The 57671-nt window shown below is 70.6% G+C and carries 48 protein-coding genes, 1 rRNA gene, 2 pseudogenes and 1 riboswitch (1 of these 52 running past the window's edge); of the genes and pseudogenes, 23 read left to right on the top strand and 28 right to left on the bottom strand.

What is annotated here, in order from left to right; translation table 11 throughout:
- Window positions 1–4849 carry the 5' portion of a polymorphic toxin-type HINT domain-containing protein gene (locus O3W51_RS30945; RefSeq protein ID WP_269287816.1) on the bottom strand. Its footprint begins 2852 nt before the window's first position, so the window shows 4849 of its 7701 coding nt (coding positions 1–4849); its start codon is at window positions 4847–4849; its stop codon lies off the left edge, out of view.
- A 535-nt stretch (window positions 4850–5384) separates the two neighbouring features.
- On the opposite strand from O3W51_RS30945, the gene O3W51_RS30940 reads away from it, so the two are divergent.
- Window positions 5385–9524, top strand: a complete 4140-nt coding sequence (locus tag O3W51_RS30940) for a LamG domain-containing protein (RefSeq protein WP_187144781.1) — start codon at window positions 5385–5387, stop codon at window positions 9522–9524.
- Window positions 9525–10071: 547 nt separating this feature from the next.
- Here the strand turns inward: O3W51_RS30940 and O3W51_RS48965 are convergent.
- Window positions 10072–10182: pseudogene (locus tag O3W51_RS48965) on the bottom strand (HipA family kinase); the annotation flags it as partial.
- A gap of 273 nt (window positions 10183–10455) precedes the next feature.
- On the opposite strand from O3W51_RS48965, the gene O3W51_RS30935 reads away from it, so the two are divergent.
- Complete coding sequence (locus O3W51_RS30935; protein ID WP_138359617.1) at window positions 10456–10947, top strand: Rieske (2Fe-2S) protein; 492 nt, start codon at window positions 10456–10458, stop codon at window positions 10945–10947.
- A 64-nt stretch (window positions 10948–11011) separates the two neighbouring features.
- On the opposite strand, the gene O3W51_RS30930 is transcribed toward O3W51_RS30935, so the two are convergent.
- Window positions 11012–11665, bottom strand: a complete 654-nt coding sequence (locus O3W51_RS30930; protein WP_198358748.1) for a cysteine hydrolase — start codon at window positions 11663–11665, stop codon at window positions 11012–11014.
- A gap of 213 nt (window positions 11666–11878) precedes the next feature.
- Here O3W51_RS30930 and O3W51_RS30925 point away from each other — a divergent pair, with 213 nt between their 5' ends.
- Complete coding sequence (locus O3W51_RS30925; RefSeq protein ID WP_138359613.1) at window positions 11879–12343, top strand: pyridoxamine 5'-phosphate oxidase family protein; 465 nt, start codon at window positions 11879–11881, stop codon at window positions 12341–12343.
- Window positions 12344–12446: 103 nt separating this feature from the next.
- Here the strand turns inward: O3W51_RS30925 and O3W51_RS30920 are convergent, their stop codons facing one another.
- On the bottom strand, window positions 12447–13946 hold the full coding sequence (locus O3W51_RS30920; protein WP_138357361.1) for an SDR family oxidoreductase: 1500 nt from the start codon (window positions 13944–13946) through the stop codon (window positions 12447–12449).
- 283 nt (window positions 13947–14229) lie between these two features.
- Between O3W51_RS30920 and O3W51_RS30915 the strand changes: the two genes are divergently transcribed.
- The 6 genes from O3W51_RS30915 (at window position 14230) to O3W51_RS30890 (ending at window position 18895) form a co-directional block, all read left to right on the top strand.
- Entirely contained in the window at window positions 14230–14985 is a 756-nt protein-coding gene (locus O3W51_RS30915; protein WP_138357362.1) for an SDR family oxidoreductase, read from the top strand.
- Between the two features lie 93 nt (window positions 14986–15078).
- Window positions 15079–15987: an SDR family oxidoreductase gene (locus O3W51_RS30910; protein ID WP_138357363.1), complete on the top strand. Its 909-nt coding sequence runs from the start codon at window positions 15079–15081 to the stop codon at window positions 15985–15987.
- Window positions 15988–16065: 78 nt separating this feature from the next.
- Window positions 16066–16392: a nuclear transport factor 2 family protein gene (locus O3W51_RS30905; RefSeq protein WP_138357364.1), complete on the top strand. Its 327-nt coding sequence runs from the start codon at window positions 16066–16068 to the stop codon at window positions 16390–16392.
- A gap of 55 nt (window positions 16393–16447) precedes the next feature.
- Window positions 16448–17197 (top strand): TetR/AcrR family transcriptional regulator, encoded by a 750-nt coding sequence (locus O3W51_RS30900; RefSeq protein WP_187144782.1) that lies wholly within the window; start codon window positions 16448–16450, stop codon window positions 17195–17197.
- A 109-nt stretch (window positions 17198–17306) separates the two neighbouring features.
- Window positions 17307–17660 carry a YciI family protein gene (locus tag O3W51_RS30895; protein ID WP_138357366.1) on the top strand — a complete coding sequence of 118 codons (354 nt, stop codon included), beginning with the start codon at window positions 17307–17309 and terminating at the stop codon, window positions 17658–17660.
- Window positions 17660–18895, top strand: coding sequence for an RNA polymerase sigma factor (locus O3W51_RS30890; protein ID WP_138357367.1), 1236 nt, complete (start codon window positions 17660–17662; stop codon window positions 18893–18895). Before O3W51_RS30895 ends, O3W51_RS30890 begins: the two co-directional genes overlap by 1 nt.
- Before the next feature lie 52 nt (window positions 18896–18947).
- On the opposite strand, the gene O3W51_RS30885 is transcribed toward O3W51_RS30890, so the two are convergent.
- The gene (locus tag O3W51_RS30885) at window positions 18948–20012 is read right to left on the bottom strand and encodes an SIS domain-containing protein (protein ID WP_138357368.1); all 1065 of its coding nucleotides are present in this window, start codon (window positions 20010–20012) and stop codon (window positions 18948–18950) included.
- A 90-nt stretch (window positions 20013–20102) separates the two neighbouring features.
- A complete protein-coding gene (locus tag O3W51_RS30880) occupies window positions 20103–21110 on the bottom strand; it encodes an NAD-dependent epimerase/dehydratase family protein (RefSeq protein ID WP_138357369.1) in 1008 nt (335 codons plus the stop codon).
- A gap of 116 nt (window positions 21111–21226) precedes the next feature.
- Between O3W51_RS30880 and O3W51_RS30875 the strand changes: the two genes are divergently transcribed.
- The 3 genes from O3W51_RS30875 to O3W51_RS30865 all read left to right on the top strand — a co-directional run bounded on the left by O3W51_RS30875 (window position 21227) and on the right by O3W51_RS30865 (window position 23177).
- Window positions 21227–22120, top strand: a complete 894-nt coding sequence (locus O3W51_RS30875) for an LLM class flavin-dependent oxidoreductase (RefSeq protein WP_138357370.1) — start codon at window positions 21227–21229, stop codon at window positions 22118–22120.
- Between the two features lie 104 nt (window positions 22121–22224).
- Window positions 22225–22368 (top strand): hypothetical protein, encoded by a 144-nt coding sequence (locus O3W51_RS30870; RefSeq protein WP_203725176.1) that lies wholly within the window; start codon window positions 22225–22227, stop codon window positions 22366–22368.
- Window positions 22369–22478: 110 nt separating this feature from the next.
- On the top strand, window positions 22479–23177 hold the full coding sequence (locus tag O3W51_RS30865) for a class I SAM-dependent methyltransferase (RefSeq protein ID WP_138357371.1): 699 nt from the start codon (window positions 22479–22481) through the stop codon (window positions 23175–23177).
- A gap of 25 nt (window positions 23178–23202) precedes the next feature.
- On the opposite strand, the gene O3W51_RS30860 is transcribed toward O3W51_RS30865, so the two are convergent.
- Window positions 23203–24120, bottom strand: coding sequence for a LysR family transcriptional regulator (locus O3W51_RS30860; protein ID WP_138357372.1), 918 nt, complete (start codon window positions 24118–24120; stop codon window positions 23203–23205).
- Between the two features lie 73 nt (window positions 24121–24193).
- Between O3W51_RS30860 and O3W51_RS30855 the strand changes: the two genes are divergently transcribed.
- Window positions 24194–25180 (top strand): DMT family transporter, encoded by a 987-nt coding sequence (locus O3W51_RS30855; RefSeq protein ID WP_138357373.1) that lies wholly within the window; start codon window positions 24194–24196, stop codon window positions 25178–25180.
- Between the two features lie 19 nt (window positions 25181–25199).
- Here O3W51_RS30855 and O3W51_RS30850 read toward each other — a convergent pair whose 3' ends face one another.
- Entirely contained in the window at window positions 25200–26531 is a 1332-nt protein-coding gene (locus O3W51_RS30850; RefSeq protein ID WP_138357374.1) for an aminotransferase class I/II-fold pyridoxal phosphate-dependent enzyme, read from the bottom strand.
- A gap of 35 nt (window positions 26532–26566) precedes the next feature.
- Between O3W51_RS30850 and O3W51_RS30845 the strand changes: the two genes are divergently transcribed.
- Both O3W51_RS30845 and O3W51_RS30840 read left to right on the top strand, forming a co-directional pair.
- Window positions 26567–27238, top strand: coding sequence for a pyridoxamine 5'-phosphate oxidase family protein (locus tag O3W51_RS30845; protein WP_138357375.1), 672 nt, complete (start codon window positions 26567–26569; stop codon window positions 27236–27238).
- A gap of 52 nt (window positions 27239–27290) precedes the next feature.
- Entirely contained in the window at window positions 27291–27941 is a 651-nt protein-coding gene (locus O3W51_RS30840; protein ID WP_138357376.1) for an FMN-binding negative transcriptional regulator, read from the top strand.
- 58 nt (window positions 27942–27999) lie between these two features.
- Here O3W51_RS30840 and O3W51_RS30835 read toward each other — a convergent pair whose 3' ends face one another.
- From O3W51_RS30835 to O3W51_RS30820, 4 genes are all read right to left on the bottom strand, one after another.
- Complete coding sequence (locus tag O3W51_RS30835; protein WP_269287812.1) at window positions 28000–28977, bottom strand: DMT family transporter; 978 nt, start codon at window positions 28975–28977, stop codon at window positions 28000–28002.
- A gap of 237 nt (window positions 28978–29214) precedes the next feature.
- Window positions 29215–30171 carry an EamA family transporter gene (locus tag O3W51_RS30830; RefSeq protein ID WP_138357377.1) on the bottom strand — a complete coding sequence of 319 codons (957 nt, stop codon included), beginning with the start codon at window positions 30169–30171 and terminating at the stop codon, window positions 29215–29217.
- Between the two features lie 12 nt (window positions 30172–30183).
- Window positions 30184–30696, bottom strand: a complete 513-nt coding sequence (locus O3W51_RS30825; protein WP_269287811.1) for a Clp protease N-terminal domain-containing protein — start codon at window positions 30694–30696, stop codon at window positions 30184–30186.
- Between the two features lie 225 nt (window positions 30697–30921).
- Window positions 30922–31584 (bottom strand): pyridoxine/pyridoxamine 5'-phosphate oxidase, encoded by a 663-nt coding sequence (locus O3W51_RS30820; protein WP_138357378.1) that lies wholly within the window; start codon window positions 31582–31584, stop codon window positions 30922–30924.
- A 94-nt stretch (window positions 31585–31678) separates the two neighbouring features.
- Here O3W51_RS30820 and O3W51_RS30815 point away from each other — a divergent pair, with 94 nt between their 5' ends.
- Window positions 31679–32218, top strand: coding sequence for an HAD domain-containing protein (locus tag O3W51_RS30815; RefSeq protein WP_164297900.1), 540 nt, complete (start codon window positions 31679–31681; stop codon window positions 32216–32218).
- Window positions 32219–32315: 97 nt separating this feature from the next.
- Entirely contained in the window at window positions 32316–32744 is a 429-nt protein-coding gene (locus O3W51_RS30810) for a type II toxin-antitoxin system Rv0910 family toxin (RefSeq protein ID WP_138357380.1), read from the top strand.
- Between the two features lie 92 nt (window positions 32745–32836).
- Here the strand turns inward: O3W51_RS30810 and O3W51_RS30805 are convergent, their stop codons facing one another.
- Window positions 32837–35122, bottom strand: coding sequence for a glycoside hydrolase family 3 N-terminal domain-containing protein (locus O3W51_RS30805; protein WP_164608363.1), 2286 nt, complete (start codon window positions 35120–35122; stop codon window positions 32837–32839).
- On the opposite strand from O3W51_RS30805, the pseudogene O3W51_RS48960 reads away from it, so the two are divergent.
- Window positions 35004–36272: pseudogene (locus O3W51_RS48960) on the top strand (LacI family DNA-binding transcriptional regulator); the annotation flags it as partial. The gene O3W51_RS30805 and the pseudogene O3W51_RS48960 overlap by 119 nt on opposite strands.
- Before the next feature lie 18 nt (window positions 36273–36290).
- Here O3W51_RS48960 and O3W51_RS30800 read toward each other — a convergent pair.
- Entirely contained in the window at window positions 36291–36893 is a 603-nt protein-coding gene (locus tag O3W51_RS30800) for a PadR family transcriptional regulator (RefSeq protein ID WP_138357383.1), read from the bottom strand.
- Between the two features lie 137 nt (window positions 36894–37030).
- Between O3W51_RS30800 and O3W51_RS30795 the strand changes: the two genes are divergently transcribed.
- Window positions 37031–37861, top strand: a complete 831-nt coding sequence (locus O3W51_RS30795; RefSeq protein WP_138357384.1) for a PhzF family phenazine biosynthesis protein — start codon at window positions 37031–37033, stop codon at window positions 37859–37861.
- Between the two features lie 46 nt (window positions 37862–37907).
- Here the strand turns inward: O3W51_RS30795 and O3W51_RS30790 are convergent, their stop codons facing one another.
- Window positions 37908–38705, bottom strand: a complete 798-nt coding sequence (locus O3W51_RS30790; protein WP_138357385.1) for a CPBP family intramembrane glutamic endopeptidase — start codon at window positions 38703–38705, stop codon at window positions 37908–37910.
- Window positions 38706–38813: 108 nt separating this feature from the next.
- Between O3W51_RS30790 and O3W51_RS30785 the strand changes: the two genes are divergently transcribed.
- Window positions 38814–40604: a substrate-binding and VWA domain-containing protein gene (locus O3W51_RS30785; protein ID WP_138357386.1), complete on the top strand. Its 1791-nt coding sequence runs from the start codon at window positions 38814–38816 to the stop codon at window positions 40602–40604.
- A gap of 69 nt (window positions 40605–40673) precedes the next feature.
- Here O3W51_RS30785 and O3W51_RS30780 read toward each other — a convergent pair whose 3' ends face one another.
- Window positions 40674–42167: a glutamate--cysteine ligase gene (locus O3W51_RS30780; RefSeq protein ID WP_138357387.1), complete on the bottom strand. Its 1494-nt coding sequence runs from the start codon at window positions 42165–42167 to the stop codon at window positions 40674–40676.
- A 467-nt stretch (window positions 42168–42634) separates the two neighbouring features.
- Here O3W51_RS30780 and O3W51_RS30775 point away from each other — a divergent pair, with 467 nt between their 5' ends.
- A complete protein-coding gene (locus O3W51_RS30775; RefSeq protein WP_164297890.1) occupies window positions 42635–43222 on the top strand; it encodes a hypothetical protein in 588 nt (195 codons plus the stop codon).
- Window positions 43223–43527: 305 nt separating this feature from the next.
- Window positions 43528–43734 (top strand): DUF5999 family protein, encoded by a 207-nt coding sequence (locus O3W51_RS30770; RefSeq protein WP_138357389.1) that lies wholly within the window; start codon window positions 43528–43530, stop codon window positions 43732–43734.
- An 83-nt stretch (window positions 43735–43817) separates the two neighbouring features.
- Here the strand turns inward: O3W51_RS30770 and gcvP are convergent, their stop codons facing one another.
- Window positions 43818–46703, bottom strand: coding sequence for an aminomethyl-transferring glycine dehydrogenase (gcvP, locus tag O3W51_RS30765; protein ID WP_269287810.1), 2886 nt, complete (start codon window positions 46701–46703; stop codon window positions 43818–43820).
- A 188-nt stretch (window positions 46704–46891) separates the two neighbouring features.
- A riboswitch (glycine riboswitch) is annotated at window positions 46892–46989 on the bottom strand.
- A gap of 125 nt (window positions 46990–47114) precedes the next feature.
- Between gcvP and O3W51_RS30760 the strand changes: the two genes are divergently transcribed.
- Window positions 47115–47492, top strand: coding sequence for a PRC-barrel domain-containing protein (locus O3W51_RS30760; protein WP_244809023.1), 378 nt, complete (start codon window positions 47115–47117; stop codon window positions 47490–47492).
- Window positions 47493–47516: 24 nt separating this feature from the next.
- Here the strand turns inward: O3W51_RS30760 and O3W51_RS30755 are convergent, their stop codons facing one another.
- The 11 genes from O3W51_RS30755 to rrf all read right to left on the bottom strand — a co-directional run bounded on the left by O3W51_RS30755 (window position 47517) and on the right by rrf (window position 57665).
- On the bottom strand, window positions 47517–48884 hold the full coding sequence (locus O3W51_RS30755; protein WP_269287809.1) for a DNA polymerase IV: 1368 nt from the start codon (window positions 48882–48884) through the stop codon (window positions 47517–47519).
- A 57-nt stretch (window positions 48885–48941) separates the two neighbouring features.
- Window positions 48942–49550 carry a MerR family transcriptional regulator gene (locus O3W51_RS30750; protein WP_138357393.1) on the bottom strand — a complete coding sequence of 203 codons (609 nt, stop codon included), beginning with the start codon at window positions 49548–49550 and terminating at the stop codon, window positions 48942–48944.
- A gap of 192 nt (window positions 49551–49742) precedes the next feature.
- Complete coding sequence (locus O3W51_RS30745) at window positions 49743–50216, bottom strand: bifunctional nuclease family protein (protein ID WP_031518684.1); 474 nt, start codon at window positions 50214–50216, stop codon at window positions 49743–49745.
- A gap of 81 nt (window positions 50217–50297) precedes the next feature.
- A complete protein-coding gene (ftsR, locus tag O3W51_RS30740; RefSeq protein ID WP_138357394.1) occupies window positions 50298–51035 on the bottom strand; it encodes a transcriptional regulator FtsR in 738 nt (245 codons plus the stop codon).
- Between the two features lie 41 nt (window positions 51036–51076).
- The gene (locus tag O3W51_RS30735; protein WP_232485908.1) at window positions 51077–51976 is read right to left on the bottom strand and encodes an FHA domain-containing protein; all 900 of its coding nucleotides are present in this window, start codon (window positions 51974–51976) and stop codon (window positions 51077–51079) included.
- A gap of 64 nt (window positions 51977–52040) precedes the next feature.
- Window positions 52041–52970 (bottom strand): DUF881 domain-containing protein, encoded by a 930-nt coding sequence (locus tag O3W51_RS30730; protein ID WP_138357396.1) that lies wholly within the window; start codon window positions 52968–52970, stop codon window positions 52041–52043.
- 7 nt (window positions 52971–52977) lie between these two features.
- The gene (locus tag O3W51_RS30725) at window positions 52978–53310 is read right to left on the bottom strand and encodes a small basic family protein (protein ID WP_030364457.1); all 333 of its coding nucleotides are present in this window, start codon (window positions 53308–53310) and stop codon (window positions 52978–52980) included.
- On the bottom strand, window positions 53307–54248 hold the full coding sequence (locus O3W51_RS30720) for a DUF881 domain-containing protein (protein ID WP_138357397.1): 942 nt from the start codon (window positions 54246–54248) through the stop codon (window positions 53307–53309). Before O3W51_RS30720 ends, O3W51_RS30725 begins: the two co-directional genes overlap by 4 nt.
- 63 nt (window positions 54249–54311) lie before the next feature.
- Window positions 54312–56807, bottom strand: coding sequence for a mannose-1-phosphate guanyltransferase (locus tag O3W51_RS30715; protein ID WP_138357398.1), 2496 nt, complete (start codon window positions 56805–56807; stop codon window positions 54312–54314).
- A gap of 23 nt (window positions 56808–56830) precedes the next feature.
- Window positions 56831–57439, bottom strand: a complete 609-nt coding sequence (locus tag O3W51_RS30710) for a CDP-alcohol phosphatidyltransferase family protein (protein ID WP_138357399.1) — start codon at window positions 57437–57439, stop codon at window positions 56831–56833.
- Window positions 57440–57548: 109 nt separating this feature from the next.
- A 5S ribosomal RNA gene (gene rrf, locus O3W51_RS30705) occupies window positions 57549–57665 on the bottom strand.
- Window positions 57666–57671 lie beyond the last annotated feature (6 nt).

Below are 57671 nucleotides of genomic sequence, written 5' to 3'. Positions count from 1 at the left end.
TGGGGGTGTACCCGTTGATCTGTTTGACGTAGGCGCTGCCGCTGGCGCTTCTCCCGCCGACGTAACGGGTGGAGGCGACGGGCTGTCCCTTGACGACGGTGTTGTCGGGAAGGGTGTCGTAGGTCCAACCCGCCAGCTGCTTGGCGGGGTCGTGGGTGCCCGTGGCGGCCTCGTTGAATTCACCGGTCTTGCGGCCCAGCGCGTCGTAGGCGAGCGACAGGATCTGGCCACGGGCGTCCGTGGTCTGGTTGAGACGGCCGAGCTGGTCGTAACCGTAGAAGCTGGTGCCGGCGTCCGGGTCGGTCTGGGAGACCTTCTGGCCCAGCAGGTTGTACTGATAGGTCCAGGTGTTGCCGACGGTGTCGGCGACCGAGGCGCTCTGCCCTGCAGGGGTGTAGGTGTAGCGGGTAGTGATGTCGGCGGCGAGGGCCTTGCCGGTCGTGCCGGTGCTCCAGAGGCTCTGGCCTCCGGTGTTGTACATTTGCAGACTGCCATCGTCGCGGACGTAGGCGTGCCCGCCGGTGCTCCCGGTCGTGCCGGACTTCGAGGACCAGAGCATTGTTCCGGTGATGCTGGTGACTACGAGGTTGCCGTCGGTTCTGACCGTAGCGCTCGCCCCGGCGTTGCCCGGAGTACCGGACGACCACAAGACAGTTCCGCTGTTTATCCCGGTCAGCACCAGGTTGCCGTCCGCCTGCATCGTCAATCGCACGCTGTTGGATGCCACGGAACTGCCGGACGCGATGACCGCATTCGGGGCCAACCGTTGATTGGGGGTGGTGTCCTTGACGCGGGTAGCGATCGTCTGGCCGAGCGCATTGGTGAACGCAGCCGTCGACTGGCCCCCGGTGGGCGGGGTCGTGTCCACCTCATCTGCGCCGGGATAGGCGGTGGTGGACTGCCACAGCAGTGTGGCCTTGGACCACAGTTGGCTGGCAGTCGGGCGGCCGAGCCCGTCGTAGACCGTCTTGGCCTCCGAGGGAACGGTGGTCTCCAGTTCCGACCACATGGTTGTGCTGGGGGCGTTGTTGGGGTCGGAGTATGCATTGATGGTGGCGAGTGGCCAGCCATGACTGTCGTAGGTGCTGGAGGTGATGAGCCGGCCGGCGGAATTGTTGGCGGTCGTCGACTGTTGCTGACGGGCCTGCAGCATTCCGTCGTACAGCGTGATCGCGGTGTTGTAGCTTTCGTCTTCGCGCAGTGTCTGGGTGGTCACCGTGGATGGGTCCGGATGGTCGCCGGCGCCGTGCACCGCGTAGGCGAACTTCTTGTCCGGGGCATTGGGATGAGCGGACTTGTCCCGGCCGGGCAGCCAGGATGCGGTCCGTCGGCCGAGCGCGTCAAAGGTGCTGTCGGTGACCCGTCCATTGACGTCGACGACTTCGGTGACCAGGCCGCGAGCCGGGTCAACGGTCCCGCTGGAGGTCCAGCCCCACGGGTTGGTGGTGGTCAGCTTCGTGGGCAGAACGCCGGTGGCCGGCGAGATCCCGGTGGTGACAGCCGTTCCCGAGGCATCCACCATCCGGGTAGTGCGCCCGTAGTCGTCGAACGTCGTCGCCTGCACCGTTTGATAAACCGGCTGGCCTGTGCCGTCGTAGGACTTCACGGTCTGGGTCGCGGTGGCATAGCCCAGGGAGTGGGTCTTACCGTCCGAAGCCCAGGTCTGGCCGAGCTGTCCCAGGGGGCCCAGGTTGCCGGTGGTGCCGTCTCCGTCGTAGAAAATCCGCCGGTCACTGATGGTGGTGGACGTACCCGGGGTGGTACCGCATGCCCCTGAGACGGTGAGGGTCTGGCTGGGGTAGGCGAGCATCATCGGATTCGCGGACGGGGCGGCGGCGTAACTGGTGGTGGTGCAGCGCTCTTGCTTGGGGTCGGCGATATCGCCCTTGTTGTCGACCTGGCTGACACGGGCGGAGGCGTCATAGGTGGTACTGGTCTTCGTGGTCCGCCAGGTGCCGTTGGCCAGCAGAGCCAGTGCGCGGGACGAGGCGGTCTGGGGACGGTGTGCGGCCAGGTCCGGAAGAGTCGACAAACTCGCAGGCGCGGGGTCTTCGGAGGTCCAAGCACTACGCGTGCGATGGGCCGTGCTGGTCATGCCTGGGGCGTCGTGGACCGACTTACTGATGATGCTCTGCCCGGATCCGGCGCCGCTATAGGTATCGGATTCCAGGACACTGCCGGCCAGCCAATTGCTGTCGGCAGTGCTCTCGCCGAGCGTGTTAGCGACGTCGACTGCGCGGGTACTGCCGTCCGCCCTGCGGTCGCCATCCATCCCCTGCAGGTAGGTGGTGACGGTCTTGGTGATCGGATCCGGGTCCGCCCCGGTCGTGACGGTGACGCTACGGAAGCCGCGGAAATCATTCCAGGTGCGGTATCGATCGTCGGTGAGATCCGAGTCGTCGCGGTGCCATGCCGCGCCGCTGTAGGCATAGTTGGTGACCTTCGCCGGTGATCCGGCCTTGGTCAGGTCGCTGGTGGTGACCTGCGTGACCAAGGACTTGTTGAACCAGTCGGCGATCGGGTCGGCCGCGCCGGGCGGGGACCAGTTGACCGGGTAGCAGGCCATGCTGTTGCTGTCGGCCGAAGCCGGCATGGTGTGGTTGACGCGCGAACACGCGGGCGGTTTGTAGGTGACGGCAATCGACTCACCGGTCTCGGTATGGACGCTGGAAATCCGCGGGTGGTACAGCGGAGGGGCGCCCGGGGTGAGACCGTCGACGCGGTTGTCGGTCTCGATACCTGTGAAGGTGATCGGGTCCAGCGCAACACTGCCGCTACCGCCGGCAGCGGTGTCCAGGCCGGTGTGCTGGATTGACTGCAGCCACATGATCGATTGCAGTTGGCCGGCGTTCTCGGGGTGCTCCTCGTTCCCGGTGACCGGGTCGATGACCCCGCCGGCGTCGGAGAACACGTGGCCGAGGCTGTAGGAGTCGACATCCTGGTAGCCGGATCCGGACTTCACCTGCGTGGTGATCGACTTGAGCCGGTAAGTGGACCAGAACGTCGGCGCGCCGACCCGGCACACCCCGTCGCCCTCACCCGACGTCTTGTCGGTGGAGGGACAGTTGAGGTCGTACGGGACATCCGGCCAATTGGTGGCCGTCGATGCCGACAAGTTCGAGTACTTGCAGACCGTATCGGAGGTGGTGCAGCGCTGCGCTGTGTCGAACGTGACCCGCGCGGCCGGATCACGACCAGCTTGGGCATCGGCGAGTTTGTAGCCGTAGGAGATCGTGGTGAGGTACCCCGCGCGTGTGTACGGGGTCATGGTGCCACCGGCGCCGGATGCAGCGACCTGCCCGACGCCCATGTTGTAGTAGTTGGTCTCGGTCGCGTAGTCGTAGCGCTGGACGTTGCCATGCGGGTCGACAGAGAAGTCGACATTGAAGCGGTAGCCGACCGGTTTGTCACATTGCGATGTGTTGCCCTTGGCCGAGTCGTAGCACGGGTCGCCGGACTTGGGGTGGTAGACCGGCACACTCCAGGCACTATTGGTGGCGCTGTCTGAAGTGATACCCGGCGCATGATTCAGGCCCAGGTAGTAGGCCGTGCCATCCGTCGTGGTGACCTTGAAGTACTCCCCGCTCCACAGCCCGTTGCTCGCGCCGGTCAGCCGCTCGACCTTGGTGCCGTCGTCGGACTGTGGGTGATAGCCGCCGCTGCTGTCGCGGACCAGTTCCCCTGTGTGTGAACCCAGCGACAAAGTGGCGTTGTATCCGCCCCAGCACTCATCGCCCGAGTCCTTGATCCCATCCGTCTTGCACGCCTTGTAGGAGCGCTCGATGAAGCCGGGCGAGTACGACCAGCCGTCCCCGATCCACGAGGACTGCGAGTTGCGGGCCGAGGTCTCCCCGTCGATGCTCTGGGAGTTGTACGACAACGCCACCGACGGGGCGCTGCCGCCCAGCGCTGGCGGCACAGCGATCGGATAGTTGTAGGTGAACGCACCGGTGGCGGACTGCGACCAGGTACCGGAGGACGACAGCGAGGTCGCCGCATAGTTTCCCTGCGAACCTCCCGATCCGGATACGGCAGCAACAGCCACACTCAACGGTGCGACCGCAGCGCCCGCAGTAGCGCTCCGGGTTGTCGTCGCAGCAGGCACTACGACGCTGGACGACAGCTTGCGGCCTGTGGTGTCGTTGGTCGTGGGCAGCGGCGTCTGGACACGACAGGCCGGGACCTTCGGCGTGCTCAGAGCGCAGCCGGGCATGGATACGAGGTGGAGGCGGGAAGCCCACCCGCCCCCGTATGCCTGGGCGATGGTGCTGTAGTTCAAGGAGACCGACACGTTGCCGGCGGCGTTCTTGCCGTCCGCGCGGGTCAGGCCCACCAGCAGTCCGTCGACGTTGGCGGACTGCGCCTGGGTGCGATCGGCGGTCCGGACCGTGACTGCGGCGGGGGCGATCTGCGGCGTGGTGGCGCCTTGCGTACTGCGGGCGGTGGGGGAAGTTGCGGGGGCCGGTCCGACCCAGACCGGGGAGAAGCCCGCGCGCACCGGCGTCAGTACCGGGGCCGCGCCGATGGTGGGCGACGGCACGGCCTTGGAGCTGTTCGGTCCGCTCGCGGGTGTCGTCAGCATCGTCGGGTGGGTCAGGGCAACCGTCGAGGTGCTCGCAGTCGGCCAGACTGCGGCCGCCGGCTTGTGGGCCCGCAGTTCCCGAGCACCTTTGGGTGGGGCTGACTGTCTGGCTTTGCCCGGGGTGGTCACCGGGTGGCCGTCGACGACGGGTTGGGCGGGCAGTTGGCCGTCGGCCCACATCTTGCCGGTGTAGTGGTAGCCGCCGATCACGTCCGCCTGTGCCAGCGGGACGATCAGTGCCATCGCGGCGAGCGTGGATGTGGCCACGATCCCGCCACGCAGCCGTGCCCGTGTCCGGACATCAGTGAACAAGCGCACGTTGGAACGCACTTCGCAGACCCCCCAGCCCACCCCGACAGCCCGCAATGGACTGCCCACTCGCGAGGCAGATGTGCCCCAACGATCCGTCGGAACCGTATTGCCACGTCTGTGCGAACCGCAATAGCCTTCCTCGGCATCCTCAAGAGCCACACCAGTCACGACAGACCCGTAAAAGGGCAGTTACCGGGACACAAGAGGGTGCTGGGGGTTTCAAAAAATGCGTCACCAACGCGGCAGTTCCGGCGTGAGCCCATCACGCCCTATTCGCGATTTGGTCAATTCTTTGCCCTGGAAAGGGGAAATCGTGGGGGGTTCCATCCGCGCGCGCCGAAGTAGGCGCCGCAACCCGATCCGACTGGTGGCAGTGTCCGCGGTCAGTGGTCTCGTCCTGTCACTGGCAGGTCCGGCCCTGGCCGACGATGTACCGCCATCCGTCCCAGCCGACAGCTCCACCGCTCCGCCACTGACACCCGGCGGTCCCATGCAGACGGCTTTGCTGCAGGCCAAGGCCACCGGCAAGCCGGTCGTCGTGGACTCACTGACCACGCAAACCGAGCAGACCATCGCCAACCCCGATGGCACCCTGGAAAGCGCCACCAACCTGCAGGCCGTCCGGGTGAAGAAGAACAACACCTGGGCCGCAGTGGACGCGACGCTGGGCAGGAACAGCGACGGCACCTACTCCCCCGCCGCCACCCCGGCAGGCGTGGCGCTGTCCGGGGGAGGTAACGGGCCGCTGGCCACCCTCACCGACGCCGCCGGACACCGCCTGGCCCTGTCCTTCCCCACCGCCCTGCCCACACCCACCGTCACCGGTGACACCGCCCGGTACGCGAATGTGCTGCCCGGGGTGGACCTGGAAGCGTCCGTCAGCGACCAGGGTGCGTTCAGCGAGGTGCTGATCGTCCACAACGCGACCGCCGCCGCGAACCCGGCGCTGAAATCCCTGCGCCTGGCGACCGCCACCCAGGGGCTGAACCTGGCCGCCGACGCCCATGGCCGCCTGTCCGCCACCACCGCTGACGGCGCTGTGGCCTACTCCAGCCCCACACCCACGATGTGGGACTCCTCGACCACCACAGCCGCGCCGACCGGCACCCAGTCAACCAAATCCGCACGCGCCACCACCGCGGCACAGGGCGACCCCGCGCAGCCTTCAACCACCGACGGCCCCGGCACGGGCGCCCAGGTCCAGCCGGTCGCGCTGACCGCTACCCCGGGCGCGGTCACCCTCACCCCGGACGCGGGACTGCTCACCGGGACCACCACCACATACCCGGTGTTCATCGACCCCATCGTCAACCCAGCTACCGGCACCACCAACCACTACGCCGAGGCACAGGAGGGCTGCCCGGACTCACCGCAGTGGGACACCCCGCAGAAGTACGGCGGCGAAGGCATCGGCTACCAGCACTTCTCCTCGACCTGCTACGGGCTGGAGCGCTCGTTCTTCGAGCTCAACACCAGCAACCTGCACACGAACATGACCATCGTCAAGTCCACCCTCTCCCTGGCCGAAGTAGACGGCGCCGACGCGGGCTGCTCCAACACCTGGCCCGTCTTCCTCTACCCGACAGCCGACATCAACAGCACCACCAACTTCCCGGGCAACCTGGACTGGAATTTCCAGCCCAGCGTCGGCGCGGTCATCGGGTCACAAAGCGTCGCCAGTGCCAGCGTCAATGCCGGCTGTGGCACCAGATACGTCAACTTCGACGTCACCGCCGGTATCAAGGGCAATGCCCATATCGACAAGGACACCTGGGCGTTCTCCCTTCGTGGGAATGAGTCCAAGTACGCCACGAACTACGGGTTCATGCGTTTCAGCAGCAACCCGTCCATCAAAACGGTCTTCGACCTTCCCCCAGACGCGCCGAGCGGAATGAAGACCGATCCCCCCAGCCTGAACCCCGCAAGCGCCGCGTGCGGCGGCGTCGCTGACGGCTGGATCGGCAAGACCACCCTGGCCGGCACCAACAGCAACATCACCCTCAGCGCCACTCTCACCACCACCATGCCCGGGGAGAACCTGCAGGCCCAGTACTCCATGTGGGACAACATGCTCCCTCAACCCAACGGCAACGCCACCGTCCTCAACCCCGCGCTCACCGCCGGCGTCGCCTCCGGCACCGAAGTCCACCACAATCTCGGCTTCGCCGCCCAGGACGGCCACCAGTACGGCTGGGGCGTCCGCGCCTGGGATGGAATCCAGTACGGCCCTTGGACCACCAGCTGCCACTTCAAGGCCGACCTCACCCCACCGACGCAAGCCGCATTCACCGACTCCACCGACTTCCCGCCCCTGGGCAGCAGCACCGCACCGACCAAGCACGCCGGTGATCCCGGACTCACCATCCACGTCACCAGCACTGATCCACCCCCCGCTGACCCCTGCGCGCCTCTGGCCTGCGTCCGCAGCGGCATTCGCAAGTTCGAATACTCCATGGACAAGCCGATCGGGCCCACCGGTATGGACGCTGCCCACACCATCAACGTGCCCACGGATGCCACCGGCCTCGCCCAAGCCGACATCCCGATCAGCGTCAACGCGGAACAGTGGGGCACTCACACCCTGTACGTCCAGGCCGTCGACGGCGCCGACAACGCCGACCCCGCCGCCTACAGCTTCTATGCCCCCTGGAACCCCGCAACTCCCGTCGCGCCGGGAGACCTCACCGCTAACGGCATTCCCGATCTCCTGACGCCCTCCACCGACGGCAACCTCCTGCTCATCCCCGGCAACACCGACGCCGCCGCCACGCCCGAGATCGCCTCCACTCCCAGCAGGAGCCCCGACCACATCGGGTGGAACAACTACCTCATCACCCACCGTGGTGCCATCGTCAACGCGGGTGTGGACGACCTGTTCGTCTACAACAAAACATCAAAGAAGCTGTACATCTACCGCAACGACTCCGAGAGCACTACCGATGGCATCGCCGGCCACTTCACCGCGACTGAGGGCATCACGCCCATCACCGGCAAGCCGATCTGCAATCCCAATTCCGTCTGCACGGAGTACAAGAGCTCCTGGGACTACGTCAGCCAGATCATCGCCCCCGGCGGCTCCGGCTCGGGCTCCGGTCCTACCGACCTCATCACCGTTGAGGACGGCAAGCTCTGGTACTACCGCGGTAACCGCCAGGCAGATCTGCACCTGGATCCCGGAGTCCTCCTCAGCAGCGACGACTGGTCGAACACCACTCTCATCGCCCCCGGAACCATCGGTGGCACACGCACCTTGTGGGCCCGGGACAACATCACCGGCACCCTGCACACCTACCCGCTGACGTTCAACCCCACCGGCCTGCCCAACTCGCTCCTGTCCGCGCCCGCCCACCACCCGCTGGTGTCCGCGATCACGGTCCCCGGCGGAGGCACCGTGTGCGCCGACGTCGCCCAGGGATCCACAGCGAACAACACGAAAATCCAGGTCGCCGCCTGCAACGGCTCGGACGCCCAGCAGATGACCCTCGGCACCGACAACACCATCCGGGTCTTGGGCAAATGCCTGGATGCCTCCAACGCCGGGACCACCTCCGGCAGCCTCATCCAGCTCTACACCTGCAACGGCACCGGCGCCCAACAGTGGAAGCCCGGCCTCGGCGGGTCCCTGGTCAACCCGCAGTCCAACCTCTGCCTCGCCGACCCGGGCAGCAGCACCACCGCCGGCACCCAGCTCATCCTCTACGGCTGCCACCCCGGATACGTCGACCAGAACTGGACCGGCAGTTCCAACGGCACCCTGCCCGCCCAGGCACCCATCCTGCCCATCGGCCTGGACGACATCACCTACCCCACCATCGCCTCACCCGGTGACACCAACAACATCGTCCCTGGCGCCTCTGGCGGCCCGGACGGCAACCCCGACCTCTACGTAACGAATACCACCGGCCAGATCCTCGAATTCCCCGGAGTCACCGCCACCGCAGGCATCGCGCAATTCGCCGCACCCATCACGGTGGGCTACCTCCTCCAGCCCACCGACTGGTGGAAACTCAACAACACCGACAACAGCGTGCGGCCCGCCAACAGCCTCACCGCCAACAGCGGAGCCACCTTCACCACCGACCCCGCCCGCGGCACCGTCCTCCACCTCAACGGCACCACCGGCGACGCCACCACCACCGCCCCGGTCCTGGACACCAGCGCCGGCTACACCGTCTCGGCGTGGGTCAACATGACCAAGGCGGACACCTACAACACCGCCGTCGGACAGGCCAGCAGCACCGGCACCGGCGTCGACGCCTTCTACCTCCAGTACTCCAAGGCATACAACGCCTGGGCCTTCATCTCACCCGCCAGCGACAGCACCACCCCCGGCACCTATCCCGGCGCCATCGCCTCCACCCCACCCGCCCTCAACACCTGGACCCACCTCGTCGGCGTCTACAACGCCACCACCCACACCATGAACCTCTACATCAACGGAACCCTCGCCGGAACCGGAACCAACACCACCGCCTGGAACGCCACCGGCCCCCTCCACATCGGCAGCGCCGGCACCAGCAACTACTTCCCCGGCAACATCAGCAACGTCCAAACCTTCAACACCGCACTCACCCCCGCCGCCGTAGCCGCCCTCAACCACGACCAACCCACCCCCACCCAACTCAGCTAACCCACCACCAACACCACCAAGGGGCGGCCGGAACACCGGCCGCCCCTGAGCGCTTGAGAAAGCTCCTGTAGATGGCGATTGAAGGTGATTCACCGACAATTCGCGCAAAACGTAAAGCGGTAAGAGTGGCTACCACCCTGGGATCTCCCTGGGACTGTTCTGGGACTTCCAGCCGCATCAACGGGCATGACCGTGAAACAGCCGAAAGACCATCTGCGCTGGCCAGCGCCCCGCAGCCGCCCATCAAGGCAGGTCACGGACCCACCTGGTCCCTTCCGCGACATCTGACTGGGCGAATGCGGACACCTCCTCTGAGCGCTTACGCAAAGCGAACCGGCACGACCCACACCTGCACCGCCAGACGGGACAGGCGATGCTCCTACGGCAGTACCTCTTGGGGAGAATTTGGGGAGTGCGAGCGCCTCTGGGGAGCGCGTGGGGAGTATCAACTGCACAACCGGGCACGAGTCTGAAAGATCCAGAAAGACGGATCCGCCCAGGCCAGAGCCCCGTTCAGCGACATCACTCCAGGTCAAAGCCGTCAGCTGGACAACTTCACGACGTACGTGCCGAGGTCGTCGGCCTCGACCACCCCCGGCACCGAGCCGCCCTCGCGCAAGGGCGTCACGTAACGGATCCCTGTTACCTCTGTGAGCATCGCACCAGGCTACTTGCGCGGCGCCGGGCAACGGCGACGCGGAGCGGGGGCGAGAGCGAGGAGGGGGTGGGGACGGGAACGGCGGTGGGGAACGGTGGTGGGGAGCGGTGGCGGGGCCGGTGATCGAGCAGGCGCTGGGCCATCCGCCGGAATTCTTCGGGCGGCTTTGAACGCGCCGGAGGATCTCTGCGTATGACCGGGCGGGCACGGCATCACGCCCACCGGGCGACCGCTCCCGCGCCACCCGGCTCCTCTACCGACAGGAAGTGCCACATGACCGACACCTCCGGTATTCCCGCGGCTCCGACCCGCCGCACGATGGTCGCCGCAGCGGGCGGCGTGGGTCTCATGGCCGCTCTGACCGCGTGCGGCGGATCGGATACGAAGGCCAGTGACACCCCGGCCACCACCCCGGCCCAGCCTTCGGCCCCGGCCGACTCCTCGGCACCGGCCGCCACCACCCCGGGCGGGGACGGCGGCGACGCGCTGGCCAAGACCGCGGACATCCCGGTGGGCGGCGGAAAGATCTTCGCGGACCAGAAGGTCGTCGTCACCCAGCCGACCGCCGGAAACTTCAAGGCGTTCTCCGCGGTCTGCACGCACCAGGGCTGTGCGGTCAGCGACGTCGCGGACGGCACCATCAACTGCCCCTGCCACGGCAGCAAGTTCAACATCGCGGACGGCAGCGTCGCCAACGGTCCGGCGACCAAGCCGCTGGCCGCCGCCAAGGTCACCGTCGCGGGTGGCTCGTTGCAGCTGGGCTGACTCGTCGCAGCTGGGCTGGCGAGCGCCATCGGGGCCGCGTCGGAGTAGCCGGGGCCGTTGGCGGCTACGGCTTTCCGGCGCGCTGCCCCTGGCGCTTCCAGCAGGCCAGGATGTCGTCCGTCGTGCTGACCGTGGAGACGAGCGCGAGGGTGTGCCGGACGACGGCCTCGGTGTACTCGCGGGGCACCCCCGCGATGCCGTCGGCGGGAACCACCACCTGGTACCCCAGGTTGACGGCGTCGAAGACGGCATTGGGGATCGCGATGTTCGCGGAGACCCCGGTGACGATCAGCGTGCGGCAGCCCAGGTTGCGCAGCAGGGCGTCCACATCGGTCCCGGCGATCGGTGACAGCCCGTGCAGCCGCCGTACGACCAGGTCGCCGTCGGCGAGCGGGATCCCTTCGGCGAGCCGCACGGCGGGCGTGCCCGTCAGCGGCTGCACGGGCAGCCGCCCGGCGGCACGGAACAGCCGCGCGTTGTGGTTGGCGCCGAGCCCGTCCGGGCGGCGTTCGGCGATGGCGTGCAGGACGGCGGCGCCCACCTCGTGGGCGCCGCCGACCAGCCGTGCCACGTTGCCCAGTGCCCCTGAGTCCCGCGCCTCGGCGGCGAGCTCCGGCAGCGCGCTGTCCGGCCCGACGACGCCGCGCTGGCACTCCACGGTCAGTACGGCGGTGACCGCCGGGTCCAGCAGCTCCACCAGCCGGTCGCTCGGCGCCATGACTGCCCCCTCGTACGACGGACCTCAACGGACCGCAACGGGCCACAAGGGACCCGCAACGGATGACGACGGAGCGACCGTAGCTGACGAACCGTCAACCAGGAAGGGATGCGGCGCGCGAGGGAGCACCCGCCGGCCACCAGCACTGGACGGCCGCGCCGCCGTCCTCCATTATTTCTGACACACAGTCAGATAAATGGAGGTGCTCGACTCATGGCCGTCATTCAGCGGCGGGGCCGCAGAATCATGATGACCCCGCACGAGGTCGACGCCTTCCTCGCGGAGCAGCGCACCTGTCGCGTGGCGACCGTCTCCAAGGACGGCCGTCCGCACGTCGGCGCCCTGTGGTTCGCCTGGGACGGCGAATCGCTGTGGCTCTACTCCATCGTCCGCAGCCAGCGCTGGACCGACCTGCTGCGCGATCCGCGCGTCTCGGTCGTGATCGACGACGGCGTGGAGTACGGGGAACTGCGCGGTATCGAGCTCTCCGGAACCGTCGAGTTCATCGGCGAGGCGCCCCGTACCGGCGAGCCCGTCCCCGAGCTGGACGCCCCCGAGCGGCTGTTCTCGGCCAAGAACTTCGGGCTCGACACCATGCCGCACGACGGCCGCCACGCCTGGCTCCGGCTCACCCCGGAACGGATGGCCTCCTGGGACTTCAGCAAGATTCCGCAGTAGGCAGCCGGGCGGGTCCGGGGCGGCGGCGCGGGCGGGTTTGGGCGGCGGCGCGGGCGGGTTGGGGCAGCGGCGCGGGCGGGTTTGGGCGGCGGCGCGGGCGGCGTCACTTGCTCCCCCGCCCCCTCGCCGCCGCCTCGGAGATGTTGCGGGCCATGCCGCCGAAGACCACCGCGTGGAACGGCGCCACGCTCCACCAGTAGAGCTGACCGGCCAGACCGTGTGGATGGAACAGCGCACGCTGGCGGAGGAGCGTGGCGCCCGCGTCGTCCTGGTCGACCGACAGTTCCAGCCAGGCCAGGCCGGGCAGCCGCATCTCGGCGCGCAGCCGCAGCAGACGGCCCGGTTCGATCGCCTCGACCCGCCAGAAGTCCAGCGAGTCCCCGACCCGCAGTCGCGCGGTGTCGCGGCGGCCCCGGCGCAGCCCGACGCCGCCGGCCAGCCGGTCCAGCCAACCCCGTACCGCCCAGGCGAGCGGGAACGAGTACCAGCCGTTCTCGCCGCCGATGCCCTCGATCACCCGCCACAGCGCGTCCGGCGGGGCGTCCACCGTGCGTTCGCGCCGGTCGGTGTACAGACTGCCGCCGGCCCAGTCCGGGTCCGTGGGCAACGGGTCGCTGGGGGCTCCGGGCACCGCGGCGGACGACCAGCGGGTCGGGACGTCGGCGTCCCGCAGCCGTTTGAGGGCCAGGCGCACCGAGTCGTCGAAGCCGGTCCGCCCGATGGGCGGGTCGGGCACGTAGCGCGCCAGGTCGTTCTCCGAACAGACCACTTCGTGCCGCAGTGACTCGGTGAGCGGGCGGGCGATGGAGCGCGGCACGGGGGTGACGAGGCCGATCCAGTGGCTGGACAGGCCCGGCGTCAGGACCGGTACGGGGAGGATCAACCGCCGTGGCAGGCCGGCGACGGCCGCGTACCGCTGCATCATGCCCCGGTAGGTGACGACGTCCGGGCCGCCGATGTCGAAGGTCCGGCTGACATCGGGCGGCAGGGTGGCGGCGCCGACGAGGCAGTGCAGCACGTCGCGGACGGCGATCGGCTGGATGCGGGTCCTGACCCAGCTCGGGGTGACCATCAGCGGCAGTCGTTCGGTGAGATAGCGCAGCATCTCGAAGGAGGCCGAACCGGAGCCGATGATCACCGCGGCCCGGAGGACGGCGGTGGGCACCCCCGAGCCGAGCAGGATGTGCCCGACCTCGGCGCGGGACCGCAGATGCGCGGAGAGCTCCGACTCCGGGACCCCGTTCGGCGTCAGCCCGCCCAGATAGACGATGCGCCGCACTCCGGCGGCGCGGGCCTGCTCGGCGAAGAGCCGGGCGGCCCGGCGGTCGGTCTCCTCGAAGCCACGTCCGGTGCCCAGCGCGTGCACCAGGTAGTACGCGGTGTGCACGCCCTCGAACGCGGAGCGCAGCGAGTCCGCGTCGGTCACATCGCCCCGAACCGTCTCGACCCGATCGGCCCAGGGGTGGTCACGGAGCTTCTCCGGCGTGCGGGCGAGGCAGCGTACGGCGTACCCGGCGTCGAGCAGCTCGGGCACGAGCCGGCCGCCGATGTATCCGGTGGCTCCGGTGACCAGGCAGCGGCGGGTGCTTTCGTCTTCGGGCATACGGGAATGCCTACCCGGCCTTCGTCGGCAATCACAGCAGGTGGGCGGCGGGGTGCTTTCCCGATGGCCTTCACGGCGCCTTTCACGGCGGCTTTCACAGCGGATACGTGACGGCTTCCGCGGCGGCTTCCGCGGACCGGTGCTGAAGGCCGGGTTCGCAGGGTTCGCCGGGCGCGGCGTAACAGCGCTACGTTTGAGGGTAGCGTCGATACCTCTTTGGTGTTAGCGTTGCTGTTGTCGGGTGGCGAAGGACGCCGCCCCAGCCGAATCAGGGAGCACCGCCATGAGCGCGCAGACCACCACCTCCAAGTCTTCGAACCGGGTCGCGATCGTCACCGGCGGCTCCCGCGGCATCGGCCGGCAGAGCGCCGAGCGACTGGCCGCCGACGGATTCGCCGTCGTCGTCAACTACGCCGGGAACCAGGCCGAGGCCGACGCGACGGTGTCGGCCATCACCGCCACCGGAGGGCGGGCGGTCGCCTTCCGCGCCGACGTCGCCGACGAGGTCTCGGTCTCGGCCCTCTTCGACACCGCCGAGAGGACCTTCGGCGGAGTCGACGTCGTCGTGCACGCGGCGGGTGTCATGACGCTGGCACCGCTGGTCGACACGGATCTGGACGCCCTGGACCGTATGCACCGCACGAACATCCGCGGCACCTTCGTCGTCGACCAACAGGCCGCCCGCCGGCTGCGCGGCGGCGGGGCGATCATCAACTTCTCCAGCTCCGTGGTGGGACTGGCCATCCCCGGCTACACCGCCTACGCCGCCACCAAGGGCGCCGTCGAGGCGATGACCCTGATCCTCGCCCGGGAGCTGCGCGGCCGGGACATCACCGTCAACGCGGTGGCCCCCGGACCGACCGCCACCGCGCTGTTCCTGGACGGCAAGGACGAGGAGACCATCGCGCGGATGGCCGCCCAGGCGCCGCTGGAGCGCCTCGGCACCCCGCAGGACATCGCGGAGGTCGTCTCCTTCCTCGCCGGCCCCGCCCGCTGGGTGAACGGCCAGGTCGTCCGCGCCAACGGCGGCATCGTCTGACCGGCGCCCCGGCCTTCCCTTCCGCGTTCCTCCTCCGCCCCTTCCGCCTTTCTCATCCGCTTTTTCGCGCTCGACCGACCGAGGAGTTCTGCCATGGGCAGCACCATCGTCATCACAGGAGCCGGTTCCGGTTTCGGAGCCCTGGCCGCACGGGCGCTGGCCCGCTCGGGCCACACCGTCTACGCCGCCATGCGCAACACCACGGGCCGCAACGCCGGCCGGGTCGCCGAAGCCCGGCAGTACGCAGCCGAGCACCACGTGGCCCTGCGCACCGTCGAACTCGACGTCCTCTCCCAGGAGTCCGCCGACGCGGCCGTCGCCACGATCCTGGCCGAGGCGGGCACTCTGGACGTCGTCATCCACAACGCCGGCCATATGGTCACCGGCCCCACCGAGGCGTTTACCCCCGAAGAGCTCACCGCCGTCTACGACACCAACGTGCTCGGCACCCAGCGGGTCAACCGCGCCGCCCTCCCCCATCTGCGGGCGCAGCGGCACGGCCTCGTCCTGTGGATCGGCTCCACCAGCACCCGCGGCGGCACCCCGCCGTACCTCGCCCCGTACTTCGCCGCCAAGGCCGCCATGGACTCACTCGCCGTCAGCTACGCCGCCGAACTGGCCCGCTTCGACATCGAGACCTCCATCGTCGTCCCCGGCTCCTTCACCTCGGGCACCAACCACTTCGCCACGGGCGGGCACCCGGCCCAGCAGGACATCGTCGACGCCTACGAGGAGCACTACGCCGGCCTCATGGACCAGGTCTCCCGACGACTCGCCGACCTGGCCCCGGCCGATGCCGACGTCTCCCAGGTCGCGGACGCCATCGTCGACGTCGTCAACGCGCCGCACGGCACGCGGCCGTTCCGCGTCCACATAGACCCCGCGGGCGACGGCGCCGAAGAGGTCAGCGAGGTCGCCGACCGCATCCGCGCCGAATTCCTCGCCCGGATCGGCCTCGGCGACCTCCTCCACCCGCACACCGACCCGCACACCGCCGAGTAGCACCCCGGCGCGAGCGCGGAGACCATGAGACCGTCCCCGCTCCGCCCCGACCGGCCCGTATCGGACAAGGAGAACACCATGACCACGACCGAACTGCACCCCGCCGTCCAGCGCGCGGTGGACGCCGCCAACGCCGGTGTCACCGACGATTTCCTCGACAGCTTCACCGCGGACGGCGCGGTCGACGACTGGGGCCGCGTCTTCGCCGGACGCGAGGCCATCCGGGGGTGGAGCGACAAGGAGTTCATCGGGGTGGACGTCAGCCTGGACGTCACAGCGGTGCGCCGGTCGGGCGACACCGAGACCGTCAGCGCGACGGTGGGCGGGAACGGCTTCAACGGTCCCTCCGACTTCGCGTTCACGGTGGCCGGCGACCGGATCTCCCTGATGCGGATCACCGGATGACGACCGGCCTGCCGCGGCGCGGAAAGGCCGCCACCGCACGTAGCACCGCTACGCCATGCTTGATAGCGTTCCCTTTGTGAGTACCCGAGCGCGCATCCTGGAAGTGGCGGCCGACCTGGTCGCGGAGTCTCCGGACGGGGACGTGTCCACGCGAGCGGTGTGCGAGGCCGCGCAGGTGGGCGCCCCGGCGCTCTACCGGTACTTCGGGGACAAGGAAGGGCTGCTGTCGGCCGTCGTCGACCACGGCTTCGACAAGTACCTGGCGACGAAGCGGCGGCACCGCGCCGGTGCCGACCCCATCGAGGATCTGCGCAACGGCTGGGACAGCCATGTGGAGTTCGCCCTGCAGAACCCGAACCTGTACCGGCTGATGAACTCCCCCGCGATGCGCACCACTCCGGCTGCGGCGCTGGAGTCCCATCAGATCCTCACCCGGGACCTGGAGCGGGCGGCGGCACTGGGCAAACTGCGGCTCGCCCCCGAGCTGGCCGCCCAGATAGTGATGTCGGCCAACGTCGGCGTGGCCCTGATGCTCGTCGCCCGGCCCGCGACCTTCACCGATCCGAGCACATCGCATCGCGTCCGTGACGCCGTGCACGCCTCCGTCTTCACCCCGGACGTGTTCGGCACCCGGGCCGCCCCGGACGGCTCCGCCGGCGGCCAGGACGACGCGCGGCTGCAGTCGACCGCGAGCCGGTTGAACGCGCTGTTGCGCCAGTCGCCCGACCAGGCACTCAGCGTCGCCGAGACGGTCCTGCTGACCGAATGGCTGGACCGGCTGTCGAACACTCCCCAGCACCGGTAGTCGCAGAAATCCGCAGGTGTTCTCGCCGCGGTGTCGATCCGGGCCCGGGCCGTTCGTATAGGGAGTGAGAAGCCGGCACGAGGCCGGCGGAACGACCTAGGAGGACACCATGCCGCAGTACCTGCTCAGCGTGATGCAGCCCGAAGGGGAGCCGCCCGCCCCCGAGGTCCTGCAGGAGATCATGCGGAACGTGGACGCTCTGCACGAGGAGCTGAAGGCCGCCGGAGCGTGGGTCTTCTCCGGTGGTCTGCACGCCCCGAGCACCGCCACCGTCGTCCGTCTCCAGGACGGTGAGGTACTCACCACCGATGGCCCGTACCTCGAGGGCAAGGAGTATCTCGGCGGCCTGTCCATCATCGAGGCGCCCGATCTGGACGCCGCGCTGGAATGGGGCCGCAAGAGCGCCCGGGCGACCACCCTCCCGATCGAGGTACGCCCCTTCTACTGGGAAGCCACCGGCTGATGCCTGACCTGCCGGCCGTCCCCTCCCCGGACGTCGAACAGGTCTTCCGTGCGGAATACGGCCGCTCGGTGGCGGTCCTGGTCCGCGTCTTCGGCGACATCGACATCGCCGAGGAGGCGGTCCAGGACGCCTTCACCACGGCGCTGGAACGGTGGCCGTCCGCCGGGCTGCCACCGAGCCCGGCCGGCTGGATCATCACCACCGCACGCAACCGGGCGATCGACCGCCTCCGCCGGGAGGCGTCCCGCCAGGACCGGCACGCCCAGGCCGCTCTGCTGCACGCCCGCGACGAACCGCCCGAGGAGGGCCCCGTGCGCGACGACCGGCTCCGTCTGATCTTCACCTGCTGCCACCCGTCGCTCGCCACCGGAGCGCAGGTCGCCCTGACGCTCCGGCTCCTGGGAGGCCTCAGCACCACCGAGATCGCCCACGCCTTCCTGGTCCCGGAGCCGACCATGGCCCAGCGGCTGGTGCGGGCCAAGGGCAAGATCCGTGACGCCCGGATCCCCTACCGGGTCCCTTACGAGGCGGACCTTCCAGGCCGGCTCCGGGCCGTACTGGCCGTCGTCTACCTCATCTTCAACGAGGGCTACACGGCGAGTTCGGGCGACCGGCTGGTCCGCGAGGACCTGTGCGCGGAAGCTCTGCGGCTCGGACGGCTGCTGGCCGAACTCATGCCGGACGAGCCCGAGGTCATGGGGCTGCTCGCGCTCATGCTGCTCACCGAGTCCCGCTGCCGGGCCCGCTCCGCCCCGGACGGCGGACTGGTCCCGCTGGACGAGCAGGACCGGGCCCTGTGGGACGGCGCCCTTGTGACCGAGGGACAGACCATCGTCCGGCAGTGCCTGCGGCGCGGCCGGCCCGGCCCGTACCAGGTCCAGGCGGCCATCAACGCCGTCCACAGCGACGCTCCGAGCACGGCCGCCACGGACTGGCGGCAGATCCTGCAGCTCTACGACCAGTTGCTGACGCTCACCCCGACCCCCGTCGTGGCTCTCAACCGCGCGGTCGCGGTGGCCGAGGTCGAGGGACCGGAGACCGCGCTCGCCCTCGTCGACGAGCTCGGCCTCGACAGATACCACGTGTTCCACGCCATCCGGGCCGATCTGCTGCGGCGGTTGGGCCGCACCGCCGAGGCGCGGTCGGCGTACGAGGCGGCGATCGCACTCACCGGGAACAAGCCGGAGAACGACTTCCTCACGCGCCGGCAACGGGAACTCGGCCCGGACCGCTGATCAGCGGTCGGGGGTTGGGGGTCGGCGGTCGGTGACGTTCGGTCAGTGGCGTTCAGTCGAGCGCCGTCGGGGCCGGCGGGGCGATCGCGAAGTCCGCCGGGTCCACGCCGCCCTGCTTCGTGTCGTCGTTGGCGAAGACGAACGACTCGATGGAGATGTTCCGTTCGTCGCTGAGCGCCGCCACCAGCTCCTGCATGACGACGGTCTCCAGCACCACGCGGACACTCGGCGGCACGTCGGGCAGCCGCACCACCCCGAGGTCGGCGCCGCCGTCGACCGGCCGGGTGGTGACGAGCAGCGTGAGGTGCCCGGCACCCGAGAGGGAGCGGGCCAGGGCGACCTCACGGCCGTCCCCGAAGACGATGTGCAGGGTCCGGCCCGCGGACTCCATCTCGCCGTGCAGATAGTTCCTGGTGACGGAGGCGGTGGCCGGCATCCGGACGACCTCGCGCAGCAGCAGCGCACCCTCCTCGGCGGCGGCCCGTGACGCACCCGACGCGACGACGTCGGCGGCCACCCGGCGCGCGGCGCGGGCCCGCAGCGGGTCGATCACCTCCGCCGCGTCATGACGAACGGCCGCCGCCAGCGCCGCGATCCCCTGCCAGGGATCGTCCGCGCCGATCCGGCCCGTCATCGCCCCGGCGATCAGGTCCAGGGCGACGACCGCTCCGGTGAATCCGATCGTCGAGGCGTACGAGTCGGGCTCGTTGCCGAGATCGACCGTCATCTCCGCGAGGTCGCCCAGCGGGGACGGCATGACGTTCAGCAGGGCTACGCGCGGCACGTCATTCGCCTCCTTGAAGGCCGCGAGGGTCTCCGAACTGCGGCCGCCCTGCGACACCCCGATCAGCACATCGACGTCGAACCCGGCGGTGCCCCGCTCGATCTCGCTGGAGAGCACCCGCTGGGTGACCACACCCCGGGCACGCAGCAGGTCGACCGCCACACCCAGCGCCGCGTACGAGGCGCCGATCCCCGCGAAGAGCGGGCGCTCGGCGGCACGCAGCCGCTCGAGGCCCGCCCCCTCGAACTGCCCGCGCACATGCGCGACCACCCGCTCCAGCGCGTTCGGCTGGTCGGCCTGCCCCTGGAGGAAGGTAATTCGCGATCCGGACATCCTCGCGGTTCCTTTCGTACGTTCCCACGCCGTAGGAGGAAGGTACGGGAGCCGTCGGCGGCGGACGGCCGAGTCGGGTACGGAAGTTGTCTACGCCCCGCCCGGGTTGGGGTTCCCCCCGCGCAAAGCCTTCGCCTCCTTCTCCGGGTCCAGTCCGAGCGCGGGCCGGTCCGGCCGCTGCGGCGCGGTGCCGCCCAGGGACCGGAGCCAGGTCCAGGTGTCGGCCACCGTCTCCTCGACGGGGCGGCAGCGCAGTCCCGCGGCGAGCGCCTTGGAGACGTCCGCGCGGTGCATGGCGTCGTGGACCTCGCCCGGTGGCAGCCAGACCGGGAGCTCCATCCATGGCTCGATGCCGGCCGCGAGGATCGTCTCCGGATCGGTCCAGCGCAGTTCGGCGTCCGAGCCGGCGACCCGCACACACGCCTCCAGGAGCTCGCCCATCGTGGTGTGCCCCGGCGGGCTCACCAGGTTGTACGGGCCGCCGAGCCCCTTCACGGCGGCGTCCAGCGTCCAGGCCGCCAGGTCCCGCGCGTCGATGTACTGCAGCCCCAGGTCCCGCGGGCCGGGCGCCAGCACAGTTCCGCCGCGGGCGATCCGCCCCAGCCACCACGGCAGCCGTCCGATGTTCTCCCCTGGCCCGAGGATCAGCCCGGCCCTGAGCAGCAGCGCCCGCTCGCCGAAGGCCGCCAGCGCCGCCAGCTCCCCGCCTCGCTTGGCCTGGGCGTACTCCACCTCGCCGTCGTCGGGGGACGCGTCGACGAGCGGCCCGTCCTCGGTGAGGCCGGCGGGCGACGGGAACGCGTACACCGACCGGCTGGACACGTAGGCGTAGGACCCGGCCCGGCCGGCGAGCAGCCGGCCCGCGTCGCGCACCGCCGACGGCGCACCGGACCAGGTGTCGACGACGACGTCCCACTCGCCCCGGTCCAGCGCCGCCAGACCGCCCTCCGCGGTCCTGTCGCCCAGCAGTGTGGCGACCCCCGGCGGCGCCGCATGGCGTCCGCGGTGGAACGCCGTCACCTCCCAGCCCCGTTCCAACGCCTCGTCGGCGACCGCGCGCCCGACGAACTCCGTCCCACCCAGCAGCAGAATCCTCATGCGGATCACCCTGCCCCCGGACCGGCCCGGCGGTAGCCGTTCCATGCTCACAGCGGAATCGCCCACAGCGGAATGCGGCTGTGCGGGCCCGGCCTGCAGCGTCGTAAGGTCGGGGTATGCGACTGAGCACTGTGATCCTTCCCGTGTACCGCTGGACCGAGGGCCGGGAGGTGTGGCGGCGGGCCGAGGACCTCGGCTTCGACACCGCCTACACCTACGACCACCTGTCCTGGCGGACCTTCCGGGACGGGCCGTGGTTCGGCGCGGTACCCACCCTCACCGCGGCCGCGACGGCCACCGAGCGGCTGCGGCTCGGCACGCTCGTCACGTCGCCCAACTTCCGGCACCCCGTGACGCTGGCGAAGGACCTGATCACGCTCGACGACGTCAGCGGAGGACGGATCACGCTGGGCATCGGCGCGGGCGGCTCCGGGTTCGACGCGACCGCGATGGGCCAGGAGGCGTGGACACCGCGCGAGCGCGCGGACCGCTTCGGTGAGTTCGTCCCGCTGCTCGACCGGCTGCTCACCGACGACGTGGTGTCGTACGAGGGCGAGTTCTACTCCGCGCACGAGGTCCGCAACATCCCCGGCTGTGTGCAGCGGCCCCGGATCCCCTTCGCGGTGGCCGCCACCGGGCCGCGCGGACTGAAGCTCGCCGCGCGCCATGGGCAGGCCTGGGTCACCACCGGCGATCCGAAGCTCTTCGAGACCGGCACGCCCGAGCAGTCGCTGGAGGCCGTCCGCGGCCAGATCGCCAAGCTCGGCGCGGCCTGCGACGAGATCGGCCGGAACCCCGCCGAACTGCACAAGACCATGCTCACCGGCTTCACCCCGGACCGCCCGCTGGACTCCTTCGACGCCTTCACCGACTTCGCCGGCCGCCACGCGGAGCTGGGCATCGACGAGATCGTCATCCACTGGCCGATCCCGGACTCCGACTTCGCCGCCGACCCCAAGCTCTTCGAACGCATCGCCACCGAGGGGCTCGTCCAGCTCGCCACACCGTAGCAACACAGGACAATCCGGGCGGAGAGGCCGATGTCGTCGCGTCCGATCCGCCCCAGTACGGCGATTCACGTGCGCACCTGGCGTCTCAGTGCGCACACTTGGTTGTGCGCTCAACGATTGACCCCGGTGCTTCCCCGCACGGTTCCGGCCGTCCGGCAGACGTGCACCCGCACACCGGCCTGGCCGGGGTCATCCATGCCGCGCCCCACCGGCGCACCCAGCCGACCGAGCACGCCGAGCACGGCTAAGCCCCTGGCGAACGAGCGGTACCCGTGGGTCCTCCGGGGAAGGTTCGGGCCCAACAGCGGCCGGACCACCGGCCGCTGTCCCGGAGGTACGTGACACGCGGAGGTTCCCCATGGCCCCGACTGCGGCATACGACAAGATCGCCGACTGGTACGAGCAGGAGTTCCTCGGTGGGCGGCAGGCGGGGACCGGGACCGGCGAACCGGTCGCGGACGTCGATCCGCTGGGCATCCACCGCGCCACACGCGAACTGCTGGGTGCGGGAAGCGGCATCTGCCTGGAGATCGGCTGCGGCACCGGGACCCATGCCGAACGGGTCCGCGCACTGGGCTGGACGCCCGTCGGCGTTGACCTCTCCGCCGGCATGCTGCGGCACGCGCGCGGCCGGCTCCCCATCGCGCGGGCCGACGCCGAGCGGCTGCCGATAGCGGCCGGTTCGGTGCCCGCCGTCATCTCGATGATGGTCCACACCGACATGCCCGGATACCCGGCGGTGCTGCGCGAGGCGGCCCGGGTGCTGCGTCCCGGCGGGGTGCTGGTGCACGTCGGCGTGCACCCCTGCTTCTGCGGCGGCTTCGCCGACCGCGCGGACCCGGACGCGGTGGTGATCGGTCCCGGCTACCGCGACGGGCACTGGACCAAGGCGTCCTGGACGAGCGCGGGAGTGCGCGACAAGGTCGGTGCCACGCACTACCCGCTGCCCGACCTGATGCACGCGTTCCTCGCGGCGGGCCTGGTGCCCGAACAGTTCACGGAGGGCGGCGCACCGACCCCGACCGTCCTGGCCCTCCGCGCCCGCAAGCCCGAGTGACCGCCGGTGACGTGAACGGCGCGCGTCAGACCGTGGACGCGGCGAGTGCGGCGCCCGCTGAGGACTGCAGGGCTTCGACCGCGGCACGGATCGCCGGGCGGCGGTCGGCGTCCTCGCGCCAGACGGCGTAGACGTGGCGGTGCATGGTGTGGCGGACGGGGACGACGCTCACGCCGTCGGGGACCGGGCCGCGGCCGAGGCGGGGGGCGACCGCGACGCCGAGGCCGGCCGCGACCAGGGCGAGCTGGGTGTGGTGTTCCTCGGCGGAGTGCGACAGGCGGGGCTCGATGCCCTTGCCGCGCAGGGTGAACATGAGCCAGTCGTGGCAGAACTCGCCGTCCGGCCAGGAGACCCAGTCGTCGTCCGCGAAGTCCTCCAGCTCGATCTGCGCCCGGCCGGCGAGCGGATGGTCCGACGGCATCGCGACATCGGCGATGTCGTCCAGCAGTGGCGCCTTGGCGAGGCCGGAGGGCAGGGACAGCGGTCTGTTGTACCAGTCCAGGACGACGGCGAGGTCCATGTCGCCACGCACCACCCGGGCCACAGAACCGGCCGGCTCCATCTCCTGCATCCGGGGCCGCAACTGGGGGTGGTCCCGGCGCAGGGCCGCCAGCGCCATCGGCAGCAGCCCGCGGGCGGCGGTCGGGAACGCCCCCAGGACGACCTCACCGACGGCCGCTCCCCGGTGCGCCTCGAGATCGGAGTGCGCCAGTTCGACCAGCGAGAGGATGCGTTCCGCATGTCCGGAGAGCAGCCGGCCGGCGTCGGTGAGGCGGACGCCGCGGCCGTTCTTGGCCAGCATCTGCTGACCGGTCTCGCGCTCCAGCTTGCCCATCTGCTGGGAGACGGCCGAGGTCGTCACATGCAGGACGTCGGCGGCGGCGCTGACCGAGCCGTAGGTGGCGATGGCATGCAGGATCCGGAGGCGCTCCAGGTTCAACATGTAAGGGATTCTACGCGTTCCATCGTACGTAAACTCGCTTGTTCTACGGAATCAAATCCGTCATCTTAGGAGCATGAGCGTCCCCGCCGGCCTTCGGCCCGCCTCCGCCACCGCCGCGCCCGCTCCGATACCGGAGGCGCCACCGGTCGCCCGCCGCGCGGTGGACTGGCGGATCCGGTTCGCCGTCCTGGGCCTCATCTGGGGCTTCAGCTTTCTGTTCATCAAGGTCGGCACGGAGGCGTTCGCACCCCTTCAGGTGACACTGGGCCGGATGGTCTTCGGCACGGTCGTGCTGGTCGCCGCCCTGCTCGTCAAGCGCGACCGGCTGCCGCGCGGGAAGCGGACCTGGCTGCATCTGACGGTCGCCGCACTGCTGCTCAACGCGCTGCCGTTCTCACTGTTCGCCTACTCCGAACTGACCATCCCCTCCACGCTCGCGGGGATCTGCAACGCGACCACCCCGCTGTGGAGCATGGTCGTCTCGGTCGTCGCGCTCTCCGAGGACAAGCCGACGCGGCAGCGGTTCGCGGGGGTCGGCCTCGGCTTCGTCGGCGTGCTGACCGTGCTCGGCGCCTGGCAGGGCTTCTCCGGCCAGGACCCGGCGGGCACCGCCATGGCCCTGATCGCCGCGGCCAGTTACGCGGTCGGCTGGGCGTACGTACGCCGCACCCTGGCCGGGTCCGGCAACTCCAACCTCGCGCTCTCCAGCAGCCAGCTGCTGCTCGGCACGGTCCAGCTCGCCCTGGTCACACCGTTCTTCACCTCCGTGCCGGCCTCGTTCCCGATCCTGTCGGTGCTCTCGGTCGTCGCGCTCGGCGCCCTCGGCACCGGTATCGCGTTCCTGCTCCAGTACGGGCTGGTCGCCGAGAAGGGCCCGACGATCGGCGCGATGGTCACCTATCTGATCCCGGTCGTCGCGACCGCCGCGGGCGTACTGCTGCTCCATGAGCGGCTGGGCTGGAACGAGCCGGTCGGCGCGGCCGTCGTCCTGGCCGGCGCCGCCCTCACCCAACTGCGCCCCCGCCGTTCCCGACCGGCCGCCGGTACGACTCAGCCGTAACGCCGCAGCCTGAGCCGTCTCAGCCGTAGCGTCCCGCGCCCGACGCCCCGACCACCCGGGCGACCGCGTCCGCGAGCGGCACGATGTCGGCGTCACGGAGCGCGGAGACCGTGAGCCGCACGCCCGGGGAGGACGCGAGCCGGAAGCGGGCGCCGGGGGCGGTGGCCCAGCCGGCCTGCAGCAGGCCGGCCACCGCACCGGTCTCGTCGGAGACCGGCACCCAGACGTTCATGCCGCTGCGCCCATGGGCCGCGATGCCGCGTTCGGCCAGGGCCAGGACCAGGGCGTCGCGCCGCCGGCCGTACGACGGCGCCACCACCCGCGGGTCGACCGCGCCGGACTCCCACAGGTGCACCACGGCGCGCTGCAGCAGATGGCTGACCCAGCCGGCGCCCAGCCGGTAGCGGCCCTGAACGCGGTCGACGGTGACCGGGTCGCCGGTGAAGACCGCCAGGCGCAGATCCGGGCCGTACGCCTTGGCCGTGGAGCGCACCAGCACCCAGTGCGTGGTGACGCCCGACAGACAGTGCAGCGGCAGGTCGACCAGTCCGTGCACATGGTCGTCGTCGACCACCAGCACCTCGGGATGGCGCGCGAGCACCTCGCGCAACTCCCGGGCGCGGTCCGCGGAGATCGCCGCGCCGGTCGGGTTCTGGCCGCGGTCGGTGACGACGAGAGCGCGTACGCCGGCCAGCAGCGCCCGTGCGACGTCCGCGACGACCGGGCCGTCGTCGTCGACCCCGACCGGCACCGCGCGCAGCCCGAGAGCCGGCGCCAGGTCCAGCACACTCCCCCACCCCGGGTCCTCGACCGCCACGGCGTCCCCCGGGCGCAGATGGGCCGCCAGCACCCGTTCGATGGCGTCGAGCGAGCCCGAGGTGAGTCCGATGGGGCCGTCGGGCACCCCGTCCCGGTCGAAGGCCGCGCGGGCGAGAGCGCTCAACCCGGCGTCGACGGCCGGTCCGCCGTAGAGCGCCGGGTTCTCGGCGTTACGGGCCACCGCCGCCGCGAACGCCGCGTCGAGCGGCGGCAGCAGCGAGACGTCCGGATTGCCGTTGGAGATGTCCCGCGTCCCCGGCGGCACATCGATCCGGATCTGGTCGCGCGAGGTGGTGGCGGGCCGGGAGCGCACCCGGCTGCCGCGCCGGCCTGCCGTCTCGATCACCCCGCGGTCGCGCAGCAGCCGGTAGGCGGCGGCCACCGTGTTGGGGTTCACGTCCAGTTCCTGGGCCAGTTCACGCAGCGGCGGCAGCGCCGCGCCCGGCTTGAGCGCGCCCTCGCCCACCGCCCGCTCGATGTCGGCGGCAATACCCGATGCGCCCCGGCCTGTGATTCGATACTCTCCTAGCACAAAGTTGATTATGCACTAGTTCAAAGGATTGCGCCATGGCCGACACAGCCGCCCCCACCGTCCCCGCCCCTTCGTACGAGGCGACGGAACGCACCGTCCCCACCCGGATACGGGAGCGCGCCGCCTACGACCGTGACACCGTCCACGCGATCCTCGACGAGGGCTATCTCTGCCACCTCGGATTCATCCGCGACGGCGCCCCCGTCGTGCTGCCCACCCTCTACGGCCGGATCGGCGAGCGGCTCTACGTCCACGGCTCGACCGGATCGCGCCCGCTGCGCGGCGCGAAGGACCCGGGGCTGGCCGTCTGCCTGACCGTCACCCACCTCGACGCCCTCGTGCTGGCCCGTTCCGCGTTCCACCACTCGATGAACTACCGCTCGGTGGTGGTGCACGGCACCGCCCACCAGGTCACCGATCCGGCGGAGCGCGCCGAAGCGCTGGACGCGCTGGTCAACCAGGTGGTGGCCGGCCGCGCGGACGACTCGCGCCGGGCCAACGCCAAGGAGCTCGCCGCGACCACCGTCATCCGGCTCGACCTCCTGGAGGTGTCGGCGAAGGTCCGCACCGGCGGCCCGAACGACGAGCCGGAGGACACCGGACTGCCGTACTGGACCGGGATCGTGCCCGTCACCAAGGTCTACGGCGCCCCCGTTCCGGCCGACGACCTCGACCCGGCCGTCGCCCTGCCCGCCTACCTCGCCTGAGCCTGAGTCTGTGCTGAAACCTGAACCAGAACCTGACCCTGAGGGACCCGACATGCTCATCCACCCCTGGGACGCACCGCAGGACGACACCGAGTGGCAGACCTGGCTCGCCGCCCACGACTTCGGGCAGCTGGCCGTCAACGGCCTGCCAGGCGAACCCCCGTTCGTCCAACCGCTGCACTTCGCCTACGACCCGGAGCGCAACGAGGCGTTCACCCACCTCGCCCGCCCCAACCCGCTGTGGCACGCCCTCGAGGCGAACCCACGGGTGACGCTCAGCGTCGTGGACGACTACACGTTCATCCCCGGCCCCTGGCACGCCCCCGAGGGCGTGCCCGCCGAGCACGGCACCCCGACCAGCTTCTACGCCGCCGTCCAGCTGCTGTGCACGGCGCATGTCATCGACGACGAGGCGCAGAAGGCCGCCGTGCTGCACCGTCAGCTCGCGCACTTCCAGCCGGCCGGCGACTACGCGCCCGTCGCCCCGGGACAGGCCCCGTTCGGCCGGATGCTGCCCGGGATCCGCGGCATCCGGCTGGAGGTGACCGAGGTCCGCGCGAAGTTCAAGTACGGCGGCAACAAGCCCCGGCAGATGCAGCAGCGGGACGCGGAGCGCCTCGCGGAGCGGGCCGCCCCGCACGACGAGGCGGCCCGCGCCCACCAGCTGCGCCGGCTGGCGGCATCCGACCCGGACCGCGCCTAGGTCACGAGCCTGCGCGCACCCGCCACCGTCGTCCGGTGTCGGCGCGCACCCCCGGCGGTCATCCCGTGCCGGCCGCCGCGCGGCGGCCGGCCGAGGCCAGCCGGGCCTCCTCCAGGCCCAGCGCCGTCACGGCGCCGAGCAGGATGACGGTGCCCAGTACGGTCGCGCCGGTCAGCTGTTCGCCGAGGACGACGACGGCGATGGCCGCCGCGGAGACCGGTTCGATCAGTGCGATGACGGAGACCGTCGCCGCCCGGACCACCGCGGCGCCCGCGAAGTACAGCCCGTAGGCGAGTGCGGTCGGCACGGAGGCCAGATAGACCAGCAGCCACAGGGTGTGGCCGAGGTCCGTGCCGCGCGGCCACAGCCCTTCCGCCAGGGCGAGCGGGAGCAGGGTCACGGCGCACACCGCGAAGGCCCACAGCGAGGTCATGAACGGGTCGCCGCCGTCACCGCCGCGGCCCATCCAGCGGGTCAGCAGCGTGATGCAGGCGTAGCCGGACGCGGACAGCAGCGCGAGCCCGACCCCGGCCGGGGCCACGGACCCGCCGCCGTTGCCCAGGACGAGCACCGCGAGCCCCGCCAGAGCGCCGGAGACGGCCACGGCGCCGCCGCGGCCGAGCCGTTCGCCCATGATGAGACGGGCGACGACCGCGATGATGACCGGGCCCGCACCCAGGGTGACGACGGTCGCGACGGCCAGTCCCGTCGACTCGACGGCTCCGAAATAGGCGGTCTGGAAGACCGTCAGGCCGAGACCGGTGGCCAGGATGCGCAGCACCGCACGCCGCCGGGGTTCCTTCCTGGCCGGTGTACGGACGGCGCCGCGACGGCGGCGGACCAGCCGGACGAGCAGCAGCAGCGCGAAGCCGCCGGCGGTGCGCCAGAAGGCCAGGGTGACGGGGCCGAGGCCGCTGCTCACTAGGAGCAGCGCGGCGGCGGCGCCCGCGGTGCCCCAGGCGGTGGCGGCGAAGGTGACGTAGAGCAGGCCGCGTCCGACGGACGGGGCAAGGGTGTGGCCATGGTTCGACGGCACGAGTGTTCTCCCGCGGAGGACTTGAGATGGTCGCGTGGTCCCGTGTGCGGGCAGCCGCGACCTGCTCGGGTACGTGCCCGAGCCGGGTCGTCCGTGGGGTGGCAGCCCGCCTAGGCGGCGGGCGGCGGCAGAACGGTGAGGTGCATGATCGTCACCTTACGAGGTGCGGACGCGCCCCTACAAGGCGGTTCCGAGGCGCGAGATCCGGGGACCCGGGGCTCGGAGCAGGGGCCGTCCTCAGACCAGATCGGGCTGCGGCAGCGGCTCGGCCACCGGTTTGCTCCCACCGCTCTGGGTGGTGGTCTGGGCGACGAACGCACCCGCCAGCACCAGCGTTCCGCCGATGATCTGCGGGACGCCCAGGTGCTCACCGAGCAGGATCCAGGCGAACACGGTCCCCACCACCGCCTCCAGACAGGCGACCACCCCGGCCACCTGCGGGGTCAGCTTGCGCACGGCCAGCACCCCGGTCAGATACGCGACGACCGTCGCCACCAGGACGATCCACCCGACGAGCAGCACCGCGGGCACCTGCTTGTCGCCGAGCGCGGCCTGATGGCCCAGCACTGCCCAGTTCATCCCCCACGGCCGCGCCACCACGGTCATCACCGCGGCGCCGATCAGCAGCCCGAAGGCGATGACGGCGATCGGGTCGGGGGCGTCCTCGCCCTCCGTGCCGTGGTCGGCCAGGACGAAGTAGCTGACCTGGCAGCAGGCCGCGCCGAAGGCGAGCAGCAGACCGAAGGCGTCGAAGGCCAGCCCCGACCACACCTCGACCACCGAGGCCATGCCGCCGACCGCCAGCACCACCCCGATCGCCGCCGCCCGGCTCACCGGCCGGCGCTGCACGAAGCGCACCCAGCCCAGCAGCAGGGCCGGGCCGAGGAACTCGACGAGGATCGCGACGCCCACCGGGATCCGGGATATCGCCGCGAAGTAGAACGTCTGCACACCCGCGATGGCGAGCAGGCCGAAGCCCGCCAGGAGTCCGGGGCGCTGCCGCAGCAGGGCGCGATGGCGCAGCGCGACCGGCAGCATGATGAGCGCCGCTCCCGCCACGCGGAGCCACACCACATCGAGCGGGTCGAGCCCCGCCTCGATGAGCGGTTTCGCCGCTACTCCTGAACCACCGAACGCGAACGCCGACGCCAAGGCGAGCCCCAGCCCCGCGTTCCTCCCCTGAGACGCATGCATCGGGCCATGATGTCAGCTCGCGACAGGTCCTTCGTCCAGGTAGCGGCTGACGTCCAGACCGGCGGTCCGCAGTACCTCGACGGCGCGGCTGTGCGGGTCGGCGGCCAGCGCGTTGAGCAGATCGATCCCGTCGGCCTGGCCGCGGCCTCCACGCTGGGCCGAGCGCACGGCCGTGCGCATCGCGGCGGCGGCCGCCGGACTCCAGCCCGGGGTGCTCCGCGCGGTGACCACCGGCAGCGCCCCGGAGTCCTCCACCGAGCCCTGCCACTCCAGGCCGTAGCCGATGCTGCGCTGCGCCAGGTACCCGAGGACGCGCACCACCTGCCCGCTGCCCGCGTCGCACACGTCACGGGCCCGGGGGTCGGTCTCCAGCAGCGAGTGCAGCAGATGCGCGGTGTCGATCTGCCGGTCCCCGTCGCGCCCGGCCCGCCGCCGGGCACTGGCCGCCACCGTGCGCAGCTCCACACCGAACCGCGCGTCGTTGTCGGGGTGGGTCAGGTCCAGGGGCCGGGCTTCGCTGTGCACATACCCCACCCCATCAGGGCGGGGAGGCGGGAACATCCCCGCCAGGGGCCATGTGCGCATCCCCCCGAAGGCGGGGTCGTCCGGCCGGCCTCATCCCGGAGGATGACTCACGGCCGGACCCCTCATGACCGGACCACTCCTGACCCAACCGCTCATGACCCAACCGCTCATGACCTAACCGCTCATGACCGGACCGCTCATGACCGGACGCTCATGACCGGACGCTCACGGCCACAGCAGTCCCCGCTTCCAGTCGTCGCCCTGCCGGGCGTAGTGCAGCCGCACATGGAAGCTGTCCGGGTCCCCCTGGAAGAACTCCATCTCGTCGGCCCGCAGCCGGTAGACGGTGTGCCCCGCCGGAACGGCCTGCGGGTCGGCCGCGACCAGGTCCGCGGCCCGCCGCCGCTCCTCGTCGTACGCGCCGGGCCCGGCCAGCGGGGCGCTCATCCGTCCGGTGAACCCGGCGATCCGGGAGGCCTCGCGGCGGCCCAGGAAGTCGCCGCGCGCGATCCCGGCGTCCAGGGCCTCGACGGGGCCCGCCGCCCGGATCTGCCGGCCCTGGCGCGGCCAGTACCAGCTCAGCGCCGCGTGCGGGTTGGCCGCCAGGTCGTGGCCCTTGTGGCTGGTCGCGTCGGACGCGAACACGAATGTGCACGCGTCGGCGCCCAGGCCGCGCAGCATGAGGACCCGCGCCGAGGGACGCCCGTCGCGGTCCGCGGTGCTGAGTGTCATGACATGCGGTTCCGGCACACCCTCGTCCAGCGCCTCGTCCAGCCAGCGGGCGAACTGGCGCCCGGGAGAGGGGTCCGCGCCGTCCGGGTCGAACCGCGGCAGGGGTCCGGCCAGCACCGGAACGGCGCGCAGCCGGGCCGGCAGTTCCTCGTCCATATGTCCTCCTGTTGAGCGCGCAACCACCATGGCCCCGATCCTCGTCCCTCACAGGCACGAGTAACCGCCTGCCCCGCCCTGGGGAAGGAGAGCGATGGCCAAACCGCTGCTTTTCCTCGACATCGACGGAGTCCTCAATCCGGTACTGCCATCGGCGGCATTCACCGCGTACGACATCCTGGACCACACCGTGCTGCTCTCCGCCGCACACGGCGCGTGGCTGCGCGAGTTGTCCGCGGTCTACGAGCTCACCTGGGCCAGCACCTGGGAGCACGAGGCCAACCGGCACATAGCCCCGCGGCTGGGCCTGCCGGTGCTGCCGGTGGTGGAGTTCGGCCGCTACCGCCCGCGTCCCGGCGATCCGCGGCTGCCGCGCGCGGACCTGTTCACCGGCCGGAAGTGGGCGCCGATCCTGCGCCACGCCGGCGGCCGTCCGTTCGCCTGGATCGATGACGTCATCCCCCGCCGGCTCGCCCGGCAGGCGCGTTTCCGACCCGACCGGGTGCTGCTGCGGATCAATCCCGGGCACGGTCTGAACCGGGGTCATGTGGACCGGTTACTGAGCCGCGGGCCGCTGCCGACCCGCAGCGTACGGCTGGCCCGCCGGGAATCTCTGACGGTTCATCAGTTCTGACACTTCATCAGTATTGAATGTTCGGGCCGCTGCGACTACGTTCCGCGACACCGTCGCTGCGCGCGAGCCGCAGCGCCTTCGCACAAGGAGTGATCGCATGGCCGAAGTCTCCGCACAGGCGCGCATCGCGGCCCCGGCCGAGAAGGTCTGGAGGCAGCTGACCGACTTCGCGTCGTACGGCCAGTGGAGCGCCACCCACACGAGTTTCCCGAAGGGAGGCCCGGCGCCGCTGGCGGCCGGTGCCACCTATCAGGAGAACATGAAGATGATGGGCTTCCCGGCCGAGGTCACCTGGACCGTGGAGGCCCTGGAGGCCGAGCGGGTGCTGGGCATCGCGGGCAAGGGCCCGATGGGTGTCAACCTCAGCATGCGCTACACCCTGACGCCCGACGGCGACGCCACCGAACTGCGGATCGACAGCAGCTTCGCCGGCGCGGCCGTCGCCATGATGGCGGGCAAGCTCAAGGACTCGGCGACCGCCGCCCTCAACGAGTCGCTGCGCAAGCTGGCCGGGCTCGTCGAGTAGCGACGGCAGGGCCGGGCGCACGAGCGGCTCCGGTGCGGACGGACGGGTGCGGGGCGGCGGCAGGGACCGACCGCCGCCCCGCACCCGCCGGCTCAGCGCACCGTCACCGCCGCGCTCTTGTCGCCCGCCGAGAAGGTGTACGCGCCGCGCTCGACCTTCTGCGCGCCCGCGCCGTCCAGGTCGCCCGGCGTGACCGCGAGGGTTCCCGGCGACACCTGCAGCCGGACCGTACGGGTCTCCCCCGCCGCCAGGTGCACCTTGGTGAAGGCCACCAGCCGGGTCGCCGGCGTCAGAACGTCGCTGGTCGGCCGTGACACGTACACCGGCACCACCAGATCGCCCGCCTTGCCGCCGGTGTTGGAGACGGTCACCTTGACACCGACCGGGTCACCGGCCCGTACCACCGCCTTGTCGGCCGTGATCGCGCCGAAGGCGTAGGAGGTGTACGAGAGACCGGCGCCGAACGGGTAGGCCGCGTCGTACGAGGACTCCGGCCCGCCGTTGGTGCCCGGCAGCTGCTGGTAGTACAGCGGCTCGTTGCCGATGTGCTTCGGCCAGGAGACCGGCAGCCGGCCGCTCGGGTTGACCGCCCCGAACAGCACGTCGGCGATTCCGTGCCCGCCCTCGCTGCCCGGCAGCCAGGACATCAGCAGCCCCTGGGTGCCGTCCGCGTCGCCGAGCGCGAGCGGCCGGCCCGCGATGACGACGGTGACGACGGGCTTGCCCGCCGCCTTCAGCGCCTTGACCAACGCCTGCTGGTCCGCCGACAGTTCGGGCCGCGGGCTGTCCGCGGCGCCTTCCGCCGCGGCCTTCTCGCCGACGACCACGACGGTCAGATCGGCGTCCTTGGCCTGCGCCACCGCGTCGTCGGCGCTGGTGGCCCGCACCACCTCGGTGCCCGCGGGCGCCGCCTCCTTGATCCCCGCCAGCACGGTCGTGCCCGGCAGCGTCACACCTTCGGGGACGCCCTGCCAGCCGATGGTCCAGCCACCCGCCTGGTCGTTGATGTCATCGGCGTAGGAACCCGCCACGACGATCTTCTTGGCCGCCGGGGAGATCGGCAGCACCCCGCCGTCGTTGCGCAGCAGCACCTGCGACTCGGCGGCCGCCTTGCGCGCGAGGGCCTTGTCCGCCCCCAGCACCGCGGCGTCGGCCTTGGCCGCGTCCACGTAGGGGTGCTCGAACAGGCCGAGCTCGAACTTCATCCGCAGGATCCGGCCGGCCGACTCGTCGATGCGCTTGACCGAGACCAGCCCGCGGTCGACAGCGGTCTTCAGGCCGGTGCTCCACTCCTTGGCGAAGTACGGCTCCATGGCCATGTCCAGGCCCGCGTTGACCGCGAGGGCGATCGCCTCGGGGTAGTCGGCGGCGAGCTTGTACTTCGTCTGCAGCGCCCGGACGTCCTCCCAGTCGCTGACCGTGACGCCCTTGAAGCCCCACTGGTCGCGCAGCACCTTGGTGAGCAGGTACTTCGAGGAGGTCGCGGGGACGCCGTTGATGGCACCGGAGTTGACCATCACGGTCTTCGCACCGGCCTGCACGGCCTGCTTGTACGAGGGCAGCAGGGTGTCCTGCAGATAGCGCATGGAGACGTCCGCGGGCACCCGGTCGTGGCCGTTGGCCGGCTCGGAGTAACCGCCGAAGTGCTTCACGGTGGCGACGACGTGCTTGGCGCCGTTCGCCGTGTCGATGCCGGTGACGCTCGCGGCGGCCAGCGTCCCGGCCAGCAGCGGGTCCTCGCCGAACGTCTCGTAGTAGCGGCCCCAGCGCTGGTCGCGGGCGAGGTCCGCGACGGGCGCGAAGTTCCAGTCGATGCCGGTCGCGGCGACCGAGCGCGCCGTGGAGGCTCCCGCCGCCCGGACGGTGGCCGGGTCCCAGGTGGCGCCCAGGCCGATCTGGTGCGGGAAGACGGTGGCGCCGAGCACGTTGTTGTGACCGTGCACGGCGTCGACCCCGTAGAGCACCGGGATGTGCAGCCGCGAGTTGTCGACGGCGTACTTCTGCACCGTGTTGACCATCTTCGCCCACTCGGCGGGCGTGTTCACGGCGGGGCCCATGCCGCCGCCGGAGAGGATCGAGCCGGCCGCGTAGTCGCCCAGCACCGACTTCATGCAGGTCTCGTTGAGGGCACCGCCGCTCCATTCGCAGTCGCCCTGGACCCGCGCGACCGCGATCTGGTCCATCTGCCCGATCTTCTCCTCCAGCGTCATCCGCTTCAGGAGGTCCTTGACGCGCAGATCGATCGGCGCCCTGGCGTCGGTGTACTGGGCCGAGCTGCCGGCGGTGGCCGGTACCGCGCCGACCGCGGCGACACAGGCCGCGGCGGTGGCCAGGGTGACAAGTGCTCTGAAGCGGGTCCTGGGTGACTTCATTGGCATCGCGCGTGGCATCGCAGCATCCCGTTTCTGTCGGGCCCCGGTGGCGGAGCCGCGTTACGTAAACGTTTCCGGTGCGCCGGAAGTCTGTCTTCGCCATGACACATCGTCAAGACTGTGTGCAGCACACACCCTCGCCACTCCAGGAACAGGTGCAATCGCCGTGAACATCCGCGAACTGGCTCTCCGCAGCGGTGTTTCGACCGCTACGGTCTCCCGCGCGCTCAACGACCGGGCCGAGGTGAGCGAGGCGACCCGCGACCGTATCCGGCGGCTGGCCAGCGAACTCGGGTACGCCCCGAACGAACCCGCCCGCACGCTGGTGCGGCGCCGGTCCGACACCATCGGCCTGGTCTGGGACACCGGCTACGAGACCCTCGGTTTTCAGCATCCCTTCCTGCAGGGCCTGTTGAGCGCGGTGCGCAACGCGCTGTCCGAGGCCGACTACCACCTGATGCTGCTGACCACGTCGGGTCCCGGCGACGCCGACACCACCTATCTGCAGGCGGTGCGGCGGCACAACCTCGAAGGCGTCGTCGTGCTGGGCACCCCCGCCGACAACCGCGCCCTGCGGGCCCTCGCCGCCTCCGACGTCCCGTGTTCCGGGATCGACGTCGCGCTCAGCGGCCCCCGTACCGTCCGGGTCACCTCCGACAACGCGGCCGGCGCGGCGGCCGCCGTGGAGCACCTGTACACCCAGGGGCACCGCCGGATAGCCACCGTCACCGGCCCGTTGTACCTGCCGCCGGCCGCCGAACGGCTGGCCGGATTCCGGGAGGCGTGCGCCCGGCTCGGACTGGACGTGCCCCCGGAGTACGTGGTCACGGGGGACTTCTTCCTCAACAGCGGCCAGGACGCGGTGCGCACCCTGCTCGCCACGGAGCAGCCGCCCACCGCGGTCTTCGCGGCCGGCGACCAGATGGCGATCGGCGCGCTGCACGCGGCCGCGGACGCGGGGCTGTCGGTACCCGGCGATCTCGCGATCGTCGGCTTCGACGACATCGACGCGGCGTCGCTGGTCCGCCCGGCCCTGACGACCGTCGCCCAGGACCAGCGCGCGCTGGGGTCGGCGGCCGTCAAGGCGCTGCGCGGACTGCTCGACGCCGATCCGGCGGAGCCGGCCGAGCCGTGGATCGTGCCGACCCGGCTCGTGGGTCGGACTTCTCCGGCCTCAGTCCTCTTCGGCGAGGATGAGGTAGAGCTTCTTACGGGCTTCGTTGACCACGGCCAGCGCCTTCTCGCGCTGGGCGGGCGTACCGGTCGACCAGACCTGCTTGAAGGCCTCGACGAGCCCCCCGCCGGCCTTCCGGATCTCGTTCATGGCATCCCAGTCGACGCCCCGGCCGGCCTCTTCCCACGGGGCCTCGGGCCCCGCTTCGGATTCGGTCCGGCCGGCGTCGGTGAGCGTGAACAGCTTCTTGCCACCCTCGCTCGCGCTGGTGATCAGGCCCTCGTCCTCCAGCAGCTGCAGCGTCGGGTACACCGAGCCGGGGCTCGGCTTCCACGCGCCGCCACTGCGTTCGGCGATCTCCTGAATCATTTCGTAGCCGTGCATCGGCCGGTCCTTGAGCAGCGCAAGGATCGACGCGCGTACATCGCCGCGCCTCGCCCGGCCCCGGGGGCCGCCCCGACCGCGCCCGCCGGGGCCGCCGAAGGGGCCACCCCCGAAGGGCGGTCCGAACGGTCCGAAGGCCGCACGGCGCTGCTCTCCTCGTTCTCCCCGGCCATGGTGGCCGGGTCCGCGGTGTTCGTGTTCATGTCCTTGGGAACGCATGGTTACGCTCCTTCCATCGTTGATCGGTCGCGATGCTTCAACGATATATCGGAAGCGTTCGTTCGGCAACCCTCTTCCGGGCCACCTCCCCTCGATTGGCTCTGGCCTGCGGCGTTACCGCTGCCTACGGTCGTCCCATGCGGATTCGAATCGTCGACGCCTTCACCGACCGGCCCTTCGCCGGTAATCCGGCCGGAGTCCTGCTCCTGGACGGCGCCGCGTTCCCCGACGACGGCTGGATGCAGCGGGTCGCCTCCGAGGTCAACCTCTCCGAGACCGCCTTCGCACACCGCCTCGACGGCACGGCGGACGCCACGGACGCCGACTGGGCACTGCGCTGGTTCACGCCCGCGGCCGAGGTCGCCATGTGCGGGCACGCCACGCTCGCCACCGCGCATGTGCTGTTCTCCACGGGCGCCGCCACCTCACTGGTGCGCTTCGCCACCCACAGCGGAGTCCTGAGCGTCCGGCCCGCCGACGGCGGTGCGCTCACCATGGACTTCCCCACCGCGCCGCTCACCGCGGCCACACCACCGCCCGCCGTGGCGCTAGCGCTCGGCGCGGAGCCGCTGGCCGGGTACGACACCGGCCCGGACGTCGGCGACCTGCTGGTCGAGCTGGCGGACGAGGCGGCCGTGCGCGCCCTCACCCCGGACTTCGCCGCGCTGGCGGCCCTCGGCCCGCGCGGAGTCATCGCCACCGCCGCGGCCGAAGACCCCTCCCGCGGCTACGACTTCGTCTCGCGCGGATTCTTCCCCGCCGTCGGCATCGACGAGGACCCGGTCACCGGCAGCGCCCACACCGCCCTGGCGCCGTTCTGGTCCGCCCGGCTCGGCCGTACCGAACTCACCGGCCTGCAGGTCTCCGCACGCAGCGGTTTCGTCCGCACCGAACTGCGCGGCGACCGGGTACTGCTCACCGGTACCGCCGTGACCGTCATCGACGGCGAGCTGCACGCGGCGCCGTAGCCGTCCCGGCCGCGTCGGGGACGGCGGCGCCACGGCGCGTGCGCGCTCAACCCGTCGGCAGCCAGCCGACCTTGCCCGCCAGCAGCGCGTAGCCGACGAAGGCGACCGTGTCGATCAGGGCGTGCGCGGCGACGAGCGGGCCGACGCGTCCCCATCGGCGGTAGAGCAGGACGAACACCACGCCCATCACCATGTTCCCGATCATGCCGCCGACGCCCTGGTACAGGTGGTAGGAACCGCGCAGCACCGCGCTCGCCGCCAGGGCGGCGGCCGGGGACCAGCCCAACTGCCCGAGCCTGCGCAGCAGATAGCCGACGACGATGACTTCCTCCAGCACCGCGTTCTGCACGGCGGACGCGATCAGGACCGGGATCTTCCACCACACGTCCGGCAGCGACTCCGGCACCACCGTGAGGTTGAACCCGGCCGCGCGGACGCCGAGGTAGAACAGCAGCCCGGTGCCGCCGATCGCGGCCGCGACCAGGGTGCCGCGCCCCAGGTCGCGGCGGGGTTCCTTCAGGTCGAAGCCGATGGAACCTATCCCGACCCGTTCCCGGGCCAGCAGATGCGCGACCAGGGCGACCGGGACCAGGGCGGTGGCGATCCCGAACAGCTGCCAGGCGAGGTCGAGCCAGGGCCGGCCCGGCGCCTGGGAGCCCACCAGGGTGGCCGCCTGGTCCTTGAGCGAACCGGGCTTGGTCAGCGACCCGACGAAGCTGATGAGCGCGCCCACACCGCTGGCGCCGAGCGACAGGGCCAGTACGAGCAGGGTCTCGCTCCGCAGGGTCCGCCGCGCGAGTCCGGCCTCCGCCCCGTATGACTCTGTGTGCACCCGAGCCTCCATTTACGTCATCCCGCCTCGGTACCGTTCCCGCTTGGCTAGGGTCTCGAAAAAAGATACGAAGATCGCGCGCGACAGGCCGGAGCACCCCTCAGGAGAGACCCAACAGCCATGGGACGTCACCGCATTCCAGTTGAGCCCCGGGAGGCCGGCGGAGCGCCGCGCCCACGGGTACGCCGCCGCACCATAGCGGTCACCACCAGCTTCGTTCTGGCGATGGGGGCCGGTACCTTCGTCGTGCTCCGCGGCGGCCTGCTGCCGCTGAGCGGGCACTGCGCGGAGGGCGTGGTCAAGATCGCTGTCGCCGCCTCGCCCGACATCGCGCCCGCTCTCACCACCATCGCAAAACAGGCCAGGGCCACCGGCGTGAAGACCGACGGGCGCTGCCTCGACGTCACCGTGACCTCGCGTGCCTCGGCCGATGTGGCGGACGCCCTCGGCAAGGCCCCGACGCACCCCGGCTTCCAGGTCTGGATCCCGGACTCCAGCGTCTGGCTCGACCAGGTGACCATCGGCGGCCGCGGCACCCCGTTGTCCTCGATGACCAGCATCGCCCGCTCCCCCGTCGTCGTCGGCACGCTGCAGGCGCAGGCCAAGGGCCTGGGCTGGCCCGCCAAGGCGTACACCTGGGCCGATTTGACCACGGCCGCCGGTGAGAAGAGCAACTTCCGCCTCGGCACCGCGGATCCCGCGCGCAGCGCGACCGGTCTGCTCGGGTTCACGATGATCACGTCGTCGATCGGCCGCAGGGGCGGTGACGTGGACACCGAGTCGGCCGCCGCGGCGAAGATGCTGGCGCAGTACACCGCCCCGGGCGACGCGCAGATCGTGGCCACCCTGCCCAACGACAGCAGCACGTCGGAACTGCAGAACCCGCAGCGCAACCAGGCGCTGGTGATCTCGGAACAGGCGGCGTTCGTCCGCAACACCGCGGGCGACGGCCGTCCCGGCCTGAAGCTGTTCTATCCCAAGGACGGCTCCGTCGATCTGGACTACCCGTACGCGGCGCTGGACGACGACACGCTCTCCACCGACCAGTCCCGGGCCGTGTCTCGCTTCATGTCACTCCTCGGCAGCGACGAGAGCGTGCGCCTGCTGTCCGCCCGCGGTTTCCGGCCGGCGACCGGCGCCCCCGACCCGGCGCTGGTGGTCGGCGCCGGCGGCCAGGAGCCGCAGCCGGTCGGCGCGGAGCCGGTACCCGCACCGTCGGGACAGGCCCTGCAGCAGCTGCGCGTCATGTGGCAGATCACCGTGCAGAGCGCCCGGATCACCACGGTCGTCGACGTCTCCGGCTCGATGGCGGCGCCGGTGCCCGGCACCGAGGGCAAGACCCGGCTGGACGTCACCAAGGCGTCGCTGCTGCAGGCGCTGACGCAGTTCACGCCCGAGGACGAGGTGGGCCTGTGGCGGTTCTCCACCCGGCTCGACGGCTCCCGCGACTACCAGAAGATCGTCGAGACGGCCCGGCTGGGCGTACGCACCGCCCAGGGCACCACCCAGCGGGACCGGCTGACCGGCGCGTTCGGCGCCCTGCAGCCCGTCGAAGGCGGCGCGACCGGCCTCTACGACACGACGCTGGCGGTGTACCAGGACGCCAGGAAGTCGTTCGCCGCGGGCAAGTTCAACACGGTCGTCGTCCTCACCGACGGTGCGAACGAGGACCCGGGGAGCATCTCCCTCGACGCCCTGACCGCCAAACTGAAGGAGCTGGGCGACCCCGCCCACCCCGTTCCGCTCATCGTCATCGCGGTCGGCCCCGACGCCGACAAGTCCGCGTGCGACCGCATGGCCAGGGCCACCGGCGGCGCGGCGTACCGGGTGACGGACCCCGCGCAGATCCAGGCGGTGCTGTTCAAGGCGGTGGTGGCGGCCGCGGCGAGCGCGGCCGCAGCCACCGGCTGACGCCCTCCGGAGGCCGCCACCACGGGCCGGCGATGCCCTCCGGAGCCGGTGGGCCGGCCGGGACCCCGGTCAGCTCACCGGCCAGGTGTGCACCGGCTCGCCGGAGTGCATGAGCTCGCAGTAGCGCAGCGTCATCGACACCAGCGCGGCCCGCCGGTCGAGGCCGCGCTCCAGCGCCCGGTGGAACACCGCCGACTGCCATTCGGCGCCGTTGGTGCGCAGCCGGCAGCGGGCCTCGATGATGCCCAGGTAGCGGTCGCGGTCGACGGGCTCGATACCCCAGGCGTCGAGCCCGGCCGACGCCAGCGGCAGCAGCTCCTCCAGCACCAGCTCCGTGGCCGGCAGCTCCACGAGCCCGCCGCCCCGCCCCGGCCGCGGCCAGTGCATGACGGCGCCGATGCCGTGCCGGCAGGCGGCGTCGAAGTTCGCCGCCGCGGCGCCGAACGGCAGCCGGTGCCAGACCTGGCGGGGCGCCTCGGCCAGCGCCCGCACCAGCCCGTAGTAGAAGGCCGTGTTGGCGATGACATCGGCGACGGTGGGTCCCGCGGGCAGCACCCGGTTCTCCACCCGCAGATGCGGGACGCCGTCCACCACGGCGTACACCGGGCGGTTCCAGCGGTAGACGGTGCCGTTCTGCAGGGTGAGTTCCTTGAGGTGCGGCACGGTCCCCGCGTCGAGGGTCGCCAGCGGGTCCTCGTCGTCGCAGATCGGCAGCAGCGGCGGGAAGTAGCGCAGGTTCTCCTCGAACAGGTCGTACGCCGAGTCGATCCAGCGCTCCCCGAACCAGGTGAGCGGGCGTACGCCCTGGGCCCGCAGTTCCTGCGGCCGGGTGTCGGTCGCCTGCTGGAACAGCGGCGGCCGGGTCTCCCGCCACAGCTCCCTGCCGAACAGGAACGGCGAGTTCGCTCCCACCGCGACCTGCGGCCCGCTCAGCACCTGCGCCGCGTTCCAGACCGCCGCGAACCGGGCGGGCGTCACCTGCAGATGCATCTGCATGGAGGTGCAGGCCGCTTCCGGGGCGATCGATCCCGAGGTGTAGAGCAGATGCTCCACCCCCGCGATGTCCAGGGTGATGTCCTCGCCGCGGGCGGCCAGTATCCGGTCGTTGAGCAGCGTGTACCGGTCCGCCCTGGACAGGTTCGCACCCACCAGATCCTGTGCGCTCAAGGTCGGCAGAATACCCACCATGACGATGTGCGCGCCGACTTCGCGGGCCTTGCGGTCCGCGTATCCCAGCCCGATGCGCAGCTCTTCCGCGAGCCGGTCGAGCACCCGTCCGGAAAGATGATGAGGGGCGATGTTCACTTCAATATTGAACTGCGCCAGTTCCGTCTGGAAATCGGTGCTGGCGATCCGCTCCAGCACCTCTTCATTCATCATCAGCGGCAGACCTGCCGAATCAGCGAGATTCAACTCCAGCTCGAGTCCCATGAGATTCCTGGGCCGGTCGAACCTCTTCTCGTCCAGCAGTCGCTCCAGTCCCATGAGACACTGGCGAAGCTTCATCCGGTACCGCTGCCGGTCGGACAGGTCGAACCCGGTGGCTACGACCTTCTCCCCCATCGGAGCGTCCCTCCTCGAGTGGGCCGTGTGACGATGATGCCCAACCCATAAGATCGATAACGGTCCGGCGGCGCCGAGCGCAAGCTAAGCTGCCGGATTAGACACTCCGGCACATTCCCCCGGCATGGTCGCGCTAACCTGGCATGAGGGGTACCCCTCGTGACAAAGACCGACGAGATCCAGCCGTCCGCAGCGGCAGGGAATGTGCAGTTCGCGGGAGCGTACTCCGGCGCAAATGCGGAGGAAATATCTGGCGAGGAAGGCCTATTACCTTCTTGCCGGCAATGCCCGCGACAGCTAGCCGAAACACTGCGTGAACACAGGTCGTATAAACTTCGCGCACAAGGCAGAGACTCCGCGATCCGTCGGACGTAGCCTGCGCAGGAACCCCCTCACCGCCGCACCGCTGACAGTGCCGTCCGCACCCGCCCAGCACCACCGTGTCTCCGACTGAGAGGCAACCCACCATGCCGCTGCATGTCCCCGCTGTACCCGCACCCGCCCTTCGGAGTGTCCTCGCCGCCCTGAGTTCGCCCACCGCCGTTCTGGAGGCGCGTACGCCGGCGCTCCGCTCGGCCGAGGGCCCGCTCATCCCCGAGCACCCGCTGCCGGTGCATGTCTTCGAGCCGGCCGCCTCGGGCCACGGGCTGCCGCACGCCCGGCTCACCGGCTGGCGCTTCCACATCCGCGCAGGCGACCGTGTCGCGGCAGCGGGCGAGACCGTCCGCACCCCGGACGGATGGGCGTTCTCGCACTTCTCGGAGGGCCCGTACCTGGCCTCCACCGAACGCGCCCTGCGGCAGGCGGAAGCCCTCTCGACCGCCTACCAGCCGCATCTGCTGTCCGTGCCCGGGCTGTACATGCTGGCGCTCTGGCTGCACAGCGACATCTCGGCCGAAGCCGGCTCCGCCCAGCCCGCCCCGGCCGATCTGCTGGTGCCGCTCGCACCGGCGCCGCCGGGGATCGCCGCCCACCGGCTGCACCGGCTGTCCGATCTGGTGCCCGTCCTCACGCTGCGACTGGCACCCGCATCTCTTCTGGGGTCTGCTGTCTGACGCGCTGCCGGACGGCGGGCGGACGCCCCCGTGACCCTTGGGTCACGGGGGCGTTGTCATGTGCGTACCGTGACGACGTAGCCCGGATCGGTCATCTGTACCACCCGGAAAGGCACACGCTGTGAGGGCAACCGCCCGGTCGGGTGACGCGCCCTCACCTAGCAGGAACAGCTCGCGCGAAATCCCTGCGGATTCCGCTCCGTGGGGCAACACTGGGACCGACCGAACGAACGGGGGCGGTTATGAACCAGGTATCAGGCCAATCCGACCGCACGACTCCTCTACAGCAGCGAAAGACACCTTCCATGTGCCAGCACCAGCCGCAGTGCCCCACCGCCGAGTGCTCCGACCGGGAGGCCGCCCTCATCGTGGCCCACCACCCGGAGCAGGGCTGGAGTCTGCTGTGCAACGGCGTCCTCCTCTTCGAGGACACCGGCGAGCTGCTGCCCGACGGGCAGATCATCGCCCCGCACCGGCCGCTGGGCAGCGAACAGATCGCCACGGCCGCCTGAAACCGCCGGACCCCGCCGACAGCAGCGGGGCCCGGACAGTATCCGCGGACGTCAGTAGCAGTAGGACGACCCCGACGCGGGTACTACGCGTCGTACTCGTCGAGCGGCGGGCACGAGCACACCAGGTTCCGGTCACCGAAGGCGCCGTCGATGCGCCGGACCGGCGGCCAGTACTTGTCCGCGGCCGACACGCCGGCCGGGAACACCGCCTCGTCGCGGGAGTACGGCCGGTTCCATTCCCCGCCCAGCGACGCCGCGGTGTGCGGGGCGTTGCGCAGCGGGTTGTCCTCCACCGGCCACTGACCGGAGCCGACCTTGTCGACCTCCCGGCGGATGGCGATCATCGCCTCGCAGAACCGGTCCAGCTCCGCCAGGTCCTCGCTCTCGGTCGGCTCGATCATCAGCGTGCCGGCCACCGGGAACGACATCGTGGGCGCGTGGAAGCCGTAGTCGATCAGGCGCTTGGCGATGTCGTCCACCGAGACGCCCGTCTCCTTGGTCAGCGGCCGCAGATCGATGATGCACTCGTGCGCGACCAGACCGTTCGGGCCCGTGTAGAGCACCGGGTAGTGCGGCTCCAGCCGCTTGGCCACGTAGTTCGCACCGAGCACCGCGACCTGGGTGGCGCGCCGCAGCCCCTCGCCGCCCATGAGGCGTACGTACGCCCAGGAGATCGGCAGGATGCCGGCCGAGCCCCACGGCGCCGCCGAGATCGGGCCGACGCCGGTGGCGGGCCCCGCGGTCGGCTGCAGCGGGTGGTTGGGCAGGTACGGAGCGAGGTGCGCGCGGACCGCGACCGGGCCGACACCGGGACCGCCGCCGCCGTGCGGGATGCAGAAGGTCTTGTGCAGGTTCAGGTGCGAGACGTCCGCGCCGAACTTGCCGGGCTTGGCCAGGCCGACCAGCGCGTTGAGGTTGGCGCCGTCCACGTACACCTGGCCGCCGGCCTCGTGCACCGTCGCGCAGATGTCGGTGATGTTCTCCTCGAACACACCGTGCGTGGACGGGTAGGTGACCATGAGGACGGCCAGCTCGGAACGGTGCTGCTCGATCTTGGCGTGCAGGTCCTCGACGTCCACGTCGCCGTCGTCGCGGGTCTTGACCACGACGACCTTCATGCCGGCCATCACGGCGCTCGCCGCGTTGGTGCCGTGCGCGGAGGACGGGATGAGACACACGGTGCGCTGTGTGTCGCCGTTGGCGCGGTGGTAGGCGCGCACCGCGAGCAGCCCGGCCAGCTCGCCCTGTGATCCGGCGTTGGGCTGGATGCTGACCTTGTCGTAGCCGGTGACCTCGGCGAGCTGGTCCTCCAGCTGGTGGATCAGCGTGAGGTAGCCCTCGGCCTGCTCCACCGGCGCGAAGGGGTGCAGCCCGGCGAACTCGGGCCAGGTGACCGGTTCCATCTCGGTGGTGGCGTTGAGCTTCATCGTGCACGAGCCCAGCGGGATCATGCCGCGGTCGAGCGCGTAGTCACGGTCCGAGAGCCGGCGCAGGTAGCGCAGCATCGCGGTCTCGGAACGGTGCTGGTGGAAGACCGGGTGCGCCAGGTACGTGTCATCGCGCAGCAGCCCGGCGGGCAGCGCGTCCGGAACGGCGGCGTCGAGCGCCTCGACGTCACCGGTCACCCCGAAGGCACCCCACACCGCGGTCAGCTGCTCACGGCCGGTGGTCTCGTCGCAGGAGATGCCGAGCAGGTCGGCGTCCCGCTCCCACAGGTTCACGCCCGCGGCGCGGGCGGCGGCGGCGACCTCGGCGGCGCGGCCGGGCACCCGGACGGTCACGGTGTCGAAGTACCCGTCGTGCACGACCTCGACGCCGCCGGCTCGCAGGCCCTCGGCCAGGATGGCGGCGTAGCGGTGGGTGCGCAGGGCGATCTGGGCCAGCCCGTCCGGGCCGTGGTAGACCGCGTACATGCCCGCCATGACGGCGAGCAGCACCTGGGCGGTGCAGATGTTGCTGGTGGCCTTCTCGCGGCGGATGTGCTGCTCACGGGTCTGCAGGGCCAGCCGGTACGCCTTGTTGCCGTCCGCGTCGACGGAGACACCGACGAGGCGGCCGGGCAGGCTGCGGGCGAACTTCTCACGGACGGCCATGTAGCCGGCGTGCGGGCCGCCGAAGGCCATCGGGACGCCGAAGCGCTGGGTGGTGCCCACCGCGATGTCCGCGCCGAGCTCACCGGGCGGGGTGAGCAGCGTCAGGGCGAGCAGGTCGGCGGAGACCGTGACGATCGCGCCCAGCTCGTGCGCCCGCTCGATGACCGGCTTGAGGTCGCGTACCGCGCCGGAGGCGCCGGGGTACTGCAGGAGCACACCGAAGACGCCGCGCTCGGCCACCTCGTCCGGGATGCCGTCGGTCAGGTCGGCGACCACGACCTCGACGCCGGTCGGCTCGGCGCGGGTCTGGATCACCGCGATCGTCTGCGGGAAGCAGTCCGCGTCGACCAGGAACACGCCCTGCTTCACCTTGCCGACCCGGCGGGCCAGCGACATGGCCTCGGCGGCGGCGGTGCCCTCGTCCAGGAGCGAGGCCCCGGAGGTCGGCAGCCCGGTGAGGTCGGCGACGACCGTCTGGAAGTTCAGCAGCGCCTCGAGCCGGCCCTGCGAGATCTCCGGCTGGTACGGCGTGTACGCCGTGTACCAGGCGGGGTTCTCCATCACATTGCGCAGGATGACGGGCGGGGTGAACGTCCCGTAGTAGCCCAGGCCGATCATCGGCGCCAGCACCTGGTTGCGGTCCGCGAGGTCACGCAGCTCGGCGAGTATCGCGGCCTCGGTGCGGCCGGCGGGCAGCCGCAGCGCCTCGACGCTCTTGATGGTGTCCGGCACGGCGGCGGCCGTGAGCTCGTCCAAGGAGCCGTAACCGACGTGAGCCAGCATCTTGGCCTGGGCACCGCCGTCGGGGCCGATGTGGCGCTGTTCGAACGGGATGCCGCTCTCGAGCTCGGAGAGTGGGATGCGGTGGGCAGTCATCTACGGAGGCCTCCTGGTCTGACACGACCTGCGAGGGGTGCCGCGGCGCGGGCACCCGAACGGCCTCCCCCTCTGTCATCACAACCTGAGAGCTTCACCGTGCTGCCTAAAGCACGACTTTCACCGTCGGTGAGGCCGGGTCCCGCGCATGAGTCATGCCCGGTGCCCGCCCTGCTTTCCAGAGTGACCTCATCCATGCGGTACCGGTTGCCTGAGAGATTCCGGGGAGGATTTGCTCCTTCGGCGCCCCCGACACGATCTCGGAGGACTCTCCCGCATGGGGTCTGCAGCCGCCATTCAGCCTACCAGCGGGGATGGGGGCGGATTCCTCGTGGATCCCTCGAGTCGACACCGTCCCCAATGTGGCCTTTGGTTGGTCTAGCAGAGCAGCACCGATCTGTTGGAGGGACCGTGCAGACCGATATTGATCCCCGCAGCCTGATCGGCCGCCGGGCCCTGGACAGCGACGGGGCGAAGATCGGCACGGTCGACGAGGTGTATCTCGACGACGCGACCGGACAGCCGGAGTGGGCCGCGGTACGCACCGGGCTGTTCAGCCGTGACGCGTTCGTACCGCTGGAGCCGAGCGAGGTGGTGGACGGGCAGCTGCGGGTCCCCTTCCCTAAGGCCCTCATCAAGGACGCCCCCGACTTCGGCGTCGGCCGCCATCTCTCCCCCGAGCAGGAGATCCAGCTCTACCACCACTACGGCATGGACGTCCCGTCCGCGGGGACCGAGGCCCCCAGCGCCGGAGACCACGACTTCGGCCGGCTGGCCGGCGAGGACTGAGCGACCGGAGACCATGTGCCCAGGTCAGGGCACCAGCGGCAGCGGTTCGGCCGCTTCCAGTTCCGGATCCTCCACGGCGAACGTCCGCACCCGGCCCGGTACGCAGTCCGTCGGCTCCTCGAAGCGCACGGTCACCCGTCCCACGCCGCTGCCCTGCACCCACCCGGCACCGAATTCCGTGTGCCGCACGTCCTGCCCCGGCATCCACCGCACGGCCCGCGCGGGCTCCGCCGGCGGCGCCGGCCGGCCCTCCGGATCCGCCGCCTCCCGCTCGGCCTGCTCCGCAGCGCGCACCGCGGCGGCCTCCGCCACGAGCTCGGCCTCCAGCTCGGCGGCCTGGGCGAACAGGTCCTCCTGTGTGAAGTCGGCGAGCCCGGTGACGCCCACACCCAGCAGCCGGACCCCGTTGGCCGTGTCGACGGCCTCCAGCAGCCGCCGCGCGGTCTCCCGCACCACTCCGGGGTCGTCCGTGGGCGCCCGCAGCGTCTCGGACCGGGTCAGGGTGCTGAAGTCGTAGCTCCGTACCTTGATCACCACCGTCCGGCCCGACCGCCCGGCCTCCCGCAGCCGCCGCACACAGCGGTCCGCGAGCCGGTCGAGCTCCGAGCGCACCCGGAACCGGTCGGTGAGGTCCACGTCGAAGGTGTCCTCCACCGAGACGGACTTCGCGTCCCGGTCCGCGACCACGGGCCGGCTGTCCAGGCCCAGGGCCATCGCGTAGAGCGAGGCGCCGTGCGCCTTGCCGAGCAACTGCACCAGCTCGGACTCCCCGGCCAGCGCCACCTCGCCGACCGTGCCGATCCCGGCGCGGCGCAGATGCTCACCGGTCGCGGGCCCGACGCCCGGCAGGACCCGGACCGGCATCGGGTCCAGCAGCGCCCGCTCGGTGCCGGGCTCGACCACCACCAGGCCGTTCGGCTTGCCCTGCTCGGAGGCGATCTTGGCCAGCAGTTTGGAGCCCGCGAGCCCCACCGAGGCCGTCAGCCCCGTGGCGGCCCTGATCCGCGCCCGTACCCGCTCCGCCACCTCACGAGGGGCCTCGGTCGTCCCGCCCGCCTCCAGGTCCACGAAGGCCTCGTCCAGGCTGAGTGGCTCCACCAGCGGCGACAGCTCCCCGAGGATCCCCATCACGGTCTCGCTGACCCGCCGGTACAGGTCGAAGCGGGGAATGAGGTAGGCGGCATTGGGGGCCAGCCGCCGTGCGTGCGCCATGGCCATCGCCGAATGGACGCCGTGGACACGTGCCTCGTAGGACGCGGTCGCGACGACGCCGCGCGGTCCGAGACCGCCGACCACGACCGGCTTGCCCCGCAGGCTCGGCTTGGAGGCCTGTTCCACCGCGGCGTAGAACGCGTCCATGTCCAGGTGCAGGATCGTCGGAGCGGTTCTCACGTCACCGATGCTCCCGCACGGCACTGACATTCACCGTACGGCCGTACGGCGAACGGTTCACCCCACGCGGTTGCGGCGCCGTGCCAGCTCGTCGGAGGGGTTGTGGCCGGCCAGCGTCTCACCGGTGTCCACCCGCTCGCCGTGCAGCTGCGAGAGGGAGCTCTCGACGTCCCGCCACACCACTCCGACGGCGATCCCGAAGACGCCCTGGCCGCCCTGGAGCAGGTCGACGACCTCATCGGGCGAGGTGCACTCGTACACGGTGGCGCCGTCGCTCATCAGGGTCATCCGGGTGAGCTCGGCGGGTGCGGTGGTGCGCAGGTGGCGTACGGCGGTGCGGATGTTCTGGAGGGAGACCCCGGTGTCCAGCAGCCGCTTGACGATCTTGAGGACGACCACGTCCCGGAACCCGTAGAGGCGCTGCGCGCCTGTTCCGTAGGCCGCCCGGACGCTCGGCTCGACCAGGCCCGTACGCGCCCAGTAGTCCAGCTGGCGGTAGGTGATGCCGGTCGCCGCGCACGCCGTCGGCCCCCGGTAGCCCACCGTCTCGGTCTCGGGCTCCGCCGCGCCGGCCACCGCACCGCCGGCCGGTGCGGGCTGCCGGGCCAAGGCCCCACGGGTGGGATACGGGCCGCCCGTGGCCATACCGTCGCCGGTGCTTCTCACGCCGCCCTCCGTCCCTTCGCGTCCCGGTCGGCACGTGCACGTGCCAACGGGACTTTCCATCTCGACGGTAGGCAGTCACTCGGGGTGCGTCAACGATCGCCACACTCGGCACGCCGAGTGATATCAACCCCAAGAGTGGTTTCGCGTGCCCCCGAACGGGGAACGGCTAGCCGGATGGGCCAAAAAAGCCCGCTACTGGTTGCTCGTGCCGAAGTCCTCCGGCGAGATCTGGTCCAGGAATTCGCGGAACTTCTCGACCTCGTCCTCCTGCTCGTCCGGGATGGCGATCCCCGCGTCGTCCAGCACTCCGTCGCTGCCGTAGATCGGCGTTCCGGTGCGCAGGGCCAGCGCTATGGCGTCGGACGGGCGGGCGCTGACCTCGACACCGCTGGCGAAGACCAGCTCGGCGTAGAAGACACCCTCGCGCAGATCGGTGATCCGCACTTCGGTGAGCGTCTGTCCGACCGCTTCGAGCACGTCCTTGAACAAATCATGGGTCAGCGGGCGAGCAGGCGTCATGCCCTGCTGCGCGAAGGCGATGGCCGTGGCTTCCCCAGGCCCGATCCAGATGGGTAGATACCGGTCGCCTCCCACTTCGCGCAGGAGCACGATCGGTTGATTGGAGGGCATTTCGACCCGGACACCCACGACGTCGAGCTCGTTCACACAGTAACCCTAGGACGTGCCCGGCCGGTTTGGGTAGTCGAGCATCCCGCACGGCGGACTTGACAGGTATCGCACAGCTTCTCAGAAGAGCCGCAGGCGAAGGGCGGACTGGACCATGGCGGCGTGCAGACGGACCGACAGCGCGGCCAGTTCCCGGGCGGTCGTCTCGGCGTGTGTCCGGGTCTGCGGGTTGCGGTGCCGCCGCAGCGGGGCGACCACCTGCTCCACCAGGCCGACCTCCCGGTCGGCCGCGGCCTTCACCGCGCGCAGATGGCGCGGTTCGAGCCCGAAGCGGCCCAGGTCGACGATCAGCTTCCCGATGTTCACCGCTTCGGCGTCGTAACCGCCGTCACGGCCGGCTTCCACCAGGCCGTAGGACTCCCACTGGTCGAGGTCGGCCGGCTCCGCGCCGGTGGCGGCCAGCAGTGCCTCCCGACCGATCCGCAGCTCGCCGGAGCCTTCGGTGGCCGCCGTGCCGTCCGCGAGCTCCCGTGCCTCGCCCGGCCCCGGCAGCGGAATCTGCTCACCCCGGTCGAGCGCGTCCAGATGCTCCCGGATCACGCGCAGCGGCAGATAGTGGTCCCGCTGCATCCGCAGCACATGGCCCAGCCGCTCCACATCGCGCATCGCGAACTTCCGATAGCCCGAAGGAGTGCGCTGGGGCTCCACCAGGCCCTCCGCCTCCAGGAAACGGATCTTGGAGATGGTGACCTCGGGGAACTCGTCCTGCAGGTGGGTCAGCACGGCCCCGATGCTGAGCAGCCGGCCGTCCGCGGTGGCGGTGCCGTTTCCGGCACCGCCTGACGGTGTTCTAAGCATGGGCCTTCCCTGAGGGTCCCCCCGGACGGAGTCCAGGGGATTCAGATGCCGCCCTGGCTCGCGTAGAAGACCAGTCGGTACTTACCGATCTGGACTTCGTCGCCATTGGCCAGGGACACGGAGTCGATCCGCTCCCGGTTGACATACGTGCCGTTGAGGCTGCCCACGTCCGAGACCGTGAAGCCACCGTCGGCAGCCCGGCGGAACTCCACGTGGCGGCGCGAGACGGTGACGTCGTCCAGGAAGATGTCGCTCTGCGGGTGACGGCCGGCCGTGGTCAGTTCGCCGTCCAGGAGGAAGCGGCTGCCCGAGTTCGGGCCGCGGCGCACCACCAGCAGGGCGGAACCGATCGGCAGCGCGTCCACGGCCGCCTGGGCCTCCGGGGACAGCGACGGCGTCACGATCTGACCGGTCGCCTCGGCCTCGTAGGCCTCCAGCCCCGAGATCGAGATCGTGGACGTGGTCTCCGACGGCCGTTCGGACGGAGCCCCGGCACGCAGCGGCGCACCACAGTTGGAGCAGAAGCGGCTCGCCTCCGCGTTGGTGTGCCCGCACCTCGTGCATACCGGCAAGGCCGTCATGGACTGAGCCTCCTGCCGCGGATCGCCCGCGGGGACGTTCGAAGCGTACGGAGCGGAGGGAAACCCTCCACCCGTACTTGAGGTTGATGGTTCTCCGAAACCTATGCGGCCGGACGCGGCAGGGTCAACAGACGCCACACCTTGTCCGCCCGAAATGTCGCCGTAGGCCCCGGCGGGCTCGTCGCGGAACAGCGGCCGCCCCTCGGCCGCGCCGTCCTCCTGCCCGTGGCGCGGGGCACGATGACGCGCGGTAGCGGGATCACCGGCCTGCTTGGCCTGCCGCGCGCTCTTGCCGAACAACTTCCCAAACAACTTCACGGGCGATTCCCCTTGACCGAAACAGACCCGCCCGTGGGGCAGGACGAACCCTCGCTACACACAGTTTCCAACACGGACCACCCCGACGAAGTTCCGACCCCCCGCGTCACTGTGATGACGACCGAGCGTAGTCAGGCTGCTTCGATGGCCGCAAGGCGTCCACGACGATCTTCTCAGAACGGACGACATCCGCCGTGGCCTGCTCCTTCTTCAAAGTCTGCACCACTCCACCAGGAATATTGAGCGCCGGCTCCAGGTCCTGCGGATTTCCGATGACTTTGAACCGGTAGGGCTGGACGACTTTGTGGCCGTCGATCTCGATGCCGTCGGAACCCTGGGTGAAGTATGTGTCGGCCACGACCCGTACATCGTTGATCTGGATCGCCTCGGCCCCGGCCGCCCGCAGCTCCTGCAGGGTGTCCAGCAGCTTGTCGGCCTCCAGGCCGCCCTTGGGGTCCGCGATCGTCAGATTGATGCCGGGGCCCTGCGCGGCGACCGTACCGGCGAGCACACCGAGCTGCTGCGCCTTCTGCTCGGTCTGCTTACGGGCCTCCTCGGCCTGGTTGGAGCTGGTCTCCAGTTCGGAGCGCTGGGTCTCCAGCCGGCGCTTCTCGTCCTGGAGCCGCTGCGTGCGGTTGTCGAGCTCGGTCAGGATGCGCACCAGGTCCTCCTGACGGGCGCCCCGCAGGGCCCCGCTGTCACTGGTGGAGCGCACCTGGATGGCCAGCCCGAGACCCAGCACGAACAGCAGCAGCGCGACGATGAGCTGCGCCCGGGACAGCCGCGGCGGCCACAGCCCCGCCAGCAGCCGCTGCCGGCCGGTCTCGCCGGGGGCCGGCTTGGCGGGCCCGGCGTCCAATGCCGGGGCGGCAGGCACCTCGGGCGGCAGGGTCTTCCCGGGCCGCGCGGGCGCGTCGTCCGGCTCGGGGGCACCGGAGTGCCCCGGGGTCTCGGCGCGCTCCGGTGCTCCGGCGCTCTCGGGGACGCCGTCGCTCTCGGGCGTCACGGCGCGCTCGGGGAGTTCTTCGTCGCTCATACGGCGGTCACGCCCGGAAGACGTGGCGGCGGATGGCAGCCGCGTTGGAGAAGATCCGGATGCCCAGGACCACGACCACACCCGTGGACAGCTGCGCGCCGACACCGAGCTTGTCCCCGAGGAACACGATCAGCGCGGCCACCACCACGTTGGAGAGGAAGGAGACGACGAACACCTTGTCGTCGAAGATCCCGTCGAGCATCGCCCGCAGACCGCCGAAGACGGCGTCGAGCGCGGCGACCACGGCGATCGGGAGATAGGGCTCGACCACTGTCGGCACGACGGGGCGGACCACGAGTCCGACCACGACTCCCACGACGAGGCCCAGTACGGCGATCACTTCGTACCCTTCCCTGTTCTGGCGGCGTCCGCCTTCGTGTTGCCGGGCACCGGCTTGGCGTAGCGCACGATCAGACTGGGGGCGGCCGGCAACCGCACCTCGTCCTCCGCGGAGATGCTCGCGCGAATCCCGTAGCTCTGCTGCAGTACGTGCAGATACTGCCCGTCCGCGCTCTCCTGGAAGGCCGTGCTGAGCCGCTGGCCGTCCCCGATCGCCAGCACCGTGTACGGAGGCGCCAGCGGCTTGTTGTCGACCAGTATGGCGTCACCGGCGGCACGAATCGCCGACAGCGCCGTCAGACGCTGGCCGTTGACGGAGATCGCCTCGGCTCCCGACGCCCACAGCCCGTTGACGATCCGCTGCATGTCACGGTCGCGCACCCGGCCGGTGTCGGAGAATCCGTTGCTCTCCCGCGGCCCGCCGCCGTTCCCCGTCGACGCCTCCTTGGCGTCGTCGACGACCAGCTTCACCCCCGGACCCTTGACGGGCGTGGCGCCCGCCTCCAGCGCCACCAGGGCGGTACTGCCGACGCCCTGGTCGCCCAGGGCCGCGCGCTGCTTCGCGTCGACCTCGTCGCGCAGCTGGTCCACGTTCTTCTGCAGAGCGTCCGCGGAGCTCGTGCCGGACTGGATGCGCTCGATCAGCTTCTGGCGTTCCAGCGCCACCGTGGGCGCCGCGACATTCGCCTGCGCGGCCCCGAGCGTGACGACCAGCGCCGCCAGCACCAGCCCCACGGCGAACCCCAGCTTGGCCCGCAGCGTGGTGGGCAGCCGTGAGCTGCCCACCACGCCACGACGCTCCGCCGCCTCCGCGTAGCCGTCGTCGAGGCTGTGATCCATCACGTTGGTCAGCAGCGACATCGAGGCGTCGGGGCGCCGTGGCGGGGCCTTCGGGCTGGGGCTGCTCCCATCCTGGTGCTGCTGCGGCATGCCGCACATCGTTGCACGTCGGGGCCGCTCCACTCGAACGGCCCCCTTACGGCGCGCCGGTCGGGCCCGGAATCAGCGACCCGCGCCCTCCACGATCGCCGACCACTCGTCGAGCAGCTCCTGGGCGGACGCGTCGTCCGGCCCTTCCGCCCACAAATGGGTGACCGCTTCCGCGGGGTCGGGCAGGACCATCACCCAGCGGCCGTCGGGCTCCACGACGCGGACGCCGTCGGTGGTGTCCACCGACCGGTCGCCCGCGGCCTCGACCACGCTCCGCATCACGAGCCCCTTGACCGCCCACGGTGTCGCCACATCGCGGCGCAGCACATGGGCGCGCGGGATCCGGGCGTCGATCTGGCTGAGCGTGAGCTGGGTACGGGCCACCAGGCCGATCAGCCGCACGAACGCCGCCGACCCGTCGAAGACGCTGCTGAACTCGGGGATGATGAAGCCGCCCCGGCCGTCGCCGCCGAAGATCGTGCTCTCCGCCCGGCCGACCCGTGTGAGGTCGTCCGGCGACGTCGTCGTCCACGCCACCTGCGTGCCGTGGTACGCCGCCACCTGCTCGGCGATACGGGTCGTGGTGACCGGCAGTCCCACCCGTCCGCTGCGCCGTTCGGCCGCGACCAGGTCCAGCATCACCAGCAGCGCCCGGTCGTCCTCGACGATCCTGCCGCGCTCGTCCACCAGCGACAGCCGCTCACCGACCGGGTCGAACCGGACACCGAAGGCGGCGCGCGCCGAGGCGACGATCTCGCCCAGCCGCACCAGCCCGGACCGGCGCTCGTCCGCGGTCTCCGTCGGCCGGGCCTCGTTCAGCCCGGGGTTGATGGTGAACGCGTCGACGCCCAGCCGTCCGAGCAGGCTCGGCAGCACCAGCCCCGCGCTGCCGTTCGCCGCGTCCACGACGACCTTCATCCCCGACTCCGCGACACCCGAGGTGTCGACGGCCCGCAGCAGCGAACCGGTGTAGGAGTCGAAAACGCTCGACGGGAAGCGCAGGTCCCCGATCTCACCGGGGAACGCACGCCGGTACTCCTGGCGGGCGAAGACCCGGTCCAGCTTGCGCTGACCGCCCGCCGACAGGTCCGCGCCGCGCTCGTCGAAGAACATGATGTCGACGGAGTCCGGGGTGCCGGGGGTGGTCCGGATCATGATGCCGCCGGCGCTGCCGCGCGCCGTCTGCTGCCTGGCCACCGGCAGCGGGACGTTCTCCAGGTCCCGGACGTCGATGGCGCTGGTCTGCAGGGCCGAGATCACCGCGCGCTTCAGCGCTCGCGCACCACGGGAGTGGTCGCGGGCCGTGGTGACCGTGGACCCCTTCTTCAGCGTGGTGGCGTAGGCACCGGCCAGCCGGACGACCAGTTCCGGGGTGATCTCCACGTTCAGGATTCCCGAGACACCGCGCGCACCGAACAGATGCGCCTGGCCCCGCGATTCCCAGATGACCGACGTGTTGACGAACGCGCCGGCCTCGATGGTCTTGAACGGATAGACGCGGACGTTGCCCGCGATGATCGACTCCTCGCCGATCAGGCACTCATCGCCGATCACGGCACCGTCGTCGATCCGCGCCGCCCGCATGATGTCGGTGTTCTTGCCGACCACACAGCCGCGCAGGTTCGTTCCCTGACCGACGTAGACGTTGTCGTGAATCACGGCCTTGTGCAGGAACGCCCCGGACTTGACGACCACGTTCGAGCCGATGACCGTGTGCTCGCGGATCTCCGCTCCGGCCTCGACCTTCGCGTAGTCCCCGATGTACAGCGGACCGCGCAGTACCGCGTCGGGGCTGACCTCGGCACCTTCGGCCACCCAGACGCCCGGTGAGATCTCGAAGCCGTCGAGATCCACATCGACCTTGCCCTCGAGGACGTCCGCCTGCGCCTTGATGTAGCTCTCGTGCGTGCCGACGTCTTCCCAGTAGCCCTCGGCGATGAAGCCGTAGACCGGCTTGCCTTCCTTCATCAACTGCGGGAAGACATCGCTCGACCAGTCGACGGACGTGTCGGCGGCCACGTAGTCGAAGACCTCGGGCTCCATGACGTAGATGCCCGTATTGACGGTGTCGGAGAAGACCTGGCCCCAGGTCGGCTTCTCCAGGAAGCGCTCGACCTTGCCCTCTTCGTCCACGATCGTGATGCCGAACTCCAGCGGGTTGGGCACCCGCGTCAGGCATACGGTGACAAGTGCGCCCTTTTCCTTGTGGAATTCGATGAGCTCGGTGAGGTCGAAGTCCGTGAGCGCATCGCCCGAAATCACAAGGAAGGAGTCGTCCTTGAGCGCCTCTTCGGCGTTCTTCACACTCCCGGCTGTCCCGAGTGGCTTTTCCTCATTGGCGTAGGTGAGCTCCATGCCAAGTTCTTCGCCGTCCCCGAAGTAATTCTTGACGAGGGATGCGAGGAACTGCACGGTCACCACGGTCTCGGTGAGACCGTGCCGCTTGAGCAGCGTCAGCACGTGCTGCATGATCGGCCGGTTCGCAACCGGCAGCAGGGGCTTGGGCATACTCGAGGTCATTGGGCGAAGGCGCGTGCCTTCACCGCCGGCCATCACGACGGCCTTCATGTCGGAAAAGTCCTCCTTGCGGCTCAATCAGCCGTGGCGTCCATCCGCACAAGTCTGCGGACCTGCACTACATAGAGGATCCCTGCCCACCAGTACAGAGTTGTACCCCATCCGGCGAACGCCCATCCGCAAATTGCGGCCAGCGTGGCGAGCCATCCGCTGCCATCACTCAGCAACAACAGCGGGAAGGCGTACATCAGGTTGAAGGTGGCTGCCTTGCCCACGAAGTTCACCTGCGGCGGCCCGTATCCGTGCCGCCGGAGGATCAGGAGCATTACCCCCATCATCACCTCCCTGGCCAACAGGAGCAACGGCAGCCACAAGGGGAGGATGTCCCTCCAGGTGAGCCCGATCAGGGTGGACAGTACGAACAGCCGGTCCGCGGCCGGGTCGAGGAGCCGGCCGAGATTGCTGACCTGGTTCCACCGCCGCGCGAGCTTGCCGTCCAGATAGTCGCTGATGCCGCTGAGCGCGAGCACCAGCAGAGCCCAGCCGTCGGCCTTCGGACCGCCGAACTCCGGCCACAGGATCAGCCACAGGAACACCGGAACGCCCACCAGGCGAGCCATACTCAGGATGTTGGGGATCGTGAAGATCCGATCCGTTTGCACCCGTGTCTCCTGGACCTCCACCGGGGGCCCCTCCTGTATGTACGTGCCGATGATTCCACCCGACCCTACCCCAGACGACAAAAAGGCCTGGCCTCGGATCGAAGATCCGAGGCCAGGCCTCGTAATAATTGTTCGGCGGCGTCCTACTCTCCCACAGGGTCCCCCCTGCAGTACCATCGGCGCTGAAAGGCTTAGCTTCCGGGTTCGGAATGTAACCGGGCGTTTCCCTAACGCTATGACCACCGAAACACTA

Origin of the sequence: Streptomyces sp. H39-C1 (assembly GCF_027158125.1) — a bacterium.
Taxonomy (GTDB): Bacteria; Actinomycetota; Actinomycetes; order Streptomycetales; family Streptomycetaceae; genus Actinacidiphila; species Actinacidiphila fildesensis.
This window is presented reverse-complemented; position numbering and strand designations above follow the sequence as displayed.

Excerpts from the sequence above, each read along its gene's own strand:
- O3W51_RS30840 (WP_138357376.1), top strand. The coding sequence starts at position 27,291 with ATGCTCATCCACCCCTGGGACGCACCGCAGGACGACACCGAGTGGCAG.
- O3W51_RS30730 (WP_138357396.1), bottom strand. The coding sequence starts at position 52,970 with ATGAGCGACGAAGAACTCCCCGAGCGCGCCGTGACGCCCGAGAGCGAC.
- O3W51_RS30770 (WP_138357389.1), top strand. The coding sequence starts at position 43,528 with ATGTGCCAGCACCAGCCGCAGTGCCCCACCGCCGAGTGCTCCGACCGG.
- ftsR (WP_138357394.1), bottom strand. The coding sequence starts at position 51,035 with ATGCTTAGAACACCGTCAGGCGGTGCCGGAAACGGCACCGCCACCGCG.
- O3W51_RS30845 (WP_138357375.1), top strand. The coding sequence starts at position 26,567 with ATGGCCGACACAGCCGCCCCCACCGTCCCCGCCCCTTCGTACGAGGCG.
- O3W51_RS30915 (WP_138357362.1), top strand. The coding sequence starts at position 14,230 with ATGAGCGCGCAGACCACCACCTCCAAGTCTTCGAACCGGGTCGCGATC.
- gcvP (WP_269287810.1), bottom strand. The coding sequence starts at position 46,703 with ATGACTGCCCACCGCATCCCACTCTCCGAGCTCGAGAGCGGCATCCCG.
- O3W51_RS30940 (WP_187144781.1), top strand. The coding sequence starts at position 5,385 with ATGCAGACGGCTTTGCTGCAGGCCAAGGCCACCGGCAAGCCGGTCGTC.
- O3W51_RS30810 (WP_138357380.1), top strand. The coding sequence starts at position 32,316 with ATGGCCGAAGTCTCCGCACAGGCGCGCATCGCGGCCCCGGCCGAGAAG.
- O3W51_RS30895 (WP_138357366.1), top strand. The coding sequence starts at position 17,307 with ATGCCGCAGTACCTGCTCAGCGTGATGCAGCCCGAAGGGGAGCCGCCC.
- O3W51_RS30900 (WP_187144782.1), top strand. The coding sequence starts at position 16,448 with ATGCTTGATAGCGTTCCCTTTGTGAGTACCCGAGCGCGCATCCTGGAA.
- O3W51_RS30930 (WP_198358748.1), bottom strand. The coding sequence starts at position 11,665 with ATGGCGCCGAGCGACCGGCTGGTGGAGCTGCTGGACCCGGCGGTCACC.
- O3W51_RS30885 (WP_138357368.1), bottom strand. The coding sequence starts at position 20,012 with ATGTCCGGATCGCGAATTACCTTCCTCCAGGGGCAGGCCGACCAGCCG.
- O3W51_RS30875 (WP_138357370.1), top strand. The coding sequence starts at position 21,227 with ATGCGACTGAGCACTGTGATCCTTCCCGTGTACCGCTGGACCGAGGGC.
- O3W51_RS30795 (WP_138357384.1), top strand. The coding sequence starts at position 37,031 with ATGCGGATTCGAATCGTCGACGCCTTCACCGACCGGCCCTTCGCCGGT.
- O3W51_RS30880 (WP_138357369.1), bottom strand. The coding sequence starts at position 21,110 with ATGAGGATTCTGCTGCTGGGTGGGACGGAGTTCGTCGGGCGCGCGGTC.
- O3W51_RS30715 (WP_138357398.1), bottom strand. The coding sequence starts at position 56,807 with ATGAAGGCCGTCGTGATGGCCGGCGGTGAAGGCACGCGCCTTCGCCCA.
- O3W51_RS30790 (WP_138357385.1), bottom strand. The coding sequence starts at position 38,705 with ATGGAGGCTCGGGTGCACACAGAGTCATACGGGGCGGAGGCCGGACTC.
- O3W51_RS30925 (WP_138359613.1), top strand. The coding sequence starts at position 11,879 with ATGGCCGTCATTCAGCGGCGGGGCCGCAGAATCATGATGACCCCGCAC.
- O3W51_RS30935 (WP_138359617.1), top strand. The coding sequence starts at position 10,456 with ATGACCGACACCTCCGGTATTCCCGCGGCTCCGACCCGCCGCACGATG.
- O3W51_RS30800 (WP_138357383.1), bottom strand. The coding sequence starts at position 36,893 with ATGCGTTCCCAAGGACATGAACACGAACACCGCGGACCCGGCCACCAT.
- O3W51_RS30830 (WP_138357377.1), bottom strand. The coding sequence starts at position 30,171 with ATGCATGCGTCTCAGGGGAGGAACGCGGGGCTGGGGCTCGCCTTGGCG.
- O3W51_RS30855 (WP_138357373.1), top strand. The coding sequence starts at position 24,194 with ATGAGCGTCCCCGCCGGCCTTCGGCCCGCCTCCGCCACCGCCGCGCCC.
- O3W51_RS30815 (WP_164297900.1), top strand. The coding sequence starts at position 31,679 with ATGGCCAAACCGCTGCTTTTCCTCGACATCGACGGAGTCCTCAATCCG.
- O3W51_RS30820 (WP_138357378.1), bottom strand. The coding sequence starts at position 31,584 with ATGGACGAGGAACTGCCGGCCCGGCTGCGCGCCGTTCCGGTGCTGGCC.
- O3W51_RS30905 (WP_138357364.1), top strand. The coding sequence starts at position 16,066 with ATGACCACGACCGAACTGCACCCCGCCGTCCAGCGCGCGGTGGACGCC.
- O3W51_RS30860 (WP_138357372.1), bottom strand. The coding sequence starts at position 24,120 with ATGTTGAACCTGGAGCGCCTCCGGATCCTGCATGCCATCGCCACCTAC.
- O3W51_RS30910 (WP_138357363.1), top strand. The coding sequence starts at position 15,079 with ATGGGCAGCACCATCGTCATCACAGGAGCCGGTTCCGGTTTCGGAGCC.
- O3W51_RS30890 (WP_138357367.1), top strand. The coding sequence starts at position 17,660 with ATGCCTGACCTGCCGGCCGTCCCCTCCCCGGACGTCGAACAGGTCTTC.
- O3W51_RS30785 (WP_138357386.1), top strand. The coding sequence starts at position 38,814 with ATGGGACGTCACCGCATTCCAGTTGAGCCCCGGGAGGCCGGCGGAGCG.
- O3W51_RS30780 (WP_138357387.1), bottom strand. The coding sequence starts at position 42,167 with ATGGGGGAGAAGGTCGTAGCCACCGGGTTCGACCTGTCCGACCGGCAG.
- O3W51_RS30775 (WP_164297890.1), top strand. The coding sequence starts at position 42,635 with ATGCCGCTGCATGTCCCCGCTGTACCCGCACCCGCCCTTCGGAGTGTC.
- O3W51_RS30865 (WP_138357371.1), top strand. The coding sequence starts at position 22,479 with ATGGCCCCGACTGCGGCATACGACAAGATCGCCGACTGGTACGAGCAG.
- O3W51_RS30720 (WP_138357397.1), bottom strand. The coding sequence starts at position 54,248 with ATGTGCGGCATGCCGCAGCAGCACCAGGATGGGAGCAGCCCCAGCCCG.
- O3W51_RS30805 (WP_164608363.1), bottom strand. The coding sequence starts at position 35,122 with ATGCCAATGAAGTCACCCAGGACCCGCTTCAGAGCACTTGTCACCCTG.
- O3W51_RS30920 (WP_138357361.1), bottom strand. The coding sequence starts at position 13,946 with ATGCCCGAAGACGAAAGCACCCGCCGCTGCCTGGTCACCGGAGCCACC.